Origin of the sequence: Streptomyces sp. NPDC003038 (assembly GCF_040611115.1) — a bacterium.
Lineage (GTDB): Bacteria > Actinomycetota > Actinomycetes > Streptomycetales > Streptomycetaceae > Streptomyces.
Genome location: NZ_JBEXNN010000026.1, coordinates 1 through 55838, shown reverse-complemented (window position 1 = coordinate 55838; position 55838 = coordinate 1). Strand labels below are relative to the sequence as shown.

Sequence of the window (55838 nt, the reverse complement as noted above, 5' to 3'; positions counted from 1 at the left end):
GGGTGTGGTCAGGGCCTGGTGGGTGGCATCGATCTTCTTCTCCAGCGGGGACAGGCCGCCCGGCTCATCGGCGAACTCGGCGTAATGCCCAGCCGAGTCGAACAGGTACGCCTGCGACTCGGGCGCCCACGCCAGCAGCGGCTGGCCGGCTTCCTCAGCGCCTGAGCGGTCAGCTTCCCCGTCGGCTCCAGCCACGGCATCGCACCTTCCACCGCAGTCTTGGCGTCCTTGTCCTGCAACCCCATGTCAGTCTCCCGCCACCGGTACCCGCCCCAGGCAGAAACCGCAGGTCCCATCCCTACGGGGGGCGTGGTAGAGCCTTCAGTCGCCGAGTCCTGCCGGCTCGCCCCTGCCCGAGTCCGCTGCGGGTTCAGGAGCTCAGGAATCGGGTCGATCGCCCAACACAGCGCGAGCAACATCTACGGCATACGGGCTGATCACACCCTCGTCATCCCCGGCAGCCGCATCCTCAAGCCACTCCGCAAGCGGGCCTCGCAGTTCGATGTCCGCTCGACGGTTCCCTCCACGGAGAGACTCAACGGCTTGGTAAATCAGCTCGGCCCGAGCCGCATCGGACCCTACGGAATGCGTCATGTCCTGAGCATCCCAGACTGTTCGGGCTGCAGGGGGGTTAAAGAACACCCCAGGCCGTGCCGTTCAGCGGGTACTCGCGGGAATCCCCACGAGCAAGAGCACCACGGGGTCGGTGCCCGGCGTGGGCTGCTGCGGGGCCGGCTGGTGCTGGGGCTGCTGGTCGATGGTGGCGGACATGAGGGGTTCCCTCCCGTTGGTGGTCTGCGGACGATTCGCAGATTGCGGCGCGGAGCACCTAGCCCCGCAACCCTTGGTGTCGTGGCCGGGCGGCCAGACAGCAGGAGGGGCGGCACGAGGTTCTGCCTGACACCAAGCTGCGGGCCGGACGGGATCCATTCGATAGCGCTGACGTGCAGGAACTCCCCCGATCCCCCGTCTGGGGTACCCACTGGCCCCTGACAAGTGATCTTGACCGATTGCCAGGCGGCTTTGACCGCCCGGTTCAGGCTGCTTCGTCCGTTCCTAGTCGCCGTCGCTGGTGGTCCGGTTCAGACTCCGGCGCCGGTTCTTCTCGGAGCGACGCAGTAGCTCGCTCGCGGCGAGCGTCACAGTCGCTACGCCCCGGACCCAGCGGGGCCCGCCGCGCTCCGCCCACACCACACACGCACACCCACCGGCGGCGAGCACTAAGACGCCGAGCAGCACCAGACCGACCATGTTCCCCACCTTTGCGTTCATTCGTACGGTCCTGCTGATCATCCCAGGCCGGGAAGGGCCCCAACGGGATGTCCGACCGAAACGACACCTGGCTCACAGACGACCACCGGTGAAGGCCAAGTGGCAGGGAACTGGTAGTCGTCAAAATCTCCTGGCAAACGGCCAAGATCACTTGTCAGGGCACCCACGGGGTACTCACCGGGTGGTCACCTCACAGGCTCACAACCTCACAGGGCAATACACCAGTCCTGCAACCCCACCGATGGGCTGCGAACGTGAGACGGGTCTTGAGGCGGTCACCGACCGCTGGGCACGGCTCCGCTGCCGTCCGGCAAGATGGTGTGGTTCGAGTGCGACGGATAGCGGCGCCTACGGGAGCTGTCCCGCGAGGGCCTTGGCCAGGGCGGTGGTGCGCTGCCCGTCCCGGGCGGGCGAACCGGCTTCGGGGGCCCCGATGCCGACGAGCAGGTACGCGTCCCCGTCGCCGTCGAGCTCGAGGTGGACTGAGGAGGCGCTGCCGTTCATGGTGGTGACCGGCGCTCCGCCGGGCTTCGTGCTGGTGGCTTGGTGCATGTAGTTCCCCAGCGGGCCCACCTCCACGGCCGCGTACCGCTGCACGACGGGCGTGACGGGCGAGAGGGCCAGCGGCTTCCCGGTCGCCACGGTGTGGACCTCCACGTCCTCCTCGCCGATGTGGAACACGCAGGTCACCAGCGCGCCGGGGTTCTGCCCGAACGGCGAGTCGGGCTTGGTCCGCTTGCCGCCCTCCCCGGTCGCGACGGCGGGCCCGTCGGCCGCCTTCGCCGGTCCCGGGCCGGCCTCCCCGTTCAAGCCGGCGGCCTTCGCGGCCTTGGCGATGTCGTAGGGCAGCGGGCAGGTGTCCTGGCCCCCGTCCGGTATCCCGTCCGCGGTCTTCGTCAGCCCGCTCAGGCTCAGCGGCTTCGACCCGGAGTCGCCGCCGCAGGCGGTGAGCAGGGCGGCCCCCGCCGCGGCCGCCACTGCGATCGCCAGTCCGTATCGCACATCCGCACTCTTCACGTGTGAACTCCCCTGTTGGCGGCGGCGCGTGTCCCCGCCGGCATCGGACGATCCTATCCGTGCGCGGGCACACCGGCAGGGCCCCGCCATGGCCTCCTACCAGCCGGTAGGGCACCATGGGCCGCCCGCAGCCACAGCATCCCCACCACCTGGCTCGACACCCAGCCCACCCCGTAGGTCGGTTGGCACTTGTGCAGCTCCGCTGCTCGCATTCGCAGGCCGACGGCACATGGACCCGAGGCTGATCGCGGACCGGGGCCAGCGCCCGGGAAACCGATACACGGTGGCGTGACAACACCGATCATGGAGTATGAGCTCTGATGAGGGACTGTGGGTCGGCGGCCGTCAAGTCAGCCGCCTGTCCGATGGTTGGGAAGCCGAGCTGGTAGCTGCGTTCACCGACGACATGCTGTGCGCCTACCGCAGCGGGCATCCAGAATTTCTTAGCACCGCCGGGTACGGCGATGAGGACGTGATCGAGTACTCCCTGCGTGCGCCAGGAAGGATCATCGCGGAGCGTCTCAGCCTGCTGGGCTACACCCAGGAGGCAGCGCTGGAATTCCTCGCCCACGCAGTCGATGAGCAGCGAAGCATGTGGCGGCTGCTTGCCTCCAGGCCCGCCACAGGCGCGGCTTCCTGCTGACCCAGTGGATCCGCCAGGCGGAGCAGGATGCTCCGAAGCCGGTCAGCGGCTTTGCAGGATTCCTCCGCCAGGACCTCGACGCCGTCACCGCCGGCCTCACCCTCCACTGGAGCTCAGGCGTCGTCGAAGGCCACGTCAACCGCGTGAAAACACTCAAGCGAGCGATGTACGGTCGGGCCTCCTTCACGCTCCTCCGGACCCGGATCCTGACCCCAGCGGTTCGAGAATCCTGCGGGCTTCCTCGCTCACGGCGTTATCCGCATCAGATGTCAACGCTGAGCACAGTGCCGCAAGCCGTTCCGTCCTCCTTGGACTGACCGCAGACATTGAGGATTGCGGCATCAAGGTGATCGCCAGTGTCGTCATCCGCGCTGGCGAGCGCGGCCAGCACCATGCGTAGACCAAGCACGTCCCAGCGTCCGAGCATAGCCTCCGCCGTCTCTTGAGTGACGAAAGTGTCGCGACCATCCAGCAACAGCCGGTGCAGGACCTCAGCCACTTCGGGAACCTCCGGGACGGCTGCCAGACGCCGGCCTGAGGCCGCTCTAACAGACCATGATGCCGAAGTAGCCCCCTGAAGGAATGGGGTCAGCTCGTCATCAAACTCGGAACGGGTCATGGTTCTCACTGGGTCCGGACAGGGTGTGCCTGGCGGCAGTTGCCGAAGGACTTCCCGCCCTGGCCCACCGTCTACTGGTACTTCACCTGGTGGCACGACGATGGCACCGTCGAGCGCATCCACGATGCCCTGCGCGGCAAGGTTCGCAAGGCCGATGGCCGGAATGCCGAACCGACTGCCGGGCTGATCGACTCCCACTCCGTCCGCACCGCAGATACCGTCCCGGCCGCAACCAGGGGCTTCGACGCGGGCAAGAAGGTGAAGGGCCGCAAGCGGTTCATCGTCACTGACACCCTTGGCCTGCTCCTGGCCGTGCACGTCGTCGCGGCCAGTGTCCAGGACCGCGATGGTGCCCGTCGCCCGCTGCTGTGGACCCGGCTCGACCACCCGAGTGTTCAGAAGATCTGGGCGGACCAGGGCTTCGCCGGCCGCTTGGTCGACTGGACCGCCCAGATCCTTGGCCGCGAGCTCGACATCGTGCGCAAGACCCAGGTCAGCGCGGCTTCCAGGTCCAGCCCAAGCGTTGGGCTGTTGAACGTACCTTCTCGTGGCTCACCGCCCACCGACGCCTTGCACGGGACTACGAGACCAGCCCGGCCCACGCGGAGACGATGATCCGCTGGGCGATGATCGGCGTTATGGTGCGTCGGCTGGCCCGGGGCCGAGTCGCCGTCCGGAGCGGCCCCCGGCTCCTCGCTGGCTCGGCTCAGGTGTCGTAGCAACCGTTCCATGGTGCGTTGAAGCGCAGGCCGTCGGGATAGAACTCGGCCCATATACCGTCGTCCTCCTCGTCCTCCTCGTCCTCCTCGTCCACGTCTTCCTCCACGACCAGGCCGAACAGGGCTCCCTCGAACCGCACCTCGAAGGGCGCGATCGCGATGTCCTGGTACTGCCGCTCCGGCAGGGCGTTCAGCCACTCGGCAAGCAGCAGCCGGGCGGCGTCGATCGACTTCCTTTCGCCGTCCGCCGTGGTGCCGGTGAACTGGATACGTGAGTCCAGGTGCTGGCCGGCCCCGTCGAACCGATGGAGCACGGCGCACCAACGCCTCTGGGACTGCCAGTCGTCGCCGCACCAGCCCTCAGGGAAGGCCGCAGTGACCGAGGCGAAGAACTGGCCGCCCTGCCACCGCCCGATGGTGCTCGTGCGGTAGTCAGGTTCGTGTCTGATCGGGATGGTCTCGGGAACGCTCACGGGCGGAACCATAGGCGCTACCTGGGACAACAGGGGGCGACGACCCCCGTCACCTATCCGCGTTTGAATGAGATCTCAAACGCGGTCTCAGCTTGTTCTTTATGGTCTGGCCTGGTCACGTCCGGCGATGGTCTCGGGTCGCCTGACCGTCTTGCCCACGTCGTATCGGGTGGCGGTGTGACGGTTTTTCGAGCCGAGCGGCCTGCCGGGACCGGGCCGGCTGGGTTTCGGTGCACGGGCCGGACAGGGTAGGTGCGGGCGGAGGTTCCTGAACCCCCGGCGGACCCGGGCGGGGGTGAGCCGACCGGGCTCGGCGGGCTTCTCCCAGGGACGGCGGAGGTCAGCGGCCAGCGGCCGGGCGAGGCGGAGCTGGGGGTGGGCCGCGATGACCAGCCAGGACCACCGGTCCGCCGCTTCGGGGGTGCGGAGCTTCGGGCGGGTCCAACCCAGCGTCTGCTTGATCATCCGGAACGTGTGTGCAGGCCCGACTGGCGGCGGATCAGGCTGAGGCCGCACTCCTGGACGCTGCTGTCGAGCTCATGCTGGGCAGGGTGCTGGACCCCTGGGGAGCTCTGGAGACCTCGGAGATCGCAAACGCGTCTGGCATTCGTTCGCGGACCCTGAGCAAGCCGCAGGCTCTTCGCCTCGGTACCCCGAACTGCTGGAGGCGGCGAGGGAACGGGAGGAAGGGTGAGGTCGCCAGCACGGTAACCGGCCCACGCGGAGTCGATCTGAAGCCGCGCCCGGCCAGACCGCCGGTCACCGTTGGTCGGTAGCCGTCGGCCGTCTCTGGCGCAGACCGTCGCGCGGCCGGCCGTCGTGGCGGCGATGCCTGTCAGGGGTGCCAGTGGGGGTCGTGCAGTCGCGCCAGGTTCTGGCGGGCGAACATCTCCGCCTTGGTCTGGTCGACGATCCTGGCGGCCGCCAGGTCGTCCAGGATCTCCCAGTACGCCTCGATGGCCTCGTGCCGGAAACCGCCGGCGGCCAGGGCGAAGGCGAGGTTATTGCGTGCCACGATGGTGGCCTGGTCCGTTGCGCCGAAGGTCTCGACTGCCTGCGTGGCGAGCTGTTGGAGCAGCGTCAGCGCGCTGAGGAGGTCGCCGCCGCGGCGGTGCTGCTCGGCGACCGTGAGCCGGTAGCTGAGCGTCTTGCGGTCGGTCAGCGGCTCCCGGCCCAGGTCGGCCGCGCGCCACACCGCGAGGGCCTGCAGAGCCACCTGTTCCGGCGTGCCCGCATCGCCCGTGCCCGGCTTCCGCTGGGCACCGGCGGCGCTGAGCGTCCAGGAGGCCAGCCGCGTCCTCAGCTCCCGGACAGGCGTCTGCGGCGCGAGCAGCCAGCAGGTGGCGTCGTCGATGCCCAGCCCGATCACGCTTGCGGCGTCGCCGGCCTCCCATGCGCGGGTCAGGTTCGGGAAGTTGAGGAACTCCCAGCTGTGCGCCTTGCCCTCGACGTCCCCCACCGTCAAGACGTAGAGCCAGGTCAGTGACGGCCAGCTCACGGAGATCAGGCTGCGTAGCGGCCGTCCCACCGACAGGCCCGCCAGGGCGACGTCCAGCCGCAGACCCTCGATCAGGCGCGGGTGTCGCGGATGCCCGCCGAGATAGGTCAACCCGGTGACGCGTAACCGTTCCATCGTCCCCTCCCCGTCGGCCGCCGGCCGGCACCGCCGCGCGCCGCACCACCATCCTGCCGCGCCGCCCGAGGTCCTGTCTGCCTGATTGGCGGTCAGATACTGAACATCCCGGCGCGGATGTGAGGTGGCGCGCACTCCTTGATGTTGGGGGCTCTACGGGGTGCTAAGCGTGGTGTGCACCCCGACCCGCGTACCTGCGATCTCGTCGTCGATCTTCACATAGAGTGCGGTCAAGAGTGTCTCAAGGTCTGTCGTCACACACGGATCATTGAGGCCCTCGCCGCCTTGGTGGAGCCGAACGAGACTTACTCCAGCTCCTCCGCCAACAGGTCCATCAGCAGCCCGTCGTGCCAGCTGCCGTCCGGGCCGCGCTCGTACTGCCGCATGATGCCCACCGGGCGGAACCCGACCTTGCGGTAGCACCGGATGGCGGCGGCATTGTCGGCGGCCGGGTCGATCACCAGTCGGCGGTATCCGTGATCATCGATCAGATGGCGTGCCAGGGCGCGGACGGCGTCAGTGCCAAGGCCGAGCCCGTGCACCGCCGGGTCGAGATAGATGTCGATGTTGGCATGCCGGTAGTCCGGCTCGTCCTCGGCGCCCCACTGGATAGCGCCGACCACCCTGCCGCCGTGCTCGACCGAGAAGGTCCGGGCCCCGCGATCTTCGAGGTCCTCGGCCACCGCGGCCGTCAGGTCGTCGCCGCCCCGCCAGCGCGCGTACACCTCAGGCGTGGTCCGGATCGCGGCCAGAGCCGGGATATCGCCCACCGTCGACGGGCGAAGCGTCACCAGGGCTCCGTGCAGGACCGTCCGCATGCCACTGATCATCCCCGACTTCGGATCCACTCGTCTAGGGGAACGTCGCCCCGCCACACGAACCGGCCCACGTCAGCGGAGCCGGGCGGCTCGGCCGGTACGTACTCCGATCGTCCGGCCAGCCCGAAGTGGCCGTGCTCCGACATGAGCAGCGCCCCGTCCACAACCTCCTGTGGACGCCACCCCGTCACGTCGAGCAGCATGCCGTCCAAGGGGCCGCCCACCAGTTCCACGTAGTCGTGACCCGGCCTCGGACCAGGCTCCGGATCATCCGGCTCCGACCCGTACACACGCCGATCCCACCACGCAGCGTCCATGCACGCACCCTCCCACCACGGGGCCGACAGCCGGGCGGAGATGCCCGACCGGCCCCGCAGGAGTGAAGGGCGGCTACCCGCCCCAGCCGGCGCCCGCACCCGCGTGCAGAGGCCGCGTGTTCACCACTCACCCGTCAGCCGGCTGCGACGTCCGGGCCCTGCCCGAACACCGGGACATCCTCAACACCCACGTCCAGGCGCAGCCGCTTGAAGCGCAGCGGGTGCCGCCACACGCCGCCCCGGTCGATCGAGCGGTCGGCGCTGATCTCGGCCACCAGGTCGGGGCGGACCAGGCGCACGTCCAGGACGTCACGGCTCCCCCAGGTCGCGGCGAACGTGACGCCCTCCCAGGGGTGTCCGGGGTCGGCGGCCGTCAGGTGCTCGGCGACCAGGTGGGCCGCCTCCGTGCGCGGCGGGACGGTGCGGCCGACCGCGCGCAGCCGGCCGTCCTGGTCGTGGCGGCCGAGGACGAGGAGCTGCGGGCGGGTGAGGGTGCCAGTCGTGGCGCCGATGATCGCCTCGGTGGTGTCCCGTCGTCTGACCTTGGTCCACGCCCCCCTGTGACCTGGCATGTAGCGGCTGGTCTGGGGCTTGCAGAGGATGCCCTCTACGCCGGACAGTCGGTCCACGAGTCGAGCCATTCGCGGGCCTTGGCCGGGTCCGTGGTCATCGGACACAGGGTCCATGGGGCCGTCAGGGCGTGGTCGGCGAACAGGGCCTCCAGGCGGGCGCGGCGCTCCACGTAGGGCAGGTGCAGCAGCTCCCGGCCGTCGATCTGCAAGACGTCGAACACCACGAAAAGGGCCGACAGCTTCCCTCTGACGCTCCGTTCGGTCACCCGGACGGACCTTGTCACGGGGTACTGACGGTCAGGCACCATATGGTGTAAATGCACCGTGCTGGCGTGAGGAGTATGTGATGGACGAACTGCCCACCCCTCTGATTTCTATTTGGCTCATTCTCTCCGATGAGGTTCTGAGTCTGCCGGATTGGCGGCAGGAGTTGGCTTCGGGCGGGACCGACTGACGGCGTTGAGTGTCACGAGGCAGGCGGCGGGCAGCCCGGTTTCGGAATGCTCGCCGCCGTCCCATGCCCCCTTGGCCTATCCCGCGGCTTGTCGCCTGCCGGTCACCGATGAGCTGCACGGCCGGCGTGTACCTGACCCTTACCGGTGGCTGGAGGATGACGAGGACGCGGCGTGCGGGCGGTGGCTGGCGGAGCAGGAGCATCTGGTTGCCGAGCATGTCCCGTCCTGGTCGAGCAGGCCGTACTTCCGCGCGCTGCTGGGTGAGCTGCAGGAGCTGGGCGGGACGCTGACGCCGGTGGCGACGCCGCCGGTCTACCGACGGACACTGCGGTTCTTCCTGCGCCGGGACGCGGACGCGGAGCTGCCGGTACTGGTGGTGGCCGACGCCACCGAGGTGGGCGGGGAGCACGAACGCGTCCTGGTCGATCCCCTCGCGATCGACCCGGCCGGGCTGACCTTCCTCACAGCATGGAGGCCTTCCTGGACCGGCCGGCTTCTCGCCTGCCAGCTCACGCACCGGGGCAGCGAAAGCCCTGAGCTGCGGGTACTGGACGTGGCCAGTGGGCAGGTGGTGGACGGCCCGCTGCGACCTGGCCGCCCGACTCCTGTGGCCTGGCTGGTCGATGAGAGCGGCTTCTACTACATCACTCACTGCGCGGGGTCCGCCTCCCGCTGTGTGCGGTTGCACCGCCTCGGCAGCGATGCCGACAGCGATCCGGTCGTCTTCGAGACCCCTCACCCCCATCTGTCGGTGGCCATCAGCCCGGACGGCCGATGGCTGACCATCAGCTCCGCACCCGGTGCTCTCAGCGGCAACGACCTGCGCCTGGCCGACCTCTCCAAGACGGCCGCCAAGCCGGAAGCACCCGAGCTACGGCTGATCCACCACGGCGCGCAGGAGCGCACCAGCGCGCTGCTGAAATACGGCCCGCGCGGGATGCTCTACGCCGTCACCGATGCCGAAGCACCGCGCGGCCGGGTCTGCTCCGTCAACCCGGCCGACCCCCACCGCACCTCTTGGACCACCCTGATCACCCCGGAACCGGATGCCCTGCTGACGTCGTGCACCGCGTTGACCGATCCCTCCAGCCAAGAACTGCGGCTGCTGGTGGGCACCACGCGCGCAGGGGCGGCCCGCCTCGCCGTGCATGACGCGGCGGGCCACAAGCTGACCGACGTACCCACGCCGGGCACCGGACCGGGGACCATCAGCAACCTCAGCGCACCCCCCGACGACACCGGACAGGTCTGGTTCACCTACACCGACTTCATCACCCCGCCGGCCGTCTACCGCTTCTGCGCCCGGCAGGGCCACTGCGTGGCGCAGGAGCCGGCCCCCGCCGCCACACCGGCGCACGCGGAACCGGTAGTCCGACAGCTCACCTATCGCTCCGAGGACGGCACCCCGGTGGGGCTGTACCTGATCGAGCCACCCGAACCCGCCACCGGCCCACGGCCCACCCTCCTGACCGCCTACGGCGGATTCGGCGCCCTGGCGGCACCCGCCTACTCCCCGACCATCATGGCGTGGGTGCGGGCCGGAGGAACCTACGCCATCGCCGGTGTCCGCGGCGGCGGCGAGCACGGCACACACTGGCACGCAGCAGGCAGCGGCATCAACAAACCCACCTGCTTCGCCGACTTCGCCGCCGCCGCCCTCCACCTCATCGACGAGGGCATCACCACCCCCGACCGCCTGGCCATCAAAGGCGCCTCCCACAGCGGCCTGGCCGTCGCCGTCGCCCTCACCCGCGACCCCGACCGCTACGCCGCCGCCGTCTGCTCCGACGCCCCCACCGACATGATCCGCTACCCCCGCTTCGGCATCGGCCCACTGTGGGCACCCGAGTTCGGCACCCCGGACGACCCCGAACACCTGAACGTACTGCTCAGCTACTCCCCTTACCACCAGGTGAAGCCCGCCACCCGCTACCCGGCCATCCTCCTCACCGGCGCCCGCGTCGACCCCCGCGTCGGCGCAGCACACATGCGCAAGTTCACCGCCGCCCTCCAACACGCCACGGCATCCAACCGCCCCGTCCTGCTGCGCACCGAGGCCGACGTCGGCCACGGCTTCCGCACCACCTCCCGCTGGGCCGATCTGGCAGCCGACACCCTTGCCTTCTGCGCCACCCACACCGGCCTGACACCACCGGTGGACCAGCCGGACAAGACCGGCCACGGCTGATCCTCTGCAGTCGCCCCCCCCAGCACGCGGCCAGGAAGCCTGACCGACGCTCCAATAGAACATCGCCCCCTTTACGGTGAGGTGATGGGTCTGTCCAGTAAGCGGTGTAACCGTGGTTGCACACAAGGCGCGGTCAGCGACTGGTGCCGCGCAGCGTCGGCGTCAGAACAGGCTCTGGTGGATGGCTTCGGGCTGTGCCTCAGCCTTCTCGGGTGCGGCGTCAGGGACGGATGGCCGGGGAGCCAAGCGAGGTATCCGGGCCCGACGGTGTGGCCGACCCCGGTGACATGGGCTCGTTCAGATCGCCGTCAGGCAGCTGGATCGTGGACGGGTCGGGCCCAGAGGGGCTGATCGTTGCCCAGGGGCGGCTGGCCGCCGATCTTGATCGCGCGAGCCAATTTGGTGTGCCGCCTCGCCATGACGATCACCGTGGGGGGGTACCAGGGGCGCGGGCAGGTGACCCATCAATGAGTAGACATAGCAACCTTTTGGCGGCGTCGACCCTCTTGATCGCAATGTGTGGTGCTACTGGGCCGACCGCACGCGAGCCCTCTCCCGGAAACCTGAACAAGCCGAGGCGGCTGTCGCGCAGTGCCTTCGCTCAACCTGCGGTTGCGGCCCGTCCCCCGCCGAAGCGGGGCACATCCTCGGCAGTGACGTCCAGGCGCAGGCGTGTGTAACGCAGTGGTTGGCGAAAGACGCCGCTCCGGTCGATGGCGGTGTCGGCCACCCCAGTGTGTGGTGGCGGCCCGGGGTTAGCCAGGGCGGTCTCTCAGCCGGAGGACCAAAGGGCCGCCACCCCTCACGGGGGACGGGACGGCCCTCGGTCCTGCTGCGCCCCGGCTACGGGGCGGGGGTGAACTCCACCTCGGTACCGCCACAGCCGGCCGCGATGTCCCACAGCCGGTCCCGCTCCAGCTCGTCCACCGCCAGACCCCACCGGAGCTTGGTCGCCGTCCACTCCGCGCCGTACCGGCACAACGCCTCCGCCGACGACGGGAGCCACTGCGCCGGGTCCTGATCCGCCTTCTGCCGGTTCGACCGGGCCGTCACCGCCACCAGGGAGGTCGCCTGGCCGAGGTCGTTCGCATACGCCTCCCGCCGCGCCGCCGTCCAAGCCGAGGCCCCGCTGTCCCAGGCCTCAGCGAGCGGGACCATGTAGTCGATGTCCAGCGCCCTAGCCAGCTTCACCGGCCGCTCGTCGTAATAGCTCCACCACACACCCCCGGTCAGCGTGCAGCCCGGCCCGACCTCCGGCGCCTGGACCGCCTCCGCGATCAGCACCTCCGCCCGGGTGTTACAGCCGTCGGACGGGTTCGCCCCCGCATTCCAGTGCCGAAACGAGGTGCGCTGGTAGCCGGTGCGGTCCTCCACCGCCACCCGAAGCGCAGACACCGCCACACCGATCGGAAGGACCTGCGGCACAGCGCGCTCCTCCGCCGCGGCCGCGGTAGTGACGGGAAGAGACAGGGCAAGAGCAGCGGCGGCCGCAAGGGCGGCCCGCATCATGATCATCACAGGGCGGTTGTAGCCGCACCCCCACCGTCAGCAACAGCCCCCAGCCCGCGGGTTCACCCTCCCGAGGCACCCGACACCGCCGAAACGCCACTGCACACCAACCCATGGCGGCGCTGCACAACGGCGGGGCGGCCGACCCTCAGCCGGCGGCCGCGACCGGACCCGCCCCGAACCCAGGAACGTCCTCCATCGTCAAGACCCTCGCAGTACATCGCCACCCCGTCATCCTTGGCCACGGGGGGGCGTGCCCTCGTGCCTGACTGCCAGGGCTACATGAACGCCACGTGCTGGACGGACGCCTGGCGTGCGGATGGTGACGGATACCGAGAGCTGTCGTTGAACGGCCGTGATCAAGCATCGGACCGCAGCTGCCTTTGGGTGCCTCTTCGTTTCCTTGGGCGGTGGCCTTGCCGTCGCAGCACCAGCCTCGGCCGGGGGCATCGGGGACCTCCTGTCCCCGGCCTTCGGGACCAGTTGCGCCAACTACAACGTGGGAGCCCGTGCAAACGGAGCCGCCACACAAGGCACCGGCACGGCCAACGGCAACCTCGCCGGTCTTCCGCTCGGCAGTGCACTCAACCACTGCGGCGGCGCCGATCTGGCTGACATCTTGATGAGCACGCCGCGCGCCAACGACGATGGCGAGCATGCCTTCAATGATTTGGTGCAGCTCATTCACGTCGACGCCCGCGAAAACAGGATTCCGGTACTGAACGAGTCAGCCGAGGTGGAACTGTCAGGCGAAGCGGAGTAGGAACTGTAAAGCTTCGCAGCCCTGACCACCCGCGTGGCCGCCACCCCTGCTACCGCCGACGGCATTGGTGATCTCCCCTCTCCCGCGTTCGGCGTCAGCTGTTCCAACCACCAGGCCGTGCGGGAGCTGCTCGGCGGCCGCGACGAGATCGGGGAACGCGCATCGGATGATCGAGCGCCGCCCGTTGGGCACCGGCCCCCGCCCCGCTACTCCCCCGCCGCAGCCCTCGGCCGCGCATCGGGCCCGCCTCGCCGCCGAGGGACCCGCAACCACCCCGTCCGCCGAGGAGCTGACCGGCAGGCCGCCAGGCGCCGCCAGTGGCCGGCGCACCCTCGGTTCCGGCAATCCGGCCGAGGACTGACCATCGCTAGCCGAGGTCGGGCATGGCTGTCGGGGGGCTATTCGCCAATTGCAGCTTTATATCCGGCGGCGTCGAGCAGCTTGTCGAGCTCGGTGCGATCTGCGGGCCGGAGCTTGAACACCCACGCGCCATAGGGGTCGACGTTGATCAATTCGGGGCTGCCGCCGAGTTCCTCGTTGACCGCGATGACCTCGCCGCTGACCGGGGCGTAGATGTCCGAGGCGGCCTTGACCGACTCGACGACACCGGCCGCATCTCCGGCCGAGAAGGTCGTACCCGCCTCGGTCAGCTCCACGAAGACGATGTCTCCCAGGGCCTCCTGGGCGTGATCGCTGAGGCCAACCGTCACCGACCCGTCGGCTTCGAGGCGGGCCCATTCGTGGCTTTCGGTGAAGCGGAGTTCGGCTGGGATGTTCGACATGGGGCCCCATTCGTTTCGTCAGCAGGTTGACCGGCTACGGCAGCCAGCCCGGAACATCTTCCTTCACCGACAGAGTTCCTGTGATCACCTTCAGCAACCTCGCCGCACGGGCGCATCATCCTCACCCTCGCGCGATGTTCAGCCCTTGGTCTTCGGGAACCTGGTGGTGTCGGGCCGACTCCGGCAGCCGTGCCCCGCCGGGCCGTCCTCTCCCGCTCGTATCGGTTCTTGTGCCAACGACACATCCCCAAAGGGTGGGCACCGACTCCGCAGCCTGCGCCAGCATCGGCTCAACTGGCGGTTGCAACGTCACCGTGGAGCCTTTCTCGGCCCCGGGGCCGCCCACACGATCCCGTGGACGGCCCCGGGCAGCGCCCCACCCTCGGGTGCGTGTCACCGAGCTGCGCCGGTCTTTCGCATGGGCCGCGTGGGTGAACTCCGGCCGGATCGCGGGCTCTCACCTTGCGCCTGATCGTCTAAGGCTGCAATCTATTTCTTGTCGGGAAGGGGAACGGCACCCCGCCCCGGCGCCCAACACGAAACGGAAGGACATGCCCATGACGATCAACTTCGACCCCATCACCAACGCGGAGCGCGCCAAGAACGGCGCCGTCATCACCGACCTGCACACCGAGCTGGCTGTGGCGGCGGGCAGCATCCCCAGCGCCGCCGAGCGGGCCGAGATCGGGCGCGCGCTGGCCGAGGTCCACCACGGTGGCCGCATCGAGGCCGTGGAGGCCGTCAGCGTCGCCTCGGGCCTGCTCGCCGACCTCTTCCACTGCGCCGACGGCCACATCAGCCCCCGGGTGCTGCTCGACGCCGCCGCCTGCGAGCAGCGGGCGATGGTGAGCATGGCGGGGAACCTGCTGTCCCTCGGTGAGGACGGGCGTCCCGGCCGGGTGGTTTGCGCGGTGGCGGCCGTTCTGGACTGGGCCGCGTGGGCGGGGATGTGCGCGGAGGCGGTGGTGACGCTCGCGCACGGCAGGTGGGCCGAGGAGGCCGAGGAGGAGCGCTTCGCGCACGTGAGGGCCGCCCGCAGCCGCCACTGACACACCGGCGCCGCCGGGCCCGCCCCTCCGGGCGGGGCCGGCGGCCGACACCCGGACCGCGTACTGCCGACACCAGAGAAGAGGCCCCGCCATGACCAGCACGCCCCACACCGCCGCCACCACGGTCAGCGCGCACCTGCGCGCCGAGCTCGCCGCGCTCGGCGTCGCCGCGCAGCACTGCGTCGACCGCGCGGACTCCTACGTCACGATCCTGCGCGAGGGTCAAGCCGTCATCACCGTCAGCGGCCTGCCCCTCGCCGGGGACGACGTCTCGGTCCACCACGCCCCCGCTGAGCACGCCGGGTGGCTGGCGTGCTGCCGTACCCCGGATGACGGGTACGAGATCGTGCACGACACCTACGACCAGGAGACGGCGTACGAGGCGGACACCGCCGCGCTCCTGGCCGCCGTCCTGAACACCTGCGGCCGCAGGCCGCCTGACGCTGTCTCGGCGGGCTCCCCGGCCGGGGAGCCCGCGGCACGGGAAAGGGCCGGTGGGACACCCCCGCGAACGGGGGCGACGGCATCCACCGGCCCTACGCTCCCACCAACACCGGCACGGAAAGAGCCGAAAGGGAAGCACGACCAGTCTAGAGCCCGTCTGACCCCGGCCGGCGGCCCGAAACCGCCCCGGCCGGCACCCGTACCGGGACCCGCCCCGTACCCCACTTCGAAGGAGTCCCCCTGTGATCCCCCACGGCCGCCCCGCGCTCACCCTTGACGACGTCGCCGCGCGCGCCGGTGTTTCCGTCTCTTCCTGGCGGCGCCACCACCACGCCGCCTTCACCGCAGCGGTGAAGCCTCTGCCCGGATCCGCCCGACCGCTGCTCTACGACGCCGCTCAGACAGACGCCCACCTCGCCGGCCTTCCCGTCCCGCCCCTCCCCCAAGAACCGCACGGGCAGGACCTGCTGAGCGACTCCGAGGTCGCCGCCGTCACCGGGCTCACCACCACGACTATCCACTCCGACGTCACCGCCGGACGGCTCCCCCCCGGGGTCGAGCTGCACGGGCGGTGGTGGTGGACCCGCGAGGCTGCCGAGGCCCGCGCGGTCCGGCCCGCGCAGTACAAAGGCCGCACCCCCGGCGCCAAGGGCCGCGCACCACGCCGCACGCCCCCCGACGCCCGCGTCCCCGAAATCGCCGCCGCGCTCGCCGCCGCCCACACCGGCGACGGGCCGGCCGTCACCCCGGCCTCGCTCGCCACCCACTACGGCATCAGCACCCGCACCGCCGAACGCCTCATCCACAAAGCCCGCACCCCCACCCGGCCCTAAGTGCCTGTTTGTGAGGCCGCCATGACAAGTGCTGTGGTGGTGCGGTGCTGACGTTTGTCGTCTGCCACTGGTTGTCAGTGGTTCTGTCATGAGGTCTGTCAGTAGGCAGTGGTGTCGTCGGAGTCCGTGAGGCGGAGGCCCGTACGGACCACTGGCGCTTCGACCAACAACCAGTGTCTGAACCGCTCGTTAGGCAGGAGCGAACACATCGAACGCACTCTCCAATGTAAGGACGCGATCATGGCGGGTAACGACCTCGGCAGTCTGCTGGGCGGCCTCCTCGGCGGCGGCGACAAGAACAGCGGGGCCGGGAACATCCTCGGCTCGCTGCTGGGCGCACTCGTCGGCGGTGGTGGCAGCCACGCCAATGCCGGTAGCAACCCGCTCGACGGCTTGATGGGCATGCTCGGCAAGTCCGGCATCGCCGACCAGGCGAACTCCTGGGTCAGCACCGGCGAGAACAAGGCGGTCAGCGGAACCCAGATTGACCAGGCACTGCCGGACGAGACCCTGAAGAAGGTCGCCGAGCAGACCGGCGTCTCCCCCCAGGAGGCAGCCGACCAGATCGCCCAGTCCCTGCCGACGGCCGTCGACAAGCTCAGCCCAGAGGGCGTCCTGCCGACCGGCAGCCTGGAAGACCTGATCAGGCAGCAGACACGCTGACACCCCCGACGTCCCCGCGGTGGGCGCGCTCGCTTCGAAGGGCGCCCACCGCGTCTGCGCACCCTGGCCGCGCTTTCCGCCCTTGGAGCCCCCGCAGCTGCCGTGCCCGCGACTGTTCCGGCAGTGACGGTCGTGTGGAACTCCTGCGGTTACCACCCCTCCACCAACTTGAAGCTCCGTACGGGCCCGAGCAGCCGGCACACGGCGATCGGACTGCTCACCCCGAAGGACAGCGTCCAGATCCTCCAGGAGCGCAAGGGCTTCTACCAGGTGGAGCTGGAGGGCGATTCCCAGACCGGGCTGCGGTGGGGAACGAAGGGATGGGTGTCCAAGCACCTGACCCCACACGTCTGCATGCGCCTGAACGGGCGCCGGGGTGGCACTCCGTCCCCGGCGCAGAGCGCAAAGCCACCAGGAGGTCGGGACACGCACCGGAAGGGCCCGCAGCGCCCCGTACAGCGCCGTTGACACGTATCCCGGTGACGCGCTGGGGGCGGGGTCGCCCGTGCTGCGCCCTGCGCCCCTTCAGGGCCTCTGACCGCCGGTTCCCGCCCGCCGGGCGCAGCGTGGGCGCCACCGCGGGACGGGCAACTCGGTACGTTGTCCGGCCAGCGCCGCGCAGCGGATCCCGCCTCCTGGATGCCACTCCATCACCGGGCCCAGCGCGTCCCCGTGCTCCGGGCACCAGGAGACCGGGACGACTCCCCCACAGTCGTGGCGCTTGCACACACACCCTTCCCCCGGCCCGGCGTACGCCATCCCGTGGCGGACCACCTCGGCCGCCGACCCCTCCGCGGTGCCCCGCAGGCCGGACGGCCACGCCAGCGTCACCCGCAGGCCGCCCGACCCCGAGCGGAACCGGTCGATCACCCGTACCTCCCCCAGCACCGCCAACGGGCCTGTGCCCGGCGCGGTCAGCCGACGCACCGATGCCCCGAACTCCCCGGCCGCTAGCTCGGCCAGCGCGTCGGCGTCGTCGTCGGTGGACCAGCCGGACAACAAGTCCTCGCCCTCGGCGTCATCGGCCAGGGTCAGCCACGGGTCATCGAGGCGGAACCGATGCGTGGCGCCCTCGGGGCCGGCCAGCACCAGTGAGGCGACCGTCGGCCCCGTGGGCACTTCGATCTTGTCGTGGGCGAGGAGCCAGGCAACCACCTGGGAGCGGTCGAACTGCGGGTGCACGTCCGTGCCGGCCACCGGGTCGGGGAAGTCGGGGTGCCGGCGGCGCCAGTTCACCACCGCAGCCCGGCCCACCCTGGCGATCCGCGCCACCTCCGCCAGGAACGCCCGATCCCGGCCCTGGGCGATCGGGTCGAGGGCGGCGAGCGGGGAGCGGCGGCCCGCCGCCACGGTGCGCATCGCCCGCCAGTCCACCGAGGGGCGGACCACCTCCAGGAGCGCGACGTCCTCGGCTGAGTAGAGGGGGACCGTGGTCGCCCCGCCCTGCCGTTTGTAGTCGATGTCCACGGAGCCGACCGGGGACAGCCAACCCAGGCGCACCACCTGGTCGAAGTCGGTACGGCGGACGCCGAGGCGCACTGCGGCCTGGTCCGGGCCCAGGGGCACGTGCCGGTCGAGGAGGGCGGGCAGGTCCCGGCGGCGGCCGAGGGCGGCCACCTGGTCCGGGTGGACGTCGGGGACCTCCGGGTCCCCGCCGAGGTAGACCAGGAGACCGGCTTTCACGAGGCGGCCGACCGCCGAGGCCGTCACCCGCGGCCTAAGGATCGGGAGCGGCACGCCCAAGGCCTCCGTCAACCGGTCCGCCGCCACTCCGGCACTCATCGGGCCCCGCAGCGCCGCACGCATCTGCTCCGCGTCTGCGGCCTCCACCACCACCCGCGACCACCGCCCCGGGCCGACGTCCGCCAGCGGGACCAGGCCCGAACCGGTAGCCCACCGCCAGGCCGCCACCGGAACCCGCAGCCGGGACGCAGCCGCGTACTCGTCGTACTCCTCACGCACCGAACGCGTCATGAAACGCACTCCAATCGCACATCGACCGGCCCGACCACCGAGCCGTGCCCGAAACATCCCGGAAGATCCTGTTTGTTGTCAATAGCTCCGATTTCAGGGCGAGTTGGGGGCACACCGCACAAGCCGCCTACGCGTACGCGAGGGCCCGATTCACCCCTGCGGGGGAACCGGGGCCGGCCCCGGGCACACGACAGCGCGGGCCGCCACCAGGTGGTGGCGGCCCGCGCTGGGGTCGTCGGAGGCGCCCGCTCAGGCGGGCCGCAGGACGACGGTCGAGGCCGTCGGCCGGCTCAGAGCGTGTTCACTGAGGCTGCGGGTTCGACAGGTTGTTGACCAGGTCGGAGAGGGCCCCCGGGTCACCCGTCTTCACGAGGTGGCGGTTCGATGACGCGTGACCGCCACCGCTGTCCCCGTCCGTGCCGTCGGCGCCGAAGCCGAGCGATGAGCTGCCTTGCCCGATGGCGCCCTTGTTGGCGCCGGGGGTGTCGTCGGCTGAGGCTGGAACGGCGGCCAGGAGCAGGGCCGCGACAGCGAGTGTGGAGGAAGCGAGAATCTTCATGCCCGGCCAACGAGGAGACCGGCAGCAGGGTGCGCCGGTCAGTCGGCCGCCGCAGCCGTGCCCTGCCCGAACCGGGGTACGTCCTCGGCCGTGACGTCCAGGCGCAGCCGCTGGAACCGGAGCGGGTGCCGGAAAACTCCGCCCTGGTCGATGGACCGGTCGGCGCTGATCTCAGCGACCAGGTCCGGGCGGACCAGGACCGCGTCCAGGACGTCGCGGGACCCCCACGCGGGCCACAACCACCCACCTACCGCAGAACTACAGCCCCGTCACAGCACATGCCGGGCCGGCCCCGTCAGACGCTGGGGCTGGGCTGGAGGCGGGGTTCGGCGGCAGCGATCAGGCCGCTCGCGACTTTCGCGGGAGGAGCTGCCTGCTGAGGTGTTCCCGGTCCCAGGTGCGTTCCCGTATGACTTCCGGCTTCCGAACGCGGATGCCCCCGGAGAGCCGCGGCACATACCGTTCGAACTGCCGGTGGAGCTGCGGGTGGAGAACCACGTGATTGGACTCCTCCATCCTGATGGCCAGCACGGCCTCGAGGTCGCGGTGCCGTGTGATCCGGTCGAAGGCCTGTGCCCAGCGCTCGGCTGTGCGGTCGGGGAGTCCGCAGGCGGTGAGGAAGGCGAGGCACTGCTGGCGGCTGGCCGGCAGTGCCTGCCGGTTCACGATGCGCGCGGCCGAGCTGACCGGCAGCAGGTGCCTGCCGCCCGCCTGTTTCTGGAGCTGCCGCAGGGGCGGGGCGCCGGCCGCCTCGTAGAAGTACTCCATCGCCTCGCCCAGGTCGCCGAACGTGGTGGCGAGCTCCGGTGCGCGGGGTCGCCGCAGTTGCTTCAGGCGCCCCCGCTCGGCAATCCGAGCCTTGAGCCACACCGGGCGGAGAACGGCCGGAGAGGCGCCACATGCCGAGGCTAACTCCTCGGCTGTCTCCCAGGACGGCACGGTCCGGCCCGAGGCCGCGCGCTTGAGGGTGGCCGACGACAGACCGGTCCTCACCGCCAGCTCGTCGTACGTCAGCCCGGCTCCGGTCCGCAGCGCGCGCAGCGCCTCGGCCAGTACGCCGCGGGTGGGGACCGTGTGGTCCACGGGAAGTTCAGGACGTCCCATCCCGAGCCCCTTCTACCGGCCGGCCTGGACGAAGCCGCGGACGGCCGCTGCCACCTTGCCGCGGCCGCCCGGCGTCACGGTGACCACGATCAGCGTGCTGATCGTGGCGGCGCCGGCCAGGAGCTGGAAGATCTCCAGCATCGGCATCTGCCCGTACAGCCGCATCACGACGGCCAGGACGAGCACCACGCACACGACCGCCGCCTGCGGCAGCGTCATCCCGCCCGCCGGCCCCGGCCGGGCACCCGCCTCACGCCGGCGGTCCTGGCCCTGCGCACGGCTCTGTTCCTGCATACGGAACTCCTCGTTCCGGGAGCAGGGCGCAGCCCGGCTCCCCTCGGTACGGCGAGAGGGGGCGGTAACCCGCTCCCCCTCGTGTTGATGGCTTCGCGCCAAGTAGCGCTTTCCCGGGGGCGATTGCAGTCGCCTTCCGGGATCACCAGGATGCCAGGACCGGCTCTCACGGCCTAAGCCTCACCAGCCACACGCCATCCCAAATGCGTGAAATGCCTGTTCATTCGTTCACTGGCGTCCATACGTTTCACGCGTGAAAGGCCGCGGCCGGAATGCCTCTGACCAGCGAAAACAGTGGGTCGCGTAAACGATCGTTGCGGCGCGCGCCAACGATCGTTTCCATCGAACCCCGGGAAACACCCTGCAACGGCGCCCCAACACCGCAGTTCGTTCACACCCGTCCAAACGCAACTTGCCTCCCGTGACGACCTAGGCCACCGTGGGGGACACCACCCGCTGGGAGACCGGCGGAACCCCTCGAATGCTGATGGCTTCGCAGACAGGGACACAGCAGCACCGCGTTGCAGCGCGAGTGCCGCACGCGACAGGGCCGACCCGCACACACCGGGCCGGCCCTGTCCTCATTCCCAGCCCGAATTCCGAACCTGCCCCCCATGGGGGCGTCGTGCGCACGATGTGGAGCCGCGTAAGTCGACTCACGCGGCCTCGGACCGGCGGCGGGTACTCCCCCGGGCCGGGAGTCCTGCAACGCCGTGGAGGACGATCCGCTCGAACTCCTGCCACTCCCCCGGCAGCCCGGCGGCGTCGATGCCGCTCGCCTTAACAGGCGCAGCAACCGCGCCCGGACCCCCGTCGCCCGCGCCGAGCCCTCAGGGTCACGGGAGCGTCTGCGGCGGGTGCAGAGTGTCTGAGCGTGCAGGGCGGGCATCTCCGCCTACCGTCGGCTCCGGGCCGCTCCCCCACCGCGGCGTGATGCCCGGGAAGGCCGGACTGGACGCGGCAGCGGGCGCTGTCCGGCTATCCGAAGTCTGGCCTGGGTCAAGGCGGTCCGGACCTGTCCTGCGCGGCACCGCCGGACCACCCTGTACGGCCAGCGCCGCGTTTCGGCCCCTTACTGGATATGCGGTGCGTACGGAACGAATAGCCACGAGTCTAGCGACTCTTCCAACCCCTCTTCCGGGATTTGCATATATCTTGTCGGATCGATGAAGTCCGTCAAGTTATCAACGGCTGACGAGCGGGCCTGCGTGGACACCAAACAAACAGAAGTAGCATCGCTCTCGGGAATTCCGCCGCGCACCATTCGAGCCCCCCTCGCGAGACGAGCAGCAGTCACGAATGAGATGTCATCACCATTGATCGCATCCTCCACAGTGTGAATCCCGGCATTCATTTGAATGTTCAAAGAACCCCGTTGACCGAGAATCAATAGTCGCCTGGTCATGTAGGGCAAAAGATACCCGACCAGGAAGGCGGCAGGCTGCTTTGCGAGGACCGCAACGGAAACTCCGTCCTGCGCCCAACTACCCACTTCCAGGATCGGATCCGACCATCCTTCTGGAGGAGCTTCCTGGATCTCATTCAAGGAAGCTGTAAGCTCCGAAATTACAACAGAACGGCGATCCAGAGCAGACCCATCGCCGCTCGAAAAACGGGCAATAAGAAGGCACTTCGGGGTTCCCGGTGGCGGCACCGTCCTTACCCACAGCTTCATCGGAGACTCGGATCCAACCTGACTCACGAGGCTCACCCAGGCTCCCAAGTCATCGCGAGCAGGATCTGTTCTTCTCGGAAATGCAGCGTCGCTCATGAACGCAACAACCCCGATGCGGTCTCCGTTCAGCGCGTCTCGAAAAGCGTGACCATGCCTTTGCGCCCGCATCTCGCCAAAAACCCCGCCCGTATAGTCGCCATTTTCTATGCGACAGAATCCAGAGTGCATGAACACCCTAAGCTGCGGGCATCCATCCCTACCCCGACCATCACCCCGAGCCCTTCGAATTATGTCATCAAAACTTTCAAGCAGCTCCTTGGCGAGAGATGGCACCTCATCATCCGAAGCCCGGAAAACGAGTAGCGTTCCATCACTATCACTCTCTTGGCGATAAAGATTTACTCCCCCCTCTACTCATCTTACCCAGCACCGAAGTGACGACATCCTGAAGTCGCCGCTCCGGTGAAACCGACGGCGACGAAGGATCGATCCACTCAACCGCGCAAACAAGAACTTCGAAGAGGTTTGAGTTGTTGGACGCAGGCTCCGTGAAAGTACCCACAGCCCCGTCGGATATGCGATTCTCAGTGGCGGACGGAGCACGGCCAACCGCAGGCGTTGCCGCCTTGAGCGCGCTTCGCTCGTTCGCCGCTTTCTGCCGCAAGTCCAGCCACCACGGCAGACCCTTGGACGGCACACCACTTCGGCTGGCTCGGGATTCGAGCAGCTGAATCAGAAAGCGGAACGGCGCGTCGGCCTCGGGTACTGCCACACCCGCGAGCCAACTGCTGAGCTTCGACTTCCCCAGCCTCACAACTCGGGGCTGCTTCTTCCCTTGCTCCTCGATCCGCGCCAGGGAGAGGCCGGCCGAGGCTCTCAGGTTCCGCAGCTCCTCGGCGAGCAGGTCACGAGCCGACGTGTCCCCCATGGGTCTCCCTGTTCAGTCTGAACCTTCTCTGAACGGTCATTTCAACAGGTCTGACCTGACCTGACGCTCCGTTCAGTGGAATGAGTACTCGCTGAACCTCACTTCCGCCAGGCTCCCTTGCTCCTGTCAGCAACACCCACACGAGGGAGAAGACGATGAAGATCTTCACGACCCAGGAGCAGGACCAGCAGCGGGTGGACGGCATCCCGCCTCAGGGCTTCGGGCAGCCGGCGTCGACCCGGCGGGACCTGCGTTCCAGCGCCCCGCGTCGCTTCGGCAAGCGCCGCCAAACGCTGCGGTCCCTGACCCGCACCGCCGGACACGGCATCGTCCGCGGAGCAGCGACCGCCTTCGGCACGTTCGTGATGGGTTGGGTCCTCTGGTGGGTCCAGCAGCGTTGATCGCGTTCGTCCAGAAGGCTGGGCACCGGCTGTCAGTAGCGTCTCGGACACGTACGGGGTCCGGGTGCTGCTGTTCGGTGTTCAGGCCTCGATGTACGCCACGATCGTGATGGTCCGCAGGGCGGTCACGTAGTAGATCACCCGTACCCCGTCGATCTCGTCCGCGTAGTCCCGCAGCAGGGTGCCGGGCAATTCCGTGCCGAGCTCGGGGTTGACGCTGATAGTGACGATCGCGCGGTCCAGGCGGTGCGTCTCGTTCGCGGTCAGTTTCGTGAGCTGGGTGAGGGCCGGCTCGACCATGACGACGCTGTCGTGCTTGCCGTTACCCATCCTGTGCGGTCAGGAGCAGGACCAGGGCCTTGGAGCGGGTGGTGCCGAGGGCGGTGGCCACCACTTCAGCCGGCATGCCGTCGTCGCACAGCGCGCCGACGGCCTCCCTGCCCACCCGGGCGGCGATCCGCTCCAGCACCCCGGCGGCGCGCAGCGCGGCCAACGGCGCGTCCGCGACGGTGGCGGTCAGCTGCTCGGCCGTCTCGACGAGGAGGGCGGCCAGCCGTTCGGGCAGCGGCCCGACCTGCCGGCCGGATCCCGTCTGCGACCATGCCCCGGCCGCGCACGCGCCCACACCCGGGCGGCCCCAACAACCAGTGCAGTTGGGTACCGGGCTCCGCGACACATCCCGAAAACACGAGACCCGATAAGGTTAAATCCAGCACGTCTTCACCGGCTACGGCCTGGCCCTGTACGACCACCTCAGCCCAGCCGTCGTCATTCTCGGGTCACTCGTGTTGTACGCCGGGCAACTCGCCCTCAGTACTGGACTGATGGCCCGACACCGGTACGGCCCTGTGGAATGGCTGCTGCGCGCGATCACCCTTGCACGACTCCCGCACGACCGTGACCGGTCGGCAGCCACACGATGACGCACCCTCCGACCCTTCTCCACCCGGCCTCGAACGGGCGACCGCACGGAGCAGGGGCCGATGCTCGGTGGGGGCCGACCGATTGGGTAGCGTGTGCGAATTGGGGGCTGTCGAGTCCGGCACCCTCGGAGAACGGGGGCACTTCATGGGACTGGCCGAGGAGATATCCGCCGTGCGCAGCGGATCGGGGCATTCGGGCCGCTTGCTGGGGGAATTCCGCCGCACCGCACTGCTCGTGCCGCTGTCGGAGGGCGATGGCGGCGGTCTGATGTCGGGGTGGCAGGGCGGTGTCCGCTGGATTTACGCGTTCACGGACGAGGAGGCTCTGGCCCGTTTCGCGGTGGCGCGCGGTGCCGGTGCTGGTGCGCGTGAGTGGGAGTACCTCTCGATCCTGGGTGCCCGTCTCGTCGACGCGGTGATCCCCACGGTCGACGGTCCGACCGGTGTGGCGGTCGATGTCGCGGACGAGGACGGTTCGATGCTGTTCCCGCCGGTCGTGGGCATCGTGCCCGACGCGTATGCCGTGGATGCCGAGCCCGATCGTGCGGATGTCGTCTGATGGCGGGCGATGCGGATCTTGAGGTCTCGCCGACAGCGGTCAAGAACATCCAGGACGGTCTGCGCAAGGCCATTGCCGAGCTGCGGGAATCTGGGGATGCGGCCGGTGCCTCGATGGGTTCGGGGTTCAGCGATCTGTCGATGACGGGGATGGAGGCCGGACACGCGGGCCTGGCCACCGACTTCGAGGACTTCTGCGAGCGCTGGGAGTGGGGCGTGCGCAGTCTCGTGCAGAACGCGAGCGCTCTCGCCGGCAACCTGGGCATCGCGGCGGGCACGGTGTGGGAGGAAGAGCAGTACCTCCAGGGTGCGTTCAAGGTGGTCGCCAATGCCGCGTACGGCAATCCGCACGCGAGCGAGGACGAGATCGAGAAGAAGAGCTGGGACGACATCTGGCGGGCGGATGTCTACAAGCCGGACTACAGCGCGGAGTCCTTCGACAAGAGCGACGAGGACATCAAAAAGACCTGGTCGGACACGGGCGACAAGCTGACGTCCAGCGGGAGGATCGGCTCGATCAAGGATCTGCTGGACCAGGCCGGCGGGGGCGGTAACTGATGGGCGTGAGGGACTTCGTACCGGACTCGTGGGAGGACCGGGCCGAGGACGCCGGTGACCTGATCGAATGGGGCGGCGACAAGGTCGCCGACGTGGCGGAGGACGTCGGTCTCGACAAGGCGGGCGACTGGGTCCGTGACAAGAGCCGCTCGGCCGCCAACCAGCTCGGCGCGGACGTCTCCGAGCTGGAGCTCGGACAGACCGAGGACCCGAACAAGCTGGTCTACGGCAGTGTGTCGAAGATCCGCGCGCAGGTCTCGCACCTCAGTGACTTCGAGCTCTCGTTCACACTCGTCGGCAACGGCCTGAAGGCCCTGGAAGGCGACGGTCTGAAGGGCGCGTCGGCGAACGCGTTCCGGGACGCGATAGCCAAGGAGCCGCCGCGCTGGTTCAAGGCGGCCGAGGCGTTCGGCAAGGCCGCCGACGCGATCAACCGGTTCGCGGACACCGTGGAGTGGGCGCAGGGCCAGGCCGAGGAAGCCCTGGCGGACTACAACCACGCCAAGAAGGTCTCGCAGGACGCGCGCACCGCCTACGACAAGTCGATCACCGACTACAAGGCCGCCGTGAAGGCGGAGAAGGACACGCTGCCGCCGCGGCCGGCCGACGACTTCACCGACCCCGCCGGTCCGCTGTTCAAGGCGGCCGACGACAAGCTCCAGACCGCACGCACCCAGCGCAACGAGGTCGCGGAGACGGCCCGCACGGCGGTCCGCGCGGCCCGCGACGCCGCCCCTCCCAAGCCCTCGTACTCCGAACAGCTCAAAGACGGCGTGGACTACCTGGAGATCGCGGAAACCCACCTGGCCGGCGGCGTCCTCAAGGGCACGGCGGGCCTCGCCAACTTCGTCCGCGCAGTCACCCCGTTCGACCCGTACAACCTGACCCACCCCGCCGAGTACCGGACCAACCTCAATTCGACGGTCGCCGGCCTGCTCGTGGCGGTCAACGACCCCATAGGCACGGGCAAGAAGATGCTCGACGACTTCATGAAGGACCCCACCGAAGGCGTCGGCAAGTTCCTCCCGGAACTCGCCGGTACCAAGGGCCTCGGCGCGGCGAAGAAGGGCGGCTCGGCCGCGCGGCACCTGGACGACCTGGACGGCCCGGGCCGCAAGGAGACGGACAGGAACGGACCGCACCACGGTGAGCGGCCCGACCCGGACAAGGCCAGTGAAGGCACGGACCCCGTCGACCTCGCCACCGGCCGGATGTACCTCCCGCAGACGGACGTGGTCCTGCCCGGCACGTTCCCGTTCGCGTTCACGCGCCGTGCGGAATCCGGCTACCGGGCGGGCCGCTGGTTCGGCCCCACCTGGTCCTCCACGATCGACCAGCACCTGGAGATCGACGCCAAGGGCGTCGTCCTGGTCTCCGAGGACGGTCTCCTCGTCGGCTATCCGCATCCCGCGCCCGGTGTGCCCGTACTGCCGGTGTCGCCGTCGGGCCCGCGCCACCTGCTGGCACGCACCCCTGACGGCGACTGGACGCTGACGGACCCGCTGACGGGCGCCGTCCGCCGCTTCGTCCCGCCGGCCGACGGCACCGAGAACGGCATCGCGCCGATCGCCCAGTTCGAGGATCCGAGCGGCAACCACGTCGTCTTCGAGTACGACGAGCACGGCACGCCGCTGGGCCTCACCCACTCCGGCGGCTATCGGCTGCACTTCGGGACCGAAGGCGGCCGGATCACCGCCCTGCACCTGTCCGGCGGCGGCCGCATCCTCGCGTACGGCTACACCGACGGGAACCTGACCGAGGTCACCAACTCCTCCGGTCTGCCGCTGCGGTTCACCTACGACGACCGCGCCCGCATCACCTCCTGGACGGATACGAACGACCGCCGCTATGAGTACGCCTACGACGACCTCGACCGGTGTATCGCCGAGGCCGGCGAGGCGGGCCACATCGCGCTCACCTTCCGCTACGACGACGTGGACCCGCAGACCCACCACCGGGTGACGCGTGTGACCACCGCCGCCGGTCATACCCGCCAGTACCTGATCGACGACCGCTACCGGGTGGTGGCCGAGACCGACCCGCTCGGCGCGGTCACCCGGTACCAGTACGACAGCGGCGGTCGGCGGACCGCACACACCGATCCGCTCGGCCACACCACCCGCAGCACCTTCGACGACACGGGCCGCATGGTCTCCTACGTCAGGCCCGACGGCCGGGAGGCCCGCGCCGAGTACAACGACCTCGGCCGGCCGGTCAAGGTTGTCGCCGTGGACGGATCGGTTGTCCGCCAGACCTACGACGAGCGCGGAAACCGCACCGCGGTCAGCCGCCCCGACGGGACGGTCACCCACTTCGGCTACGACGGGAGCGGCCACCTCACCACCGTCACCGACCCCCGGGGGGCGGTCACGCGGATCCGCACCGACCGGGCCGGGCTACCGCTCGCCGTCACCGACCGGCTCGGCGCCACCACCACGTACGAGCGGGACGCCTTCGGGCGGGTCACGGCGGTCACCGACCCCCTGGGAGCGGTCACCCGCATGGAATGGACGGTGGAGGGCAAGCCGCTGCACCGGACAGACCCGCACGGCCGGCGCCGCTCGTGGACGTATGACGGCGAAGGGAACTGCCTGACCCGTACGGACGGTTCCGACGGCGGCGGGGTGCACTTCGAGTACACCCACTTCGACCTGCTCGCCGCCCGGACCGACGCGGACGGCACGCGCCACGCTTACACGTACGACGCCGAGCTGCGGCTGACCGGGGTCCGCAACCCGCAGGGCATGACCTGGGAGTACACCTACGACCCGGCGGGCCGGCTCATCCGGGAGACCGACTTCGACGGCCGTGTGCTCGACTACGCCTACGACCCGGCGGGCCGGCTCGTCACCCGCACCGACGCCCTCGGGCAGCGGATCACGTACGAGCGCGACGCCTTGGGACACACCGTCCGCAAGGACGCGGGCGGCACGGTGACGACGTACGAGTACGACGTCTTCGACCGGCTCGCCGTCGCGGTGTGCGGGGACAGCGTGCTGACCCGGCTGCGGGACCGGGCGGGCCGCATCCTCCAGGAGACGGTCGACGGCCGCACCCTCACCTACACCTACGACGCCATGGGGCGCCGCACTGGCCGGACCACTCCGACGGGGGCCGTCGCCGCCTGGGCGTACGACGCCGCGGGCCGGTGCGACGCCCTGACCACGTCCGGCCGCCGGATCGGCTTCATGCACGACGCGGCGGGCCAGGAGCTCAGCCGTACCTACGGCGACGCCGTCACCCTCGACCAGGCGTGGGACGAGACCGGCCGGCTGGTGGAGCAGCGGCTCACGGGCGCCGGGCAGGGGGTGGTGCAGCGCCGCGGCTACACCTACCGGTCCGACGGGGGCCTGACCGGCGTCGACGATCTGTTGGCCGGCCCGCGCAGCTTCGATCTCGACCCGCGCGGCCGGGTGACGGCGGTGCACGCCGGGAACTGGACCGAGCGCTATGCCTACGACGATGCGGGCAACCAGACCTCCGCGTACTGGCCCGGCGCCCATCCCAGAGGCCAGGAAGCCACCGGACCGCGCACCTACGAGGGCACCCGGCTGATCGGCGCGGGCCGGGTCCGCCACGAGTACGACGTCCTTGGCCGGGTCGTGCTCCGCCAGAAGGCCCGGCTCTCGCGCAGGCCCGACACCTGGCGCTACGAGTGGGACGCCGAGGACCGGATCACGGCGGTCACCACCCCGGACGGGACGCGCTGGCGGTACACGTACGACCCGCTGGGACGGCGGACGGCGAAGGAACGGATGACGCCCGACGGCCTGGAGGTGGCTGAGCGCACGGTCTTCACCTGGGACGGCACCGTGCTGTGCGAGCAGCGGACCGGCACCGCGGCGCAGGAGGCCGGCGGGATCGCCGTGACCTGGGACCACCGCGGCCTGCAGCCGCTCGCGCAGACGGAGCGGATCCTGGGCGCCGGCCAGGATGTGGTGGACGAGCGGTTCTACGCCATCGTCACCGACCTGGTGGGCGCGCCCGCCGAACTCGTCGACGAGCGCGGCGGACTGGCCTGGCGCAGCCGCTCCACACTGTGGGGATCCACGGCCTGGAACCGGGACGCCACGGCCTACACGCCGCTGCGCTTCCCCGGCCAGTACTTCGACGCCGAATCAGGCCTGCACCACAACTACTTCCGCACGTACGACCCCGAGACCGCCCGCTACCTGAGCCCGGACCCGCTGGGCCTGGCGGCGGCCCCCAACCCGGTGGCGTACGTCGCCAACCCCCACGGGTGGTGCGACCCCTTCGGGCTGGCCCCGTACTCGGACAGCACCCGGGCGGCGCAGGGCGTCGACCACCAGCTCAACGAGGCGGAGAGCGGCAAGGACAACCACTACCTGAAGGGCATCGGGAACGACGAGGTGAAACTGGAGAGGTACCTGCGGGGCCATCTGCAATCGCCGGCCAACTACGTCGACGACGCGACGGGGGCGCGGATCATCATCGACAAGAGCTTGGACCCGTCCAGGCCGGTGGCCATCATCCGCCAGGACCATATGATCCATGCGTACCACATCGAGCCGGAGGACCTCTCCAACTACGTCACTCCGCGGGACGGCAAGGACACGGCGAAGTGGCGGACCCCGAAGGACGACGAAGTGAATGAGTAGCCTCAGCGGTACCCCCCGCAATCCCGCACCCGGCTGGCCGGGCTACCGCGCCGAGCCGTCCTACGACCCCGGCCAGAGCAGGGTCTTCCCGGCCCCGGTGCCGGCGGAGCTGCGGGCGCTCGGCCACGACGTCCGGGCGGCCGACTGGCCGGTGCGCCTCGCCTTCCGCAGCTCCCGGACCGCGCTGCTCGACACGCTCTGCCGCTGGCAGACCCTGCGTGCGCTGGCGTACGTGCACCTGCTGGCGGCCCGCACGGGGGACGAGCGGCTGCCAGTCGACCTGAGGGTGGTTCCCGACCCGGAGGCGGCCGGCGATCCGGGCCTGCCCGAGCTGCTGGCGAGGCTGGAGCATGCCGCCGCCGGCCTCCCGGCGGACCTGCTGGACGCGGTCGTCTGCGACAGCGGCGGGCTGCTCGCCGACAATCGGTTCGCGGCATCGGTGCTGGCCGCCGGGCTCACCGCCGATTCCCGGCCGGGGGACCCGGACGAGGCGGTCTCCCGCGCCGTGGTGCTCACCAGCTACTGGTACGAGGTCCCCGGGCTGCGCAGCGCGCTGGCCCTGGCGTGGAGCGCGAACCTGTTCGTCCGCTCCTGGCTGGGGTGGTCCCAGCGGTTCGTGTACGGCGCCCCGGCGGGAGGCATCGGCATCACCTCCGACCCCCGCCCGCCCCGCCCGGCGGCGTCCGCCCTCCCGAAGTGGGCAGAGCCCCTGCTGGACCGCATCGAGCAGGGTCCGGGGGCAGCCTCGTGACACCCTGGCCCGAGCCGCATAGACGTGGTCAAAATCTGGGGTCAAGGCCCCCCCGCTCACAGCCCACACGCAGCACAGGGCTGCTGGGCACCTGCCGGTCAGGCAGCCGGGCGCAGGGATCGGAGTCGGTCAGCGACGTCGTACACGGTCAGCCGCAGGGCGCGGATGTCGGTGATCAGGTCGCGCCACAGTTCGAAGGCGGCGTCGATGTCCTTGCCGAAAGCCTTGATGTAGGCGACGGCGACGCCGTAGCCGAAGTACTCGTTCCGGGCCGGCAGCGGGCGGGTGAGGACGATCTGTTCCAGCAGCGCCGCCGCCCGCCAGTACGCGTCCGGCTCGTCCGTCCCCCAGGACGGGGTGTTGACCCGGTGGCGGGCGACCGCGGCGACCAGACCCGAGTAGTCCAGGACCCCGAGGTCCTTGCCGAGGAGTTCCTCCTGGCGGTCCAGGAGCCAGCGGATGTCGATGTGCAGTTCCAAGGGTCAGGCCGCCCGGGATCCGCCGGACGCGGGCGGTGCGCCGAACTCCGCGTCGAACGCGGCCGCGATGCCCGGCTGACCGACCGCCTCACGGAACGCCGCGGTGGCCCGGCCCAGGGCGAGCTGGTTCGAATCCCGGCCCACTGGTTCGGGTGCGCCGGACCATCCCCGCGGGCGCGGGCGCGGGGTCGACGTCGGCGAGGAGCAGGAGGCGCTCCATAGCGGACGGACCCATCCCCGCGGGCGCGGGGTCGACGCGGTCACATCCAGCATGCTCATCGCGGGCATCGGACCATCCCCGCGGGCGCGCGGGGTCGACTGGTCGGCCTTGGCCGCCCGGCGCGCCTTCGCCGGACCATCCCCGCGGGCGCGGGGTCGACTAGCGCAGGCCGTCGATCTCCCCGTCGAGGTAGGGACCATCCCCGCGGGCGCGGGGTCGACACCTCCGTCGGCTGCGGGTACGTCGCCAGCACCGGACCATCCCCGCGGGCGCGGGGTCGACGCCATCTCGGCAGGCCTCTCCCTGCTCGTCACCGGACCATCCCCGCGGGCGCGGGGTCGACACGTTGCCCGGGAGCCAGCACTCCCCGCACCCCGGACCATCCCCGCGGGCACGGGGTCGACATGTCTTTGGTCTCATCAAGGATGCCGTCGATCGGACCATCCCCGCGGGCGGGGGGTCGACCCCGGACCGCGAACGCGGCGCAGCTCATAGCCGGGACCATCCCCGCGGGCGCGGGGTCGACGCGGTGCACGCCCGACGGTAGACCACTCACGGCGGACCCTCCCCTCAGGTGCGGTGTATACCGAAGCGGGGACTCCCAGGCAGTCCCCCTCGCAGAGGCGCAGTGCCCGCCTCCGGTATACGGCGGAGCAGGCTGGGAGGCCGGGAATGAGAGGGGCGTCAGCCTTCAACTGCGCTTACTCATAGCGGATTTAGAGATTTCCTGAATCTGTCGTTTCGGGTGCGTCTGCCTGCTAGCGTCCTGTCCCGTTCGAGCAGGAACTGTTACGAGCAACGGGGAAATGACAGAACGTGGCTGAATTACGCGCCTTGCGCGAAGGGGGCGTTCGCCCCCGATGGGATCCTCGGGAGTCTCCCTGCGTCCCGGTGCTGACCGTCGATGACCGGCTCGTCGATCTGAGTCTGGTGGAGCTGCTCCACGATGCCGATGTCCTGCGGTGTGTGGAAGGCGCCACGCCGGGTGAGAAGGTCGCGGTCATCGAGTTCCTACTGGCGATCTGCTACGCCTCCGGCACATATCCGGAGTCGGCTTCGCAGTGGCCCGCCTGGGTGGATCAGAAAGACGCCCTCCGGCCTGCTGCCCAGTGGCTCGCCCAGCGCCCCGAAGGTGAGATCTGGGACCTGTTCCATCCCGTGGAGCCTCTGGGACAGAACGCGCTGCTCGCTCCGTTTCTCGACGAGCACGGGGCCGGTCCGGCGCAGCTGGTGATCGAGCGGGTCGGCGACTACAACCAGTTCTTTGACCATCATCATCTGGAGCATGCCAGCCCGCTGCCGGTCGCCGAGGCTTTCCGGGCCATGCTCACCCAGCACGTGTACGGGCCGACCGGACGCGCCCGGATCTCCGGCAAGGCAACCCTCGGGGCCACCATCACCAATCTGGCCGCCACCCGCCTCGGTACCCGGATTCGGGTGATCGCGCTCGGGGACACTCTCGGCGAGACGCTGCGCCTCAACCTGGCTCCGGTTTCCGGGGCGCCCGGGGAGCTGAACCGTACCTGGACCGCAAGGCAAGGAGCGGCGGGGGTTCAAGGCCAAGCCGAGTGGCCGTCCGGTCACCGGTCCTGCCGACCTGCACAGCTATCTCGGTCGGTCGATTCTGCTGCGCCCGACCCCTGCAGGGGATCAGGTGGACCGGGTGCTGCTCGGAGCGGGCGAGCTACTCGTGCTGACGGACGAGCACCTGCAGGACGCCGTGTACGCCAAGAAGGCAGACGGTACCAGCAAGCCGTTGTGGGCCTCGGCGACCCGGGCGGTCTGGCGCCAGGCCCATGCTCTTTACGCAGCTGTGGCCGAGGCCCGCTCCGAGATCAGCAGGAACGACGGTGGCACCTTGTACCGGAGGCTGGCGCTCTTCCCGGCCGAGGACGTTGCTCCCGAGCCCGGCCAGCAGCCAGCGCGCCGCATCGAGCTGTGGACGGTCGGGCTTGTGGCGAAACAGGCCACCGCCATCACGTGGGTCGACGGCACTTCCCCGTTCGCCCCCGGCCTGGAGGCCAAGCTGTACCTCGCCTCCTACCGCGGTTCGGACATTGCCGAGTTCTTAGCCTCCGCCCTGTACAAGGCGGCGTACGCGGCGTGGAGCGTGACCTACCCGAACCCGAAGCCGAACGACAAGAACAGCCAGATCGCGCGCTTCGACGCCCGCGGTCAGCACTGGGCGGCGACGCGGGAGCCGTTCGATGTACTCATGGAGGAAACCACGCTGGGTGAGGACGTCCAAGCGTCCCTTCTCGAGTACGCGGCCACGGTGGCGAGCGCCGCCCGAAAGTTCCTTGCCGAGTGCCTCGATCCGCTGCCCAGGACTGCGCAGGGAGCGAAGGCGCGGGCTGCCGCCCTGAGGCGGTTCGACGACGAGCTGGCCCTGCCGAGCGCGCCCGCCGAGCTACGAGGGGAGACCGCATGACCATCAGGACCGGCGCAGGCCCCGGTACCAGTGAAAGCAGTGTCGCGCTCACGGCCTGGCTGGCCAGTCTCGTCCACAACCACGACTACGCGAGTCTCGCCGAGCTCCGGCGTCCCCGCGTCCAGCGGGGACCTCACTATCGGGCCCTGTGGTTCAGTCCGACCGAAGCCCAGCACGAGGTCTACGGTCAGGTCGCATTCCTGTTCGCGGTGTACCACCAGGGCCGGCCGAAGACCGCCTTCGGCTACGGCAGCCTCGGCGAAGCCGCACGCCGTATCGGTAGCCAGGTCGGGCGGGGGCCTGATGACCCGGGCGCCGCCCGTCTCGTCGACCGCATCGTGTCGAGCCGCCGCATCCCCTGGCGCCATCTTCAGCACGCGGTCGCGCGCCTGCGGGCCTGTGAACAGCAGCCGCCGTCCTGGGCGCAACTGGTCGACGACCTGAACCGATGGCACGACCGCAAAGCCCGCGTTCCGTACACGTGGGGTGTGGACTTCCACATCCCTGCGGCCCGGGCTGCCGCCCGTTCCACCACCCTTACTGCCGCCTCTTCCCTCCAGAAGGACTCCACCACGTGACCAGCAACTCCACCTCTACCGGCAGCCAGTTCCTCTCCCTGCACCTTTTGGAGACCCTGGTGGCCGTGCTGCCGGTCCGTGACGAGAACGGGGCGCCCAAGTCGATTGTCTACGGGGGCGCAGAACGCCACATGATCACGAGTCAGGCGCGGCGGCGGGCGGAGCGGGTCCACGCCCGGAACCGGGCCAACGCGGGCATCGGCGCTCTGGCCGGCCGCAGCACCGGTCTCCGGACCCGCGAGTGGGCGCTGATCACCGCACGCGCACTCGCCTCGGAACACGGCTGGGACATGGACGAGGCCGTACGCACCGCACGCGCGGTCATCGAGGCCACCGGCCTGAAGTTCGGGGACCCCGCGAAGAAGACCGTCGCGAACCTGACCCGTGTGCTGCTGTTCGCCCCCGCCGACGCAGGCACACGCATCGCGCGCCACATCGACGGGCATGCGGAGACGGTCCGGTCTTGGACCCAGGAGTACCTGGCGGCGCAAGCTGCAGCGGCCGCGGTCAAGGGGAAGAAGGGTGCCCGCAAGAGCGCCGGGCAGGAAGAGCAACCCGCGGACGAGGTTGGCGAGGCCACGACGGCCAATGCCAAGCTGCCCCCGGTGCCGGCCGAGACCCGAGCGGCGGTTCTCACCGCGCTCGCCCCGCGGGACGCCATCGACATCGCCCTGTACGGGCGCTTCCTTGCCGAGATCGCGGACTCCCCGAACGTCGACGGAGCGGTCCAGAGCAGCCACGCGTTCACCGTCCACGAAGCGGAACAGGTGGACGACTTCTACGCTGCGGCCGACGACGCAAAGCTCGACCGCAAGAAGAACGCGCTGGATTTCCTCGACGCGGCCGACGACGCGGGCGCAGGCATGACCGGCTACCAGTCCCTGATCACCGGCACGTTCTACCGGCACGCCGTCCTCGACCGCGTGAAGCTGCGCAGGAACCTCCAGGCCGCCGGGATGACCGAACAAGAGGCCGAGGAGACGTCCGTCGCGGCCGAGGCGGAATTCGTCACCGCCTTCGTCGAACACCCTGGCCACAGGGACAAGGGCTCAGCAGGGCATAGGGGAACTCGCGGGATGTCGCACAGAAGCGCCGCAGGCGGACGCTCATGTCGCGAAGGGCCGCTTGGACCTACACGGATCGGATGCCGTCGGCGCAGTCGAGGAAGTCACCCTATTTGTCCAGAGCCGCCGTCCACGTTGCCTAGGCGGAGGCGGCCAGTGGGTGATCAGGACGACCGTGCGGCCCGCGCTCAGCACCCGGATGCCGGGTCTGGAGCAGGAGCCCTGCAGGGCCGGCGGGCCGCAGCAGGCAATCTGGAAACCTGATGGTTCCATGTTCAGGCGGCTGATGGAATGGCCCGTGCTCCCGCGCGGGTGGACGGAAGTCACTGGCCTTACCTGGTGTTTGGGGGAGCAGTCCCCAAGGCTATTCCTCGTCCCCGTCCTCGTCCTCGGGTTCGGATTCCCTTACGAACCAGAGGTCGAGGGTGTACTGCTCAGCCGTGAAGCACTGTTTCCACGCTGCTCCGATCTGTTCCGCGCCCCATTGCTCATCGACAGCGCGCTGGAGGCACATGTCGTAGTAGGCGGCCGTGGCATCTCGTCCGCTCCATGCCGCGTGCCCGTCGTAGACGCCGGGCCGGGGCAGGTCCATCATGCCCGCCGGCCCGAAGGTAAGCTGGTTGACGACGAGTTGGCCCGTCTCTGATTCCAGGGAGACAGGGACCGTGCCCTCAGCGTCTTCCGGGGGCTTCTGGGGGGTGTCCCAGACCCTGATGGTGACCTGTACTTCGATGTCGGGTTGAAGGCTGTGCAGATAGAGGTGATAGCCGCTTCTGCAACGCCTCGTCGTCGCCGAGGTAGGCGTCAGAGTCGCAGACCTCCACGATCCTGCGGTCCGGTCGGGCGGTGGTGCTGTACTCGGTGATGAGAGACTGGGGACTCCGTCACTGCTCAGGGAGTGATCTTCACGTAGAACGCGTCTCCGTCGAGAATGCGGTTCAGGGTGAACATTTCGTTGAGCTTTCGGCCGCCTGTCTCATTGCCGGTTCCGTCGATGAGCCTGGCCAGAACCTGTTTCCCGGGGCGGCAGCGCCTTCTTTGGTGGAAGCGAAGGGGTACTCGTCGCACTGGAGCCTCGTCCCCTTGTAATCACCCCACACATCGTTGCACGTCGCGATGGCCTTCTCCCGATTCTTCTCCTGCTTGTCCTTGTCGATGAGGCGGTGGAGGGGCTCGGTGGCTCCCGGCACGGCCTTGCCGGCCCAGGAAGGGAAGGTGCGCTCGGGAAGCTGCTGGGCGTCGAGTATGTGCCGGGCGCTCTGGTCGACGGCAGGGTCTTTCAGACTCATCACGAGTTCGACGCGGGCTTCGGCGAAGACGGTGCCCTTGTGCTTGCCGGCAGTCGGTCCGGCGTAGTCGAAGCGGACGCTGGAGTACGCCATGACGGGATCCGTCCAGGGCACTGCGGTGGGTGAGGACACCCGCATGCCCAGGGTGATCATCCCGAAGACGACCTGAGTGTTAACGGGATCGAGTTTCCCGGTGTCGGGCGAGGTGTAGTTGAGCTGCCAGAAAGGTTTGGCGGTCCACTGCGCGATGTTCTCACTGCGGGTGGTGACGGCCGGTTTGGTCATCTGGGGGTTGGGGCCGCTGGCCGAGGCGTTGATCGTGTGGCTGAAGTTCTGCTCGATCTTCCACGTCGCGGGATTCTCACCGGCAACCGCCTTGGTGCGGATGTTCTCGATACTGCTGGTGTAGTCGACACGGCGGGATCCGTCGTAGGAGAAACCGAGGATCCACAGGTCGAACCAGAGTTCGCCCCTCAGGCGGCGCTTGTCGTCCACGAGCTTGAGGGTCACGGGCTGGTGCACGCACGTCTCGAAGCGGCTCTTGACCCAGCCTTTGCGGGTCTTGGCCTCCGGATGGGCGGCGCACTCGGTGCGCAGGTCCTTCTCCTCCTGACCGACTGCGGCCGTCGCATTCGGACCGGTCTGCGAAATCGTTTCTGCATTGGCTGGACCAGCTGTTCCGAGGCCGGCTGCGAGCATGAGCACGGTGGACAGGACCATCGTCACGGTTCGGCGCCGACGGGGTCAGCCGGGCAGGGACGGGCGGCCGTCAGGCACGGAAGGCTCCTCGGCTATGGACGGGGCGGTCACGGCGGTGGTGGTCAGGAGCGGCACAGCTGCCCCCAGCAGGCATCCAGGAGCTGGCCGGTGCTGGCCGAGTAGGTAGCGCGGAAGCCCTGGAAGGTCAGACCACGCTGCTCCAGTCCGTGGTTCGGCGCCGAGGACTCCACGGTCACCACGGCGGTGTTACTGGCGGCAGGCGACTGCGAGCTGAGGCCGAACGTGGCTGTGGCGCCGGGGGCTCGGGTTTCCGTGGTCACGCGCAGGGTGTTCTGGGCAACCCCGAAGGACTCGGCGGCGAGGGCGCCGATGTCAGCAACTTCCCCTGGGGCGCTGTCCGCGCGCGCGGAGGAGCGGGGGGCGCTCTGGAGCGCGGCGGCGTTGCAGACCTTGGCGGTCTGCACGCATGCGGACAGGCCGGGTACTGAGGTCAGGCAGGTGGCCGGGTCGCTGGCCAGGCACCGCGACAGCGCCTTCTGGTCGACGCCGTTGAGCGTTCCTGTCGACCGGGGAGGCAGTGGGCTCGCCTGCGCTCGGGTGGGGCCGGGTTTGCTCACGGTCCACTGGGTGAACTTCGTGGCGTCCGTCAGCTAGGTCGGCGGCTGCACCCTGCGGCAGGCCTACTACCGGCTCGTCTTCGAAGCGCTGATCCCGCACACCGCGCCGACGTACCGGTGCCTGTCCGCCCGCCTCGCCCAGGCACGCCGTGAGGAGCGGTTCCCCGACCTCATCGACCCTCTGCGCGCCGTCCACGTACCGCTAGCCTGGCCGGATTGACACCTTCCTCCGCCCCCCGACTGGTTCGCCCTGGACCGGACTGCCGGACAGGCGACCGCCCTGTACGTGGCCTGCGAGAAGGACATTCGTTCTTCGGCGGGATTCCTATGCTCGCCGGACGGTATCCGCCTCCATGCGACAACATGTCCCTACAGCCGGTGGCGTACCGAAGGGTCTGACAGATGGCGGGGCGGGGGCCTTCGAGGCAGGAACTGATTCGGCGACGGCGTTCCGTCGGCTTCATCGGGCGGCAGGGCGAGGTCGGCGCGTTCCGCGACGCCCTCAGACAGTCCCCGGAGGAGGCGGCTCAGTTTCTCTTCCACGTGCGGGGCCCGGCCGGGGTCGGCAAATCGACCCTGGTGCGGCAGCTGGAGACCATCGCCCGCGAGGCCGGGGCCGTCACCGCGTACGTGGACGAGTCTGTCGCGGACGTGGTCGAAACGATGGAGGTCATCAGCGCGCAGTTCGCCCAGCAGAGCTTGGCGCTGAAAGGCTTCGACAGACTGCTGGCCACCTATCGTCAGCGCCGGCACGAGGCCGACGCGGGATTGGCCGCAGCCGCGGCAGCCTCGGACCCGGCGGTGGGCGCCGCCCCGTCCGCGTCCCCCTCCCCGTCCAGCGTGATCGCCTCGCAGCTGGGTCTGGTCGGACTCGGCATGATCCCCGGAGTCGGCGCCTTCACCGGAGCCGTGAACCCGAACCAGGTCGCCGCCGGCGCGGACCGCGTCAAGGCCCTTCTCAGCACCCGGCTACGCAGCCACGGCGACGTGGAGCTGGTCCTGTCCCCACTTGACGCGCTGACCCCGGTATTCCTCGAGGAACTCACCGAGGTGGCACGCCGGCACCCTTGGATCGTGCTGTTCTTCGACACCTACGAGCGCACCGGCCCGATGCTCGACGCGTGGCTGCCCGATGTTCTGGGCACCGAACGGTACGGGGAACTCCCCGCGAACGTACTGGTCACCCTCGCCGGTCAGTCCCGGCTGGCCGCCCGTACCTGGGAGGACTGGCACGACCTGGTCACCGACTGGCCGCTGGATGTCTTCACGGAGACCGAGGCGCGCCGGCTCCTCACCGGCAAGGGGGTCACCGACGAGCGGGTGGTGGAGGTGATCCTGCGCCTCTCGGGCCGACTACCGGTTCTGGTCTCCACCCTGGCCGAGACGCAGCCGGGAACGGTGGAAGAGATCGGGGACCCCAGCGGCACCGCCGTCGAGCGGTTCCTGAAGTGGGAGCCCGACCTCGCCCGTCGGGCCGCCGCCCTGGCCTGCGCGTTCCCGCGGGAGCTGGATGAGGACGTATACCGGGCGGCCGTCGAGGAGGAAGCCTCCGAACTGTTCGGCTGGCTGCGGTCGATGCCCTTCGTTACCGATCGCTCGGGCCACTGCCGCTATCACGAAGTGGTGCGCGGAGCGATGCTGCGCCTGCAGCGCAGGCAGTCGCCGGTCCGCTGGGAGCAGCTCCACACACGGCTGGCTGATACCTTCCGCCACCGCCGCGAGCACCTTGAGGAGGCAACAGCCCCCACCGCGGGGTGGTGGTCGGATGAGACCTGGCGCGGTCTCCGTCTGGAGGAGACCTACCACCGGCTCTGCGCCGATCCCCGCGCCGCCCTCCCGGCCGCGCTGCGCGAACTCATCGATGCCTACGACCACGGAATCACCACCCTGCGCCGCTGGGCCGTAGCACTGGCCGGGGCGGGCTTCGACACGGACTCGCCGGAGCTGACCGGGTGGGCTGAGGAACTACGCGCGGCCCTGGATGAGGCTGCCCCAGGCATCGCCGCCCTGACCCTGCTCCTGGCCCGCCCCGGCCTGGACCCCGTAGGCCGAGCATCGGCTCTGACCCTCCGGGGCCGTGACCATCGCGTCGCCGGGGACTACGACCGGGCCCTGGCCGACTACACCCAAGCCATCACCCTGAGCCCGCTGGCCGAGCGCGCGTGGTACGGCCGGGCCCTGACTCAACAACTCACCAGGAAAGACGACGCGGCGATCGCCGACTACACCCGGGCCATAGAACTCGATCCAAGCGACGCTATGAGCCTGGTCAGCAGGGGGACTCTGTACCGTGTGGCCGGAAGGTACGAGGAGGCCCTGGCAGACGTCGATCGTGCGTTGGAAACTGCTCCGGACCATCAAGGGGCAACCTCTGCACGGGCCGGCATCTACCATGCGCTCGCCCGGTACGAGGAAGCCCTGGACGACTTCACGCGCCTCCTCACGACCGCACCCGAAGACGAGGCCCAGACGTTGGCGATTCGGGGTGGCACCTATGCGGCGATGGAGCGTTACGAGGAGGCCTTCGAGGATTTCGGGCGGGCCATCGAGCTTGACCCGGGGCTTGCCTGGGCCTTCACAAGCCGTGGTCTCGCCTATCGCAAGCTGGAACGGCACGAGGAAGCCTTGGCCGACTTCACGCGGGCAGCTGAGCTGAGTCCTGACGGTGCCTGGCCCGTCACGCACAGAGCCGAGACCTACCGAGCGGCCGGACGGTACGAGGATGCCCTGGCTGACTACACCCGCGCCATCGAGCTCGACCCGGGGTCTGCCTGGGCCCTCACCGGCCGTGGCAGCGCCCTCCAGGCGATGGGGCGGCACGACGATGCGCTGGCGGACTTCGATCACGCCGTCGCATACGAGCCGAACTTCCCATGGGTCTTCCACCTGCGAGGGACGGCATGGGCCAATGCAGGCCGGTTCGAGGAGGCTCTTGCCGACTTCGACCGACTCCACGAGATCAGTCCGGACAACAGCTGGGCCGTCAGGAGGAGGGGCGATTGCCATCGCATGCTGGGCGCGTACGAGGAGGCCTTGACCGACTACGGTCTCGCAGTCGAACTCCGTCCCGCTGATGCCTCCACGCTCACCGCCCGCGGTGTAGCGCACCGCCTGCTCGGCCACTACGCCGAAGCGCTCGCCGACCTCACCCGGTCCATCGAGCTCGATGCCGATGACGCATGGACTCACTACGAGACGGCCGTCGCCATGTGCGCGCTCGGTCACCCGGGCGGCGACCACCACCTCACGCGTGCAGTGGAACTTCTGGGTTCTCCCGCCGCCGAGAAGCGCGGTGCTTTCGAAGCGGACAACCTCGTCCTGGCCTACTGCCTTTGGGGGCGCTGGGAACAGGCCGAGCAGTGTCTCGCGGAGTTTCTGGACGCCGCTGACCCTCCTGGGCAGGTGCGCTTGCTGATCATTGGCCTCCGCAGCCTCGTACCCGTGATCCCGTCGACCGAGCCTCGCATCGCGGTGTTCTGCCAGATGCTTGAGGAGAGGTTCACCGTGCTTGCCCAGTAGCGCCCTCGTACCCCACGGTGCGCGTGGCGTGCCGAGGTGCGGATCGGCCTCGTGCAGCGGGTCGAAGCCCTACGCAATGAGTAGCGGCGGCGCCAACAACAACTTGATCAACCAGCTGATCAAGCCGACAGGCCCGCCTCCCTGACGCCGACAGCGCTCATCAAATCCTGCAACCGTCCCGCCTCGATCAGCTATCGAGCAGGCCCAGCTCACTGTCGGGGCGGCAGAGCGGGCACGCAATCACCGAAGGCACGGTCCGCAGGACCTCCAGGACCGACTCCCGGGTGGCGGCCCGGCCGCGGCTAGTGACCCGGCAGGCGCCTGTGTGGACGCGATCCGGCTTCCGGACGGCGCCGATGCCGTACTCGATCCACCAGCTGGGCAGCTGGGGCAACGGTCGGCGGCGGGCCTGCTCTTCTTCGGCGGCCCGGACTGCGGTGATCCTTTCATCGACGCGGGCGAGGGTCAGCTCCAGCCAGCGGCGTATCACCAGGAGCTGGTCCCAGGCTGGCGGCAGGGGCAGCAGTGGTTCCGGCATGACGGCTACGCCGCCTCGGACACTTCCGCAGGCCGTGCCTGCCGCTTCAGTTGCATGCGGCTCGCGGTTGCGCCTAGACGTGGAGCTGGAGGACGTCCCGGCATTCGGTCAGGTGGTTTTACCGCCGGGAGCCAGCAACGTTTGTCGGTCACCGCTGGAACGCTCCGTGAGCGACAAGAAACATGTTGCTGAGTTCTGGGAGCGCGCTGGTACTTGCTTCCGGCCGTCTCGTGTGCTGGTCGGCTCGGAGCAAGTGATCATGGCCCCGGACTCCTAATCTCTGACCCCAGCCGCAAACTGACCGCTCCGGAGCGCCGCAGGCGTAACCCGGCCACCGAAGGCGCCGCCGCGTACCTCGCTGTCCGCCGACCTCACCACCGAAACCGACTACTCGAGAGGACCCGCACCTGATGTCCATATGGCCTTCGATCGTTGCCGTACTCGGTACCCTCGCCGGCGCCCTGACCGCCGGACTCCTCCAGCACCGCTCGGCACGCACCGCACGCGCCGAGCAGCGCGCCGACAGCCACCGCCAGGACCAGCTCAGCGCCGTCACCGACTTCGCGGCCGCCCTGGACGCGCACCGCTCGGCGATGTTCCATCGGGAGCATCTGGCCCTGACCGAGGAACACAACCAGCCGGGGCAGACCGCGTCGACGGTGGTACCGGTCGGGGCGAGGGGCCGAGGGCCTGCGCCGAGTCGGAACGTCCCAGCCTGGGACAACGAGGTGCGCCGACCCCGTGCGGCTGATGGAGCTCGTCAGAGCCTGCTGACCAGCGACAACCCACGCCGCCCCTTGCCAACAAGCCTGCTTCGTCACAGGCGGCCCGTGTGCGAGCGTCAGAGCGCCCCCGACCGGCCGGAACCGGGCGAGGCGCTCAGCAGCAGGTCGGGGCCCGTCCGTACCGGGTCGGCCGTGCGGGACCCGTACGCGCGCGGCGACGGGCGAAGTCGGTCAGTCCTTACCGGCCGGGTGCCAGGTCATCCCCCAGCCGTACTCGATATCTGCGGCCTGCTGTTTGAGGATGCCGGGCGGCAGCAAGAGGTACTTCGCCTCTCGCCGGACGATCAGTTCCCCGTCCACGTTCTCGATCAGTGCGATCGCAGCGACCGGCGAAGGAACGGTGCATTCGTCCAGGCGCATCTCGATCGGCGGACCGGTGGGCGGATACAGCGTGGCGACCCCGTGCAGACCCGCGAAGCTGGACGCCCCGGCGTAGATGACCACGAACACCAGGATGCGCTTGATCTCGGCCGCGTGATCAAGATTGATCATGAGGTTCTCACCGGCCTCACTGCCGCCGGTCCGGTCGTCCTGGTCCAGCCGGATGTACGGCGGCTGGTCGAACGAGCCGAACTGGTTGTTGATGGGGTGGACGATCCCCATCGCTCCGTTCTGCAGCTCCCACAGACAGGAGAGGTCCAGGTCGACGTCCTCCAGCCGGACGGCGTCCTTTCCCTTCTTCATCCAGCTACGCGGCGGCTTGGGGGCGCTCCAGGAGAGATTGACCCGCATGCCTCCCGAGGTGGCCCCCTGCTTGGTCAGCGACACCGTGGGCGCTGCCTTCGTCAACGTGATCTTCGACAGCCGTACGGGCTGGGCACGCGCGGGCGGCGGAACCTGCGGCGTGGTGGGACGTGGCGCGGGCGCAGGGGGCTGCGGCGCGGGCGCTGCCTGCTGCGCCGGCGGAGGTGAGGCGGGCTCGTCGACGGTGATACCGAAATCGGTGGCGAGCCCTGCCAGGCCGGAGGCGTATCCCTGGCCCACCGCCCGGAACTTCCATGCGCCGTTGCGCCGATACAGCTCCCCGAGCACGAACGCCGTCTCCGATGTGGCACCGGTGGCGTCGAACCGCGCCGTCTCGGCGCCGCTCTCCGCGTCCAGCACGCGCACGAACAGGCCGGACACCTGACCGAACGTGCCGTCGGTGGAAGCCGCGACCACCACGGTCCCGATCTCCTGCTCCACCGCGGACAGCGCCACCCCGATCGTCTCGAGCGCGCCCGTGCCGTCCTGGCGCCTGCCCTCGTGACGCACAGCACCACTGCGATGCACAGGCTGGTTGTAGAACACGAAGTCCTCGTCCGACCGCACCTTGCCGGCCGCCGTCAGCAACAGAGCCGACGCGTCCACATCAGGGGCTCCGGGACCTGCTTGCCAACCCAGCTCCACCCGGACCCCGTTACTCGCCACCGGTACGTTGGCACCCTTTTGCAAGGACATGTGGATCCCCCTCCCGCGACCTTCCCCGCTCCCGCAGCCTACGAGGTTTTGGCATGCTCCCGTCCCCGAAGGCAGGGATTGCTTCTTCTCCAGGGGAAGTTGGGGGAACTCGGCCGTCCGCTGCCCCGGCGTTCTGGCGGCCGGGGCGCAGGCGCTCCGGCCGCAGGCGGCGCCGGCCCCTCGCTGTCCCACGCGACGAGCTCGCCCCGTCGAGGACCAGGCCGTCGGACGTCTGCTGCCCGGCCCGGCCGGGTGGGGCCGGTCAGTCGATGCGGTTCACGCGCTGGGTGGAGAGCTCGTAGCGGGCTCCGACCACCGCCAGCCTCCCTGCGACGATCCGGGGCGCCAGGTCGGGCTCGGCCGCCAACCGTGCGCGTACCCGGCGGACGTTCGCGGTGACGGCCGCGTCCAGCCGGGCGCCGCCGGGCAGCGTGCGGTCGATCGCCGGGCGGATCTGGTCCGCCAGGTAGCGGACGTGGGCCGGCAGGGCGTCGCCGCCTTCGTCGGCGAGGACGGCCGCCGCGATGGCCCCGCAGCCCTGGTGGCCCAGCACCACGATCAGCGGCACGCTCAGCTCCAGGACGCCGTACGAGATGCTGCCCAGGATCGCCTCGTCCAGGACTTCCCCCGCCGACCGGACCGTCAGCAGGTCCCCCAGCCCTTGGTCGAAGACCAGTTCCGGGGGCACCCGGGAGTCGACGCAGCCCAGCACCACGGCGAAGGGGTGCTGCCCGCCCACCAGCGTCCGCCGCAGGGCTCGGCCCTCGTCCGGGTGCCGCTCGTGCAGGGTGCGCCAGCGGCGGTTGCCCGCCTCCAGCTCCCGCAGGGCCGTCTCCGGCGTGGCCGGCCGCGCCCGCCGTGCCACGGAGGCGGTGGACATCCCGGAATCGCCGGACACCAGCCCGGCTCCCACCGCCGTCGCCGCGGTCACCGCCCACACGAACCGGCGCCGACCCGGCACCAGTCCGGGGTACGGGTCCGGGTCCGGGTCCGGGTGCGGGCCCGGGCGATGTGGTGCCTCATCCTTCCTCATGCCGGTCCACGGTAGCCCCCGTACCGCCGCCGACCGGGCCGCCGAACGGCCGCGTCAGACAGTCGGTCCGCAGCCCATACCGGCTTCCCGTGGTGCCGGCGGGGGTGGTCGACCCAGCGGGCAGCGTACGCCGGTCCCGCGGCGTGAGGTCCGGCGCTCACGGCGTCTTCGCCGGGCGGCGCAGGACGCGCAGGCTGTGGGAAGGCAGGACCGTCGTCGCCGTCGCCTTGATCTCGGTTTCGTCCTGCACGTCGTCGCCACCGGTGGTGTCGAGAACCACGCTCCACGTCTCACCGTAGGCGGCGGGAGGAAGGCGGAAGGTGACGCCTTCATCGGCGGAATTGCACAGCAGCAGCAGCGAATCCGGCCGCCGGGAGGCGGCTGGCGTGCTGTTCGCCGGCAGGTGGTCCCCGCAGAGGTAGACGGCGATACTGCGGGCCTCGGGCCGGTCCCAGTCCTGCACCCCCATGCAGTCGCCGTCCGGTCGCAGCCACACGATGTCGGCCTCCGGTGCCGCCTCGTGCGACGGCGCTCCCTGGGGGAAGTGGCGCCTTCGCAGGACGGGCTGGTCGCGGCGCAGGGCGAGGGCGCGCCGGGCGAACGCGAGGAGCTCCCCGTTGGTGTCGTTGAGGTCCCAGTCGATCCAGGTCAGTTCGCTGTCCTGGCAGTAGGCGTTGTTGTTGCCCTGCTGCGTACGGCCGAGCTCGTCTCCGTGGGAGATCATCGGCACGCCCAGGGACAGGCAGAGGGTGGCCAGCAGGTTGCGCTGCTGGCGGGAACGGAGGGTGAGGATGCCGTGGTCGTCGGTGGGACCTTCAGCGCCGCAGTTCCAGGAGCGGTTGTCGGCCTCGCCGTCGCGGCCGTCCTCCCCGTTGGCCTCGTTGTGCCGGCTCTCGTACGAGACGAGGTCGCGGAGGGTGAAGCCGTCGTGCGCGGTGATGAAGTTGATGCCGGCGCGCGGGCGCCGGCGGTCTGGCTGATAGAGGTCGGCGGAGCCCGCGAAACGTGCCGCGAACTCGGGCAGGGAGCACTCGTCGCCCCGCCAGAAGGAGCGGACCGCGTCGCGGTAGCGTCCGTTCCATTCGCTCCACAGGGCGGGGAAGTTGCCGACTTGGTATCCGCCTTCGCCGATGTCCCAGGGTTCGGCGATGAGTTTGACGCGGCTGATGACCGGGTCCTGGTGGACGATGTCGAAGAAGGCTGAAAGCTTGTCCACCTCGTGGAACTGACGGGCGAGGGTGGCGGCGAGGTCGAACCGGAATCCGTCCACGTGCATCTCGGTGACCCAGTACCGCAGCGAGTCCATGATCAGCTGGAGAACGGCCGGGTGCCGCATCAGAAGGCTGTTGCCGGTGCCGGTGGTGTCGAAGTAGTGGGCCGGGCTGTCGTCGACCAGGCGGTAGTAGGAAGGGTTGTCGATGCCGCGGAAGGAGAGGGTGGGGCCGTTCTCGTTGCCCTCGGCGGTGTGGTTGTAGACGACGTCGAGGATGACCTCGATCCCGGCGCGGTGCAGGTCCCTGACCATGGCTTTGAACTCGGTGACCTGGCCGCCGCGGCTGCCGGTGGACGCGTAGGCGTTGTGGGGGGCGAAGTAGCCGATGGTGTTGTAGCCCCAGTAATTGGTCAACCCCTGGTCGGTGAGGAAGCCGTCCTGGGTGAACTGGTGCACCGGCATCAGTTCCAGAGCGGTGACGCCCAGTTCCTTGAGGTGCCCGATGACGGCAGGGTGCGCAACGCCGGCGTAGGTGCCGCGCAGGTTTTCGGGGACGTCGGGGTGGCGGCGGGTCAGCCCTTTGACATGCGCCTCGTAGATGACCGAGTCGTGGAAGGCGTGGCCGGGCGACGCGTCTGCCTCCCAGTCGAATCCTCCATCGGTGACGACGCCGAGCGGTACGTGACCGAGGCTGTCGCGGCCGTCCGGACGCGCCGGGTCCTCCGGGTCGTGCCCGGTCAAGGAAGCGTCCCCGTCGATCTGGCCGTCTACGGCCCTGGCGTAGGGGTCGAGAAGGAGCTTGGCCGGATTGCAGCGCAGCCCCTCCTGCGGGCGCCAGGGGCCGTGAACGCGGTAGCCGTAGCGCTGCCCGGGCCCCACCCCGGCGATCCAGCCGTGCCAGACCCCGCCGTCCACCTCCGGCAGGGGCACGCGCCGTTCGGCGCCGTCATCGCCGATCAGACACAGCTCCACCGTCTCGGCGCAGTCGGAGAAGAGGGCGAAGTTCGTCCCGGAGCCGTCATAGGTCGCGCCGAGCGGGTGAGGACGTCCAGCGGAGATATCCATTCAGCAAGAGAAGCACGCGGAGCGGGCGCTCGCCGGGCATCGACTCCTTCCTCCCGCGACGCCGGGCGGGTGTGGAAGCCGGGCTCCGCCGGCACGGCCGCCGGGTCGTGCAGGCCGAACTCCCCGGTCCGGCCGGGCCGCAGGGGCCTCGCCGCCGTGCTCGGCGGCGGTGCGGGCCCGTGCGCGCGGGCGGTGTGGGCCGTGCTCGGCGGCGGTGCGGGCCCGTGCGCGCGGGCGGACCTGCCTCGGCGGCGGCCTGGACCGTGCGCGCGGGCGGAACTCGGCCGGCCGACAGGGAGCCGTGTCGGTGATGGCCGCAGCCCGCGCATTCGGGCAGGTTGGTGCCGGCAGGCCGTCGGGGCGCGACGGCCCGATATCACCCCGAGGATTCCCCATGGCCGAGAACGACACCTCCCCCACCAGCCGTCGTACGGTTCTCCTGGCAGCAGGCTCGGCCGCGGCGGCCACACTGGCCGCCGCCTGCGCCGCGCCGGCCGCCGCCGTCAAGGAGCCGGAGCATGCCTCCCCCCGCAGGCCTCGGTCGGGCGCGACCACGCCGGCCTGTGTCCTGACCACCGAGTGGGGTGCCGGGCCCTACTACCTCGACCTCGACCGGGTCCGCTCGGACATCACCGAAGACCGGCAGGGCGTGCCCTTCCGGCTCGACCTGACCATCGTCCGGACCTCCCAGGGCTGCCGGCCGCTGGAGGGCGCCGCCGTCGACGTCTGGCAGGCCGACGCGGCGGGTGACTACTCCAGTGACGGCGCCACGTTCCTGCGCGGTACCCAGATCACCGACAGCGCCGGGCGGTGCACGTTCCGGACCATCGTGCCCGGCTGGTACGCGGAACTGGCTCCCCACATCCACTTCAAAGTACGGCCCGACAACCGCACCGAAACCTCCTCGCAGCTCTTCTTCCCCGAAGACCTGCTGAAGAAGGTGTACACGCGCCAGCCCTACGCACAGCGCCGGGTCCCCGAGCACCCCAACACCCGCGACGACCGCTACCAGGACTCGGGGGCCGCCCTCACACTCGCCCCCGCGCCCGAGGGCGCCGGATACCGTGCCGCGTACACGGTGGGAATCGCCTGAACCGGAAGCGTGCCGCCGTAGTGGCGCGCTGCGGAAGCTCGCTGGTTCGCTCGCCCTGACGGGCCGGGCCGGGCGGTGGCCGGGCGGTGGCCGTTTCGTGGGCCATGGGAGGCATTGCGTGTGGCCGTACGAGTGACAGTCGTCCGGCCGGGGAACGACGGACCGCTCGCGGCGGTGCAAGGTGGGCTGGCACTGGATCGGCCGAGCGCGATCTGGTTCCCCGTCCCCCGACTGTGCCCTGGAGGTCTGATGCTCCGTTCCCGTTCCGGCCGTGCTCTCGCAGCAGCCGCCGCTGTCTCCGTGGCTTTGGCCACGAGCGCGTTCACGTTCCTGTCCGACCCGCGGCCGGCCCAGCTGGACAGACAAGTGCTGCACTGGATCGGAGTGGAAGAGACCAGTACGCAGACGCCCACCGCGCGTATCGGTGACACATGGACCATCTACCGGAAGCTCTACCAGGCAAAAGACGGCAAGCCCGGTCGAAGGATCGGGGAGACCAGTTCCCAGTGCAGCGTCGTCCACGTCACCCGGGGCGGGCTCGTCTCCCACTGCCATGGCATCGCACAGACCAAAGACGGCAGCATCAACATGGGATCCATGCAGGACCGCTCGGGCCCCGGCCCGTACACCTGGACCGCCGCGGTGCTGGGAGGGACCGGTGCCTACCGAGGCGCCACAGGTGAAGCGAGACTCACCCGCCATGACAAGTACACGGTGTTCGAGATCAGCCTGGACGACTGAAGGCCGTGCGGTGACCGCGGGCTCATGACCGGTTGGTCAGGGCACGGGCTGGTTGATCTCAGCACCCACCCTCTTCCGCCGCCGGGGCCGTGCCCGCGCCGAAGCCGGGTACGTCCTCGGCGGTGACGCGGTCGCGGGAACCGGAGCGGATGCCTGTACATGCCGCACCCGAGTCGACGCACTCCGGGCCGGGGAACGCATGCCGGCCGGTACGAGAGTACGTTCGACCGTACGGGGTGCGGCCCAGGCCATCAGGGCCGCGACGGGGGCCGCACCCCGACATCGCGCCAGGGGCCCTTTTCCAAGGAGAGAGGGGACACGCGCGCGTAGGACGTCCCAGCATCGGGCGAGGAGTTCGCGGGCTCGGGTGCCGGGCCAGGGCGCGGACGGGGCACGGTTCAAAGGCTCGTGCCCAGCTGCCAGAACAGCCGGTTCCCCAGGCATTGCGTCAGGTACGGAACGCCATCGGTGTACCCCGAGCCGTGCGCATCGCCGAGCATGCGCACGGCAAGGCTGCGATGGGCTGACTTCCACCGCTGGTGTCTGCTTTCCAACCGGCTGAGCGCCGCGTCGAGGCGGTTCCACTCCGCCCGGCCGGAACCTCCCTCGCCGCGGAGGTCGAGATATGCCTGGGTAACGGTGTCATGGCCGGCGTGCTCCGCCTCGGCCTGTACGGCGGGCACACTCGTGAAGGCGACCGAGCGCAGGCGCGGGACGGGCGGAACACCGCACAGGCTCTCGAACCGTTTGTATTGTTCGGACTGAATAGCGCTGGCGCCTTGGGTGTACTGCCGGAAAGCGGAGAATTGCTCCGCCCGCATCGTGGCGACTATGCGGAACAGTGCAGCGGCGCGTTCGAACATCGCAACCGCATGGTCTATTCGCTCCACGCCTTCTTCCAGGTGCCCTGCGCGCAATGCCCCGATGGCTGCCTTCATGTCTGCCGATATCGCGGTGAAGAGCATTTCGTGGGTCTGGAGGACGCGGATGAAAAAGTACTCGTCATGCAGTACGTAGACGGGCTGGACGGTAACGTCGATCCACCGCCAGGCATCCGTCGCCGGTGGCGGGGGCAGGTGATCGACGAGATCTTCCAGGCGGGACTGGGGCATGTGCGCCGTCCGTGACGGCAAGTCGCCGGCCTCCGAGCGGCCGAGGCCCTCCGTCACGAACCGCAGGGCATGCCGCAGCCGCGGGCCCAGCGTCGCCGGATCCGGCCGGCCCCGGCCGGGCCCCTCGCGCGACCCGCCTGCCGCCTTGATCTCGAAACGAACGACGTCGGACATGAGCATGGTGGACATCCGGTCCGCGCTCAGCGCGGAATGCCGTTCTTCCATGAGAAGCTCCAGGACCGGCAGCGCGAGGTAGGTGCGATTCCAGAAACGCCCCTCGTGTTTGTCGAGCATGCAGTCGAGAAAAGCGTTGAGGAACGGGCGGCCTGTGGCGTGCCGATGCCGGATATCACTCAACTGGGCCAGCATTCGCTCCGGTAGGAAATGCTTTCCTGTCCGCCGCACGTGTTCCGTGACGGACCGGGCCAGGGAGATACCGTCGGATTCTGCCGGTACCTGATCTGCGGCCGCCCAGCGCCTGACTTCCTGAAGGGCCGACGTACGTGATCCACAGCTCTCGCGAAGCGCGCATACACAGCCCGTGGTCATTTTCCGCACGCATCGAACCGTGCTGCTCTCAGAAGTCATCGCCACTCGCCTCTCCCATGTCGGTGTGCGGCAGTTCGGCGCGAGAACGTTTCCGGCCGACGGTCGGCCTCACGCTGTCCGAGTGAGGTACTGGGTCCACTAGGCACGGCCGAAAGACCGCATGTCATGTCTCGGAAATTCGTGTCTTGACAGGAACGAGTGCGCTACCGCACGCACGGGCCGTCGGCCGGCCCTGGCTGTCCGACCCGGATCTTCGACGATCCCGATGAGCTCGACCGTGACGGGTACCGGACCCTTGACGCGGCCGGCCGGCCTGCTCAGCCGGCGGCGGCAGCCGTCCCCTCGCCACTCCCTGGCCTTGGCCTTGGCCGGGTCACATCTGCCCAGCGGGGCCACTGTCACCTGTCAAGCCCCGAGAAATCGCGACATGACGCGACCCGGGGCCAGGGGCTTACTCAAGACGTGGGCTCACGCACAGCGGCCGGCCCACCCGCGTCAACTCGTGAAGAGACGGGCCCGTCCGGCCGCCTCTTCACCTTTTTTCGCGGGAGCGGAATTTCCATGATTCACGCCTCCAGGCGTGGAGGCCATAATGGCGATAAGGAGCGAGCAGATGCGGATAGCCGTCGTTTTCCCGATGTCCTACGTCGGGGGGAGAGTGTCGTGAGTTCCCTACCTCCTTCGTCCGAGCGCCCGACCGGCCCCCCGTCCGGTCCGCTGTCCGCTCGGCCGACGAATCAGCAGCCTCCGCCGCCGGCGCCTCCGCCACGAGCGGGGCCACCGCCGCCACCAGGGCCTCCGCCCCCGCCGGGGCCGGCCGGCAGCGGCGAGCCCGGTGAGCCGGGCCGGCGCCACGGAGGGCCGGCTCACGGGTGGCGGTCGCGCAGAACCGTGCTGAGTGCCAGCACCGCGGTGGTGATGGCGACGGCGGTGGTCCTCGCCTTCACCGTCATGGGCGGGGAGAAGGCAGCCGGCGGAGAGGTCTTCCTCCAGGCCGCCTCGGCGGCCGGCCCCGATCCGTTCACCCCCTCGACGGCCACGGTGTCCAAGGACACCGAAGTCACGCCCGCAGCCCCCGGCAAGGCGAAGGGCGGCACGAGCGGCACGCGCACCCTCGAGGTCAACGGTGCGCACCCGGGGCTGTACGGGGGCACGCGGAACGTCGCGAGCTGCGACGTCGAGAAGCAGATCAAGTTCCTCACGCAGCACACGGACAAGGGGAAGGCCTTCGCCGTCCCCCTGGGCATCGAGCAGCCCGAGATCCCTTCCTATCTACGGTCGCTGACGCCCGTTCGGCTGAGCTGGGACACCCGGGTCACCAACCACGGGTACAAGGCCGAGGCGCCCACCAGCTATCAGGCCGTCCTGCAGGCCGGCACGTCCGTCCTGGTCGACGACCGCGCCGTACCTCGCGTCCGCTGTGCCTGCGGCAACCCTCTGACCCCGCCCGTCGCCGTCAAGGGCCAGCAGACGTACAACGGCAAGGAGTGGTCGTCGTTCCAGTCCTCCGACCTCGTTGCGGTCAAACCCGCCGAGAAGCCGGTGAAGACCGTCACGATGTTCGACCATGACCGCAAGGGATGGTACGAGCGCCCGAGCGGCGACGTGGAGGGCAAGCACGACCACGAGGTCCCTCCCCCGAAGGGCCAAACCCCCGACTCGCCGTACCCGGTCCTGCCCCCGCCCCATCCGGGATCAGTGGAGAAGCTCCCCGACAAGGACAAGGACAAGGACAAGGAGCACGAGGCCCCGGGCAAGGACCCCGGGAAGGACCCCGGCAACGAGCCGGGCAAGGACCCAGGTAAGGACCCGGGCAAGGACCCCGGGAAGGACCCGGGCAAGGACCCGGGCAAGGACCCAGGCAACGAGCCCGGGAAGGACCCAGGCCAGGACCCGGGCAAGGACCCCGGCAACGAGCCCGGCAAGGAGCCAGGCCAGAACCCCGGCCAGGACCCCGGCAAGGACCCGGGCAACGACCCCGGCAACGACCCCGGCCAGGACCCCGGCAAGGACCCCGGCAACGAGCCCGGCAACGAGCCCGGCAAGGAGCCAGGCCAGAACCCCGGCCAGGACCCCGGCAAGGAGCCAGGCCAGAACCCCGGCAAGGACCCCGGCCAGGACCCCGGCAAGGACCCCGGCAACGACCCCGGCAAGGAGCCAGGCCAGAACCCCGGCCAGGACCCCGGCAAGGACCCGGGCAACGACCCCGGCAAGGACCCCGGCAAGGAGCCAGGCCAGAACCCCGGCCAGGACCCCGGCAAGGACCCGGGCAACGACCCCGGCAAGGACCCCGGCAAGGACCCCGGCCAGGACCCCGGCAAGGACCCGGGCAACGAGCCGGGCAAGGACCCGGGCAACGAGCCCGGCAAGGACCCAGGCCAGAACCCCGGCAAGGACCCCGGCAAGGACCCGGGCAACGAGCCGGGCAAGGACCCGGGCAACGAGCCCGGCAAGGACCCAGGCCAGAACCCCGGCAAGGACCCCGGCAAGGACCCGGGCAACGAGCCGGGCAAGGACCCGGGCAACGAGCCCGGCAAGGACCCAGGCCAGAACCCCGGCAAGGACCCCGGCCAGAACCCCGGCCAGAACCCCGGCAAGGACCCCGGCAAGGACCCGGGCAACGAGCCCGGGAAGGACCCAGGGCAGAACCCCGGCCAGAACCCCGGTAAGGACCCCGGAAGCGAGCCCGGTAAGGACCCGGGCCAGAACCCCGGAAAGGACCCCGGGAACGAGCCCGGGAGGGACCCCGGCCAGAACCCCGGCAACGGCCCAGGCCAGAACCCCGGCAACGAGCCCGGCAACGAGGAGCAGTCCGGATGACCCTCGCCGGAGTGACTGAGGTGATTCCGAGGGTCGTCGCAGCACGTGATCACTGACGTGTGGTGGTCGGCAGTTTAGGCAGGCGCTCGGCTGGGTTTTCCCAGCCGAGCGTTTTCGTGGCCGCCTGCTGAGGGCCTGGGCGACCGTGTCCAGGTCCTCACGGCTGTGGCGGGACAGGTCGCACTCCCCACCGGTGCTGCCCGCATCGCGCAGGGCCGAAGAACCTCCACCGAATTGCGGACGGCCGCCTCGGTCTGTCGAGGGCGGTGATCGACAGCTCGCTCGTCAGGGTGCTCGGGGGCGGCCGGAACCAGGCGGAGCCCGGTCGACCTCGCGGGCCGGCGCCAAAGACCACCTGACCTGTGACACCACCGGCATCCCCTCACACCCACGCTCACCGGAGGCGCCCCTCCGGCGATGCCGGCTGCCATGCCGCCGATCCGTGGCAAACGCGGCCGCCGCGGGTTCTGGCTAGCCGCGGCCTTTTAGCTCCTGCTTTGGGGCGTGTCAAGTCCCGACTTTCCGGAACGTGACCGGGGTGTGCCGGTCGGGGCTTACTTGTGGTGCGGGCCTCACCGAAAAGGAAACGAGGCGACAAGGAGAGACGGAATACCTCGCAAGTAATTCCTCATCCCACCGACGTCACCGCATCCCGGGAATTCCGGGCAATCACATATCCCTTTGAATGGTAGGAGAAGGCCATGATCCGCAAGATTCACACCAACGATGTCGTTCGGCCCAAGCGTCGGAGCTTTCGCATTGCGACGCTGGTTGCTTCGGCTGCTGTGATTTCCGGAGGGGTCCTCCTCCCGGCCTCCGTCGCGACGGCGGCTCCGACGCCGACTTACGCGGCTGCCGCCCTCGCCTTCCCACAGGACGGCGGCAAGGGCGGGGCCGGAGGAAAGGGCGGCAGCGGCGAGGTCGGCGGCGGAGGCGGCGCCGGCGGCGCCGGTGGGGCCAGCGTCAAGGGCAAGGGCGGCGACGGCGGCGCGGGCGGCGACGGCGGCTTCGGCTGGCGGACCGGCGGCGGTGGCGGCGGCGGTGGCGGCGGTGGCGAAGGCAAGGTAGGCGGCAACGGCGGCAAGGGCGGCAACGGCGGCATCGGCGTCTTCGAACAGGGCGGCGGCGGCGGCCAGGGCGGCGGCGGCGGTGACGGCAAGGAGCGCGGCGGCAACGGCGGCGACGGCGGCCGTGGCGGCGACAGCCTCAAGGACGGCGGCGCCGGTGGCGCGGCCGGAGACGGCGGCAACGGCCGGATCGGCGGCAGCGGCGGGAACGGCGGCGCCGGAGGCCTCGGCCTCGGCTTCAACTTCCTCAAGTTCCGCTGATCGCAGGGCTCGGCCCGACGGGGTGGAGGCCTTCGGGCCGGCGCGGGGGGGGGGGGGGCCGGGGCGGGGGGGGGGGCGGGGTGTGGGGGGC

At 69.8% G+C, this 55838-nt stretch carries 53 protein-coding genes, 4 pseudogenes and 1 CRISPR repeat array; of the genes and pseudogenes, 26 read left to right on the top strand and 31 right to left on the bottom strand.

What is annotated here, in order from left to right:
- Nucleotides 1-1056: 1056 nt before the first annotated feature.
- Both ABZX75_RS26430 and ABZX75_RS26425 read right to left on the bottom strand, forming a co-directional pair.
- Nucleotides 1057-1251, bottom strand: coding sequence for a hypothetical protein (locus ABZX75_RS26430; protein ID WP_355414745.1), 195 nt, complete (start codon nt 1249-1251; stop codon nt 1057-1059).
- Nucleotides 1252-1620: 369 nt separating this feature from the next.
- On the bottom strand, nt 1621-2289 hold the full coding sequence (locus ABZX75_RS26425; RefSeq protein ID WP_355414696.1) for a hypothetical protein: 669 nt from the start codon (nt 2287-2289) through the stop codon (nt 1621-1623).
- A gap of 310 nt (nt 2290-2599) precedes the next feature.
- On the opposite strand from ABZX75_RS26425, the gene ABZX75_RS26420 reads away from it, so the two are divergent.
- On the top strand, nt 2600-2932 hold the full coding sequence (locus ABZX75_RS26420) for a hypothetical protein (RefSeq protein WP_355414694.1): 333 nt from the start codon (nt 2600-2602) through the stop codon (nt 2930-2932).
- Nucleotides 2884-3150 (top strand): annotated as a pseudogene (locus ABZX75_RS26415) (transposase); the annotation flags it as partial. The gene ABZX75_RS26420 and the pseudogene ABZX75_RS26415, both read left to right, overlap by 49 nt.
- Nucleotides 3151-3194: 44 nt before the next feature.
- On the opposite strand, the gene ABZX75_RS26410 reads toward ABZX75_RS26415, so the two are convergent.
- Nucleotides 3195-3431 (bottom strand): hypothetical protein, encoded by a 237-nt coding sequence (locus tag ABZX75_RS26410; RefSeq protein WP_355414692.1) that lies wholly within the window; start codon nt 3429-3431, stop codon nt 3195-3197.
- A 141-nt stretch (nt 3432-3572) separates the two neighbouring features.
- Here ABZX75_RS26410 and ABZX75_RS26405 point away from each other — a divergent pair.
- Nucleotides 3573-4204 (top strand): annotated as a pseudogene (locus ABZX75_RS26405) (IS5 family transposase); the annotation flags it as partial.
- A 53-nt stretch (nt 4205-4257) separates the two neighbouring features.
- On the opposite strand, the gene ABZX75_RS26400 reads toward ABZX75_RS26405, so the two are convergent.
- The 7 genes and pseudogenes from ABZX75_RS26400 to ABZX75_RS26370 form a co-directional block, all read right to left on the bottom strand.
- Nucleotides 4258-4743: a hypothetical protein gene (locus ABZX75_RS26400; RefSeq protein ID WP_355414690.1), complete on the bottom strand. Its 486-nt coding sequence runs from the start codon at nt 4741-4743 to the stop codon at nt 4258-4260.
- A gap of 99 nt (nt 4744-4842) precedes the next feature.
- Nucleotides 4843-5220, bottom strand: a pseudogene (locus tag ABZX75_RS26395) (transposase); the annotation flags it as partial.
- Between the two features lie 358 nt (nt 5221-5578).
- Complete coding sequence (locus tag ABZX75_RS26390) at nt 5579-6376, bottom strand: hypothetical protein (RefSeq protein WP_355414688.1); 798 nt, start codon at nt 6374-6376, stop codon at nt 5579-5581.
- A 305-nt stretch (nt 6377-6681) separates the two neighbouring features.
- Nucleotides 6682-7194, bottom strand: a complete 513-nt coding sequence (locus ABZX75_RS26385) for a GNAT family protein (RefSeq protein WP_355414686.1) — start codon at nt 7192-7194, stop codon at nt 6682-6684.
- Between the two features lie 8 nt (nt 7195-7202).
- Complete coding sequence (locus ABZX75_RS26380) at nt 7203-7511, bottom strand: hypothetical protein (RefSeq protein ID WP_355414684.1); 309 nt, start codon at nt 7509-7511, stop codon at nt 7203-7205.
- A 134-nt stretch (nt 7512-7645) separates the two neighbouring features.
- On the bottom strand, nt 7646-8083 hold the full coding sequence (locus ABZX75_RS26375) for a hypothetical protein (RefSeq protein ID WP_355414682.1): 438 nt from the start codon (nt 8081-8083) through the stop codon (nt 7646-7648).
- A 35-nt stretch (nt 8084-8118) separates the two neighbouring features.
- The gene (locus ABZX75_RS26370; RefSeq protein WP_355414680.1) at nt 8119-8349 is read right to left on the bottom strand and encodes a hypothetical protein; all 231 of its coding nucleotides are present in this window, start codon (nt 8347-8349) and stop codon (nt 8119-8121) included.
- Nucleotides 8350-8608: 259 nt separating this feature from the next.
- On the opposite strand from ABZX75_RS26370, the gene ABZX75_RS26365 reads away from it, so the two are divergent.
- On the top strand, nt 8609-10726 hold the full coding sequence (locus tag ABZX75_RS26365) for a prolyl oligopeptidase family serine peptidase (protein ID WP_355414678.1): 2118 nt from the start codon (nt 8609-8611) through the stop codon (nt 10724-10726).
- Between the two features lie 843 nt (nt 10727-11569).
- On the opposite strand, the gene ABZX75_RS26360 is transcribed toward ABZX75_RS26365, so the two are convergent.
- A complete protein-coding gene (locus ABZX75_RS26360; RefSeq protein WP_355414743.1) occupies nt 11570-12235 on the bottom strand; it encodes an HNH endonuclease family protein in 666 nt (221 codons plus the stop codon).
- A gap of 355 nt (nt 12236-12590) precedes the next feature.
- Here ABZX75_RS26360 and ABZX75_RS26355 point away from each other — a divergent pair, with 355 nt between their 5' ends.
- Nucleotides 12591-12998, top strand: coding sequence for a hypothetical protein (locus ABZX75_RS26355; protein WP_355414676.1), 408 nt, complete (start codon nt 12591-12593; stop codon nt 12996-12998).
- A gap of 166 nt (nt 12999-13164) precedes the next feature.
- Entirely contained in the window at nt 13165-13359 is a 195-nt protein-coding gene (locus ABZX75_RS26350; RefSeq protein WP_355414674.1) for a hypothetical protein, read from the top strand.
- 37 nt (nt 13360-13396) lie between these two features.
- Here the strand turns inward: ABZX75_RS26350 and gcvH are convergent, their stop codons facing one another.
- Nucleotides 13397-13780: a glycine cleavage system protein GcvH gene (gene gcvH, locus ABZX75_RS26345; RefSeq protein WP_355414672.1), complete on the bottom strand. Its 384-nt coding sequence runs from the start codon at nt 13778-13780 to the stop codon at nt 13397-13399.
- Nucleotides 13781-14337: 557 nt separating this feature from the next.
- Between gcvH and ABZX75_RS26340 the strand changes: the two genes are divergently transcribed.
- The 5 genes from ABZX75_RS26340 (at nt 14338) to ABZX75_RS26320 (ending at nt 17237) form a co-directional block, all read left to right on the top strand.
- Nucleotides 14338-14829 carry a hypothetical protein gene (locus ABZX75_RS26340; RefSeq protein ID WP_355414670.1) on the top strand — a complete coding sequence of 164 codons (492 nt, stop codon included), beginning with the start codon at nt 14338-14340 and terminating at the stop codon, nt 14827-14829.
- Nucleotides 14830-14920: 91 nt separating this feature from the next.
- A complete protein-coding gene (locus ABZX75_RS26335) occupies nt 14921-15550 on the top strand; it encodes a hypothetical protein (RefSeq protein WP_355414668.1) in 630 nt (209 codons plus the stop codon).
- On the top strand, nt 15516-16106 hold the full coding sequence (locus ABZX75_RS26330) for a DNA-binding protein (RefSeq protein ID WP_355414666.1): 591 nt from the start codon (nt 15516-15518) through the stop codon (nt 16104-16106). The genes ABZX75_RS26335 and ABZX75_RS26330 overlap by 35 nt, the downstream gene beginning before the upstream one ends.
- A gap of 240 nt (nt 16107-16346) precedes the next feature.
- Nucleotides 16347-16769: a YidB family protein gene (locus ABZX75_RS26325; RefSeq protein WP_355414664.1), complete on the top strand. Its 423-nt coding sequence runs from the start codon at nt 16347-16349 to the stop codon at nt 16767-16769.
- Nucleotides 16770-16892: 123 nt separating this feature from the next.
- Nucleotides 16893-17237, top strand: a complete 345-nt coding sequence (locus ABZX75_RS26320) for an SH3 domain-containing protein (protein ID WP_355414662.1) — start codon at nt 16893-16895, stop codon at nt 17235-17237.
- Between the two features lie 57 nt (nt 17238-17294).
- On the opposite strand, the gene ABZX75_RS26315 is transcribed toward ABZX75_RS26320, so the two are convergent.
- The 7 genes from ABZX75_RS26315 to ABZX75_RS26285 all read right to left on the bottom strand — a co-directional run bounded on the left by ABZX75_RS26315 (nt 17295) and on the right by ABZX75_RS26285 (nt 23303).
- Nucleotides 17295-18743, bottom strand: coding sequence for a hypothetical protein (locus tag ABZX75_RS26315; RefSeq protein WP_355414660.1), 1449 nt, complete (start codon nt 18741-18743; stop codon nt 17295-17297).
- Between the two features lie 301 nt (nt 18744-19044).
- Nucleotides 19045-19302 carry a hypothetical protein gene (locus tag ABZX75_RS26310; protein WP_355414658.1) on the bottom strand — a complete coding sequence of 86 codons (258 nt, stop codon included), beginning with the start codon at nt 19300-19302 and terminating at the stop codon, nt 19045-19047.
- A gap of 38 nt (nt 19303-19340) precedes the next feature.
- Entirely contained in the window at nt 19341-19541 is a 201-nt protein-coding gene (locus ABZX75_RS26305; protein ID WP_355414656.1) for a hypothetical protein, read from the bottom strand.
- Between the two features lie 100 nt (nt 19542-19641).
- Nucleotides 19642-20406, bottom strand: a complete 765-nt coding sequence (locus ABZX75_RS26300) for a helix-turn-helix transcriptional regulator (protein WP_355414654.1) — start codon at nt 20404-20406, stop codon at nt 19642-19644.
- Between the two features lie 12 nt (nt 20407-20418).
- Nucleotides 20419-20700 carry a hypothetical protein gene (locus ABZX75_RS26295; protein WP_355414652.1) on the bottom strand — a complete coding sequence of 94 codons (282 nt, stop codon included), beginning with the start codon at nt 20698-20700 and terminating at the stop codon, nt 20419-20421.
- Nucleotides 20701-21772: 1072 nt separating this feature from the next.
- Nucleotides 21773-22603 (bottom strand): hypothetical protein, encoded by an 831-nt coding sequence (locus ABZX75_RS26290; RefSeq protein WP_355414650.1) that lies wholly within the window; start codon nt 22601-22603, stop codon nt 21773-21775.
- A 148-nt stretch (nt 22604-22751) separates the two neighbouring features.
- The gene (locus tag ABZX75_RS26285; protein WP_355414648.1) at nt 22752-23303 is read right to left on the bottom strand and encodes a hypothetical protein; all 552 of its coding nucleotides are present in this window, start codon (nt 23301-23303) and stop codon (nt 22752-22754) included.
- Nucleotides 23304-23458: 155 nt separating this feature from the next.
- Between ABZX75_RS26285 and ABZX75_RS26280 the strand changes: the two genes are divergently transcribed.
- Nucleotides 23459-23704, top strand: coding sequence for a hypothetical protein (locus ABZX75_RS26280; protein ID WP_355414646.1), 246 nt, complete (start codon nt 23459-23461; stop codon nt 23702-23704).
- A gap of 81 nt (nt 23705-23785) precedes the next feature.
- Here ABZX75_RS26280 and ABZX75_RS26275 read toward each other — a convergent pair whose 3' ends face one another.
- Nucleotides 23786-24034: a hypothetical protein gene (locus tag ABZX75_RS26275; protein ID WP_355414644.1), complete on the bottom strand. Its 249-nt coding sequence runs from the start codon at nt 24032-24034 to the stop codon at nt 23786-23788.
- Nucleotides 24027-24329 carry a hypothetical protein gene (locus ABZX75_RS26270; RefSeq protein WP_355414642.1) on the bottom strand — a complete coding sequence of 101 codons (303 nt, stop codon included), beginning with the start codon at nt 24327-24329 and terminating at the stop codon, nt 24027-24029. Before ABZX75_RS26270 ends, ABZX75_RS26275 begins: the two co-directional genes overlap by 8 nt.
- Before the next feature lie 82 nt (nt 24330-24411).
- Between ABZX75_RS26270 and ABZX75_RS26265 the strand changes: the two genes are divergently transcribed.
- The 5 genes from ABZX75_RS26265 to ABZX75_RS26245 all read left to right on the top strand — a co-directional run bounded on the left by ABZX75_RS26265 (nt 24412) and on the right by ABZX75_RS26245 (nt 31113).
- Complete coding sequence (locus ABZX75_RS26265; protein WP_355414741.1) at nt 24412-24627, top strand: DUF418 domain-containing protein; 216 nt, start codon at nt 24412-24414, stop codon at nt 24625-24627.
- Between the two features lie 145 nt (nt 24628-24772).
- Nucleotides 24773-25186: a hypothetical protein gene (locus ABZX75_RS26260; protein ID WP_355414640.1), complete on the top strand. Its 414-nt coding sequence runs from the start codon at nt 24773-24775 to the stop codon at nt 25184-25186.
- Nucleotides 25186-25743, top strand: coding sequence for a hypothetical protein (locus ABZX75_RS26255; protein ID WP_355414638.1), 558 nt, complete (start codon nt 25186-25188; stop codon nt 25741-25743). Before ABZX75_RS26260 ends, ABZX75_RS26255 begins: the two co-directional genes overlap by 1 nt.
- A gap of 5 nt (nt 25744-25748) precedes the next feature.
- Entirely contained in the window at nt 25749-30362 is a 4614-nt protein-coding gene (locus tag ABZX75_RS26250; RefSeq protein WP_355414636.1) for a putative T7SS-secreted protein, read from the top strand.
- Entirely contained in the window at nt 30355-31113 is a 759-nt protein-coding gene (locus ABZX75_RS26245; RefSeq protein ID WP_355414634.1) for a hypothetical protein, read from the top strand. The genes ABZX75_RS26250 and ABZX75_RS26245 overlap by 8 nt, the downstream gene beginning before the upstream one ends.
- Nucleotides 31114-31211: 98 nt before the next feature.
- On the opposite strand, the gene ABZX75_RS26240 is transcribed toward ABZX75_RS26245, so the two are convergent.
- Nucleotides 31212-31592: a toxin Doc gene (locus ABZX75_RS26240; RefSeq protein ID WP_355414632.1), complete on the bottom strand. Its 381-nt coding sequence runs from the start codon at nt 31590-31592 to the stop codon at nt 31212-31214.
- A gap of 3 nt (nt 31593-31595) precedes the next feature.
- Nucleotides 31596-31736, bottom strand: a complete 141-nt coding sequence (locus ABZX75_RS26235) for a hypothetical protein (protein WP_355414630.1) — start codon at nt 31734-31736, stop codon at nt 31596-31598.
- A 24-nt stretch (nt 31737-31760) separates the two neighbouring features.
- Nucleotides 31761-32399: direct repeats of the CRISPR family, unit length 25 nt; unit sequence CCATCCCCGCGGGCGCGGGGTCGAC.
- A 229-nt stretch (nt 32400-32628) separates the two neighbouring features.
- On the opposite strand from ABZX75_RS26235, the pseudogene ABZX75_RS26230 reads away from it, so the two are divergent.
- The 4 genes and pseudogenes from ABZX75_RS26230 to ABZX75_RS26215 all read left to right on the top strand — a co-directional run.
- Nucleotides 32629-33294, top strand: a pseudogene (locus ABZX75_RS26230) (type I-E CRISPR-associated protein Cse1/CasA); the annotation flags it as partial.
- A gap of 115 nt (nt 33295-33409) precedes the next feature.
- A complete protein-coding gene (locus tag ABZX75_RS26225; RefSeq protein WP_355414739.1) occupies nt 33410-34243 on the top strand; it encodes a type I-E CRISPR-associated protein Cse1/CasA in 834 nt (277 codons plus the stop codon).
- Nucleotides 34240-34821 carry a type I-E CRISPR-associated protein Cse2/CasB gene (gene casB, locus ABZX75_RS26220; RefSeq protein WP_355414628.1) on the top strand — a complete coding sequence of 194 codons (582 nt, stop codon included), beginning with the start codon at nt 34240-34242 and terminating at the stop codon, nt 34819-34821. Before ABZX75_RS26225 ends, casB begins: the two co-directional genes overlap by 4 nt.
- Nucleotides 34818-36149: a type I-E CRISPR-associated protein Cas7/Cse4/CasC gene (locus ABZX75_RS26215; RefSeq protein ID WP_355414626.1), complete on the top strand. Its 1332-nt coding sequence runs from the start codon at nt 34818-34820 to the stop codon at nt 36147-36149. Before casB ends, ABZX75_RS26215 begins: the two co-directional genes overlap by 4 nt.
- Before the next feature lie 100 nt (nt 36150-36249).
- Here ABZX75_RS26215 and ABZX75_RS26210 read toward each other — a convergent pair whose 3' ends face one another.
- The 3 genes from ABZX75_RS26210 to ABZX75_RS26200 form a co-directional block, all read right to left on the bottom strand.
- The gene (locus ABZX75_RS26210; protein ID WP_355414624.1) at nt 36250-36480 is read right to left on the bottom strand and encodes a hypothetical protein; all 231 of its coding nucleotides are present in this window, start codon (nt 36478-36480) and stop codon (nt 36250-36252) included.
- A gap of 343 nt (nt 36481-36823) precedes the next feature.
- Entirely contained in the window at nt 36824-37894 is a 1071-nt protein-coding gene (locus ABZX75_RS26205; protein WP_355414622.1) for a hypothetical protein, read from the bottom strand.
- A gap of 101 nt (nt 37895-37995) precedes the next feature.
- Nucleotides 37996-38511 carry a hypothetical protein gene (locus tag ABZX75_RS26200; RefSeq protein ID WP_355414620.1) on the bottom strand — a complete coding sequence of 172 codons (516 nt, stop codon included), beginning with the start codon at nt 38509-38511 and terminating at the stop codon, nt 37996-37998.
- Between the two features lie 402 nt (nt 38512-38913).
- On the opposite strand from ABZX75_RS26200, the gene ABZX75_RS26195 reads away from it, so the two are divergent.
- Nucleotides 38914-42030 (top strand): tetratricopeptide repeat protein, encoded by a 3117-nt coding sequence (locus ABZX75_RS26195; protein ID WP_355414618.1) that lies wholly within the window; start codon nt 38914-38916, stop codon nt 42028-42030.
- A 187-nt stretch (nt 42031-42217) separates the two neighbouring features.
- Here the strand turns inward: ABZX75_RS26195 and ABZX75_RS26190 are convergent, their stop codons facing one another.
- The 4 genes from ABZX75_RS26190 to glgX all read right to left on the bottom strand — a co-directional run bounded on the left by ABZX75_RS26190 (nt 42218) and on the right by glgX (nt 48104).
- A complete protein-coding gene (locus ABZX75_RS26190; protein ID WP_355414616.1) occupies nt 42218-42568 on the bottom strand; it encodes a DUF6233 domain-containing protein in 351 nt (116 codons plus the stop codon).
- A gap of 956 nt (nt 42569-43524) precedes the next feature.
- Nucleotides 43525-44793: a TerD family protein gene (locus ABZX75_RS26185; RefSeq protein ID WP_355414614.1), complete on the bottom strand. Its 1269-nt coding sequence runs from the start codon at nt 44791-44793 to the stop codon at nt 43525-43527.
- Nucleotides 44794-45055: 262 nt separating this feature from the next.
- Nucleotides 45056-45826, bottom strand: coding sequence for a carbonic anhydrase (locus ABZX75_RS26180; protein ID WP_355414612.1), 771 nt, complete (start codon nt 45824-45826; stop codon nt 45056-45058).
- A gap of 157 nt (nt 45827-45983) precedes the next feature.
- Complete coding sequence (gene glgX / locus ABZX75_RS26175; RefSeq protein ID WP_355414610.1) at nt 45984-48104, bottom strand: glycogen debranching protein GlgX; 2121 nt, start codon at nt 48102-48104, stop codon at nt 45984-45986.
- Between the two features lie 394 nt (nt 48105-48498).
- Here glgX and ABZX75_RS26170 point away from each other — a divergent pair, with 394 nt between their 5' ends.
- Together ABZX75_RS26170 and ABZX75_RS26165 are read left to right on the top strand one after the other, a co-directional pair.
- The gene (locus ABZX75_RS26170; RefSeq protein WP_355414608.1) at nt 48499-49197 is read left to right on the top strand and encodes an intradiol ring-cleavage dioxygenase; all 699 of its coding nucleotides are present in this window, start codon (nt 48499-48501) and stop codon (nt 49195-49197) included.
- Nucleotides 49198-49497: 300 nt separating this feature from the next.
- Nucleotides 49498-49938: a hypothetical protein gene (locus tag ABZX75_RS26165; RefSeq protein WP_355414606.1), complete on the top strand. Its 441-nt coding sequence runs from the start codon at nt 49498-49500 to the stop codon at nt 49936-49938.
- Nucleotides 49939-50336: 398 nt separating this feature from the next.
- Here ABZX75_RS26165 and ABZX75_RS26160 read toward each other — a convergent pair whose 3' ends face one another.
- A complete protein-coding gene (locus tag ABZX75_RS26160) occupies nt 50337-51419 on the bottom strand; it encodes a tryptophan 2,3-dioxygenase family protein (RefSeq protein WP_355414604.1) in 1083 nt (360 codons plus the stop codon).
- 1071 nt (nt 51420-52490) lie between these two features.
- Here ABZX75_RS26160 and ABZX75_RS26155 point away from each other — a divergent pair.
- Nucleotides 52491-54419 carry a DUF6777 domain-containing protein gene (locus ABZX75_RS26155; protein WP_355414602.1) on the top strand — a complete coding sequence of 643 codons (1929 nt, stop codon included), beginning with the start codon at nt 52491-52493 and terminating at the stop codon, nt 54417-54419.
- Nucleotides 54420-55120: 701 nt separating this feature from the next.
- The gene (locus ABZX75_RS26150; protein ID WP_355414600.1) at nt 55121-55747 is read left to right on the top strand and encodes a hypothetical protein; all 627 of its coding nucleotides are present in this window, start codon (nt 55121-55123) and stop codon (nt 55745-55747) included.
- Nucleotides 55748-55838: the final 91 nt, after the last annotated feature.

What these genes read in the sequence shown, in the direction of transcription:
- casB (WP_355414628.1), top strand. Translation starts at nt 34,240, where the DNA reads ATGACCATCAGGACCGGCGCAGGCCCCGGTACCAGTGAAAGCAGTGTC.
- ABZX75_RS26170 (WP_355414608.1), top strand. Translation starts at nt 48,499, where the DNA reads ATGGCCGAGAACGACACCTCCCCCACCAGCCGTCGTACGGTTCTCCTG.
- ABZX75_RS26290 (WP_355414650.1), bottom strand. Translation starts at nt 22,603, where the DNA reads ATGCACTCTGGATTCTGTCGCATAGAAAATGGCGACTATACGGGCGGG.
- ABZX75_RS26350 (WP_355414674.1), top strand. Translation starts at nt 13,165, where the DNA reads ATGATCGAGCGCCGCCCGTTGGGCACCGGCCCCCGCCCCGCTACTCCC.
- ABZX75_RS26180 (WP_355414612.1), bottom strand. Translation starts at nt 45,826, where the DNA reads ATGAGGAAGGATGAGGCACCACATCGCCCGGGCCCGCACCCGGACCCG.
- ABZX75_RS26195 (WP_355414618.1), top strand. Translation starts at nt 38,914, where the DNA reads ATGGCGGGGCGGGGGCCTTCGAGGCAGGAACTGATTCGGCGACGGCGT.
- ABZX75_RS26375 (WP_355414682.1), bottom strand. Translation starts at nt 8,083, where the DNA reads ATGCCAGGTCACAGGGGGGCGTGGACCAAGGTCAGACGACGGGACACC.
- ABZX75_RS26390 (WP_355414688.1), bottom strand. Translation starts at nt 6,376, where the DNA reads ATGGAACGGTTACGCGTCACCGGGTTGACCTATCTCGGCGGGCATCCG.
- ABZX75_RS26210 (WP_355414624.1), bottom strand. Translation starts at nt 36,480, where the DNA reads ATGATGGACCTGCCCCGGCCCGGCGTCTACGACGGGCACGCGGCATGG.
- gcvH (WP_355414672.1), bottom strand. Translation starts at nt 13,780, where the DNA reads ATGTCGAACATCCCAGCCGAACTCCGCTTCACCGAAAGCCACGAATGG.
- ABZX75_RS26420 (WP_355414694.1), top strand. Translation starts at nt 2,600, where the DNA reads ATGAGCTCTGATGAGGGACTGTGGGTCGGCGGCCGTCAAGTCAGCCGC.
- ABZX75_RS26260 (WP_355414640.1), top strand. Translation starts at nt 24,773, where the DNA reads ATGGGACTGGCCGAGGAGATATCCGCCGTGCGCAGCGGATCGGGGCAT.
- ABZX75_RS26430 (WP_355414745.1), bottom strand. Translation starts at nt 1,251, where the DNA reads ATGGTCGGTCTGGTGCTGCTCGGCGTCTTAGTGCTCGCCGCCGGTGGG.
- ABZX75_RS26335 (WP_355414668.1), top strand. Translation starts at nt 14,921, where the DNA reads ATGACCAGCACGCCCCACACCGCCGCCACCACGGTCAGCGCGCACCTG.
- ABZX75_RS26245 (WP_355414634.1), top strand. Translation starts at nt 30,355, where the DNA reads ATGAGTAGCCTCAGCGGTACCCCCCGCAATCCCGCACCCGGCTGGCCG.
- ABZX75_RS26385 (WP_355414686.1), bottom strand. Translation starts at nt 7,194, where the DNA reads ATGCGGACGGTCCTGCACGGAGCCCTGGTGACGCTTCGCCCGTCGACG.
- ABZX75_RS26150 (WP_355414600.1), top strand. Translation starts at nt 55,121, where the DNA reads ATGATCCGCAAGATTCACACCAACGATGTCGTTCGGCCCAAGCGTCGG.
- glgX (WP_355414610.1), bottom strand. Translation starts at nt 48,104, where the DNA reads ATGGATATCTCCGCTGGACGTCCTCACCCGCTCGGCGCGACCTATGAC.
- ABZX75_RS26280 (WP_355414646.1), top strand. Translation starts at nt 23,459, where the DNA reads ATGAAGATCTTCACGACCCAGGAGCAGGACCAGCAGCGGGTGGACGGC.
- ABZX75_RS26340 (WP_355414670.1), top strand. Translation starts at nt 14,338, where the DNA reads ATGACGATCAACTTCGACCCCATCACCAACGCGGAGCGCGCCAAGAAC.
- ABZX75_RS26360 (WP_355414743.1), bottom strand. Translation starts at nt 12,235, where the DNA reads ATGATGCGGGCCGCCCTTGCGGCCGCCGCTGCTCTTGCCCTGTCTCTT.
- ABZX75_RS26275 (WP_355414644.1), bottom strand. Translation starts at nt 24,034, where the DNA reads ATGGGTAACGGCAAGCACGACAGCGTCGTCATGGTCGAGCCGGCCCTC.
- ABZX75_RS26285 (WP_355414648.1), bottom strand. Translation starts at nt 23,303, where the DNA reads ATGGGGGACACGTCGGCTCGTGACCTGCTCGCCGAGGAGCTGCGGAAC.
- ABZX75_RS26255 (WP_355414638.1), top strand. Translation starts at nt 25,186, where the DNA reads ATGGCGGGCGATGCGGATCTTGAGGTCTCGCCGACAGCGGTCAAGAAC.
- ABZX75_RS26380 (WP_355414684.1), bottom strand. Translation starts at nt 7,511, where the DNA reads ATGGACGCTGCGTGGTGGGATCGGCGTGTGTACGGGTCGGAGCCGGAT.
- ABZX75_RS26160 (WP_355414604.1), bottom strand. Translation starts at nt 51,419, where the DNA reads ATGCTGGCCCAGTTGAGTGATATCCGGCATCGGCACGCCACAGGCCGC.
- ABZX75_RS26315 (WP_355414660.1), bottom strand. Translation starts at nt 18,743, where the DNA reads ATGACGCGTTCGGTGCGTGAGGAGTACGACGAGTACGCGGCTGCGTCC.
- ABZX75_RS26185 (WP_355414614.1), bottom strand. Translation starts at nt 44,793, where the DNA reads ATGTCCTTGCAAAAGGGTGCCAACGTACCGGTGGCGAGTAACGGGGTC.
- ABZX75_RS26300 (WP_355414654.1), bottom strand. Translation starts at nt 20,406, where the DNA reads ATGGGACGTCCTGAACTTCCCGTGGACCACACGGTCCCCACCCGCGGC.
- ABZX75_RS26310 (WP_355414658.1), bottom strand. Translation starts at nt 19,302, where the DNA reads ATGAAGATTCTCGCTTCCTCCACACTCGCTGTCGCGGCCCTGCTCCTG.
- ABZX75_RS26325 (WP_355414664.1), top strand. Translation starts at nt 16,347, where the DNA reads ATGGCGGGTAACGACCTCGGCAGTCTGCTGGGCGGCCTCCTCGGCGGC.
- ABZX75_RS26295 (WP_355414652.1), bottom strand. Translation starts at nt 20,700, where the DNA reads ATGCAGGAACAGAGCCGTGCGCAGGGCCAGGACCGCCGGCGTGAGGCG.
- ABZX75_RS26190 (WP_355414616.1), bottom strand. Translation starts at nt 42,568, where the DNA reads ATGCCGGAACCACTGCTGCCCCTGCCGCCAGCCTGGGACCAGCTCCTG.
- ABZX75_RS26205 (WP_355414622.1), bottom strand. Translation starts at nt 37,894, where the DNA reads ATGGTCCTGTCCACCGTGCTCATGCTCGCAGCCGGCCTCGGAACAGCT.